Origin of the sequence: Pseudomonas sp. WC2401, assembly GCF_041200115.1 — a bacterium.
GTDB classification, from domain to species: domain Bacteria; phylum Pseudomonadota; class Gammaproteobacteria; order Pseudomonadales; family Pseudomonadaceae; genus Aquipseudomonas; species Aquipseudomonas fragi.
The window spans coordinates 1093371-1151041 of record NZ_CP165623.1 but is presented as its reverse complement, the minus strand read 5'-3'; the positions used below and the strand labels follow the sequence as shown (position 1 = coordinate 1151041).

Sequence of the window (57671 nt, the reverse complement as noted above, 5' to 3'; positions counted from 1 at the left end):
GGCGTGTTGAAAATCGCGGAACCGGCGACAAAGGTGTCAGCCCCGGCTTCAGCGATTTCACGGATATTGCCGACGTTTACGCCGCCGTCGATTTCCAGGCGAATCTCGCGGCCGCTGGCATCGATCAGCGCACGGGCTTCGCGCAACTTGTTGAGCGTGCCGGGAATGAATTTTTGCCCGCCAAAGCCCGGGTTGACGCTCATCAGCAAGATCATGTCGACCTTGTCCATCACGTACTTGAGCACATCCAGCGGGGTTGCCGGGTTGAACACCAGACCTGCCTTGCAGCCGCCTTCGCGGATCAGTTGCAGGGAGCGGTCGATGTGCTGGGTGGCTTCGGGGTGGAACGTGATGTAAGTGGCGCCGGCTTCGATAAAGTCGCCGATGATGCGGTCGACCGGGCTGACCATCAGATGCGCATCGATGGGTGCGGTGACGCCGTACTTGCGCAGGGCGGCGCAGACCATCGGGCCGATGGTCAGGTTGGGTACGTAATGGTTGTCCATGACATCGAAGTGAACGATATCAGCACCCGCGGCGAGTACGTTGTCCACTTCTTCGCCGAGACGGGCGAAATCGGCGGAAAGAATCGATGGGGCAATAGCGAAGGGCTGCATGACGCACCTTTTAGTGGGCTAAACACGGTGGCGCGCATTGTATACCGCTGGCTATGTGCCGCACACCGTAGCAGCGATGATTGGCCCACCCATACCACCCGACCTCCCGTAGCAGTTGCCGAAGGCGACGTCCGGCCGAAGGCCGTAAAACCGTCCTCCCTATCTTCCAGAAACATGCGTTACCGATTTACGAGCGCTTCGCACTCGGACGCAGCCTTCGGCAGCTGCTACGAAAGACGCAATATCTGGTTAATAGTTACTTCAATGGCATGTTCGGAAGTGATCTAGGTTTAGAAAACACAGTAACGGAGGGCAATGGATTGCCAATCTCAAAGAACGCTTACCGCCTGCGTATCGGCCGTCACTCCGAATGCGGTCGTCTTTATCTGCTAACGACTATCACCCAGCAACGTCAGCCAATTTTCAAAGACTTCCATTTGGGTCGCCTTGTGGTGGAACAGTTCAGGCAGGCGCATGACGACGGAGTCGTAATATCGAAGGCATGGGTCGTGATGCCGGACCACTTCCATTGGCTGGTTGAATTAAAAGATAAAACACTGGGGGAGTTGATGTGCCGTGTGAAATCACGCAGCAGCGTCAGCGTCAACAAACGGGCCAACACCCGCGAGCGAATTTGGCAAAAGGGCTACCACGACCGTGCCTTGCGCAAGGAAGAAGACATAAAAGACATAGCCCGCTACATCATCAAAAACCCGATCCGCGCCCAACTGACCACGCGGATCGGTGATTACCCCCTGTGGGATGCCTGCTGGTTCTAGGCCTGTGCCGTGCGCAGTTTCTCGCTACGCCCGCGCAGCCACTCCAGCGTCAGCAACAACACCACCGAAAACGCGATCAACAAAGTCGCCGCCGCAGCGATGGTCGGGCTGAGGTTTTCGCGAATACCACTGAACATCTGCCGTGGCAGGGTCGCCTGCTCCGGCCCCGCCAAAAACAGGGTGACCACCACTTCATCGAACGAGGTGGCGAACGCAAACAACGCCCCCGAAATCACCCCCGGCGCAATCAACGGCAAGGTCACCCGGCGAAACGCCGTCAACGGCGATGCCCCAAGGCTGGCAGCCGCCCGCACCAGGTTATGGTTGAAGCCCTGCAAGGTGGCCGACACGGTGATGATCACAAAGGGCACGCCCAACACCGCATGCACTACGATCAGCGAGATATAGCTGTTGCCCAGGCCCAACGGGGCAAAGAACAGGTAACTGGCCACACCAATGATCACCACCGGCACCACCATCGGTGAAATCACCAGCGCCATCACCAGGGCCTTGCCCGGGAAATCCCCCCGGGTCAGGCCGATCGCCGCCAGCGTGCCAAAGACCATCGCCAGCACGGTCGCAGCCGGGGCCACGATCACGCTGTTTTTCAGGGCCCGCATCCATTCGGCCGAGGCAAAGAAGTCCTGGTACCAATGCAGCGAAAAGCCCTGCAGTGGATACACCAGAAAACTCCCCGAATTGAACGACAGTGGAATAATCACCAGCACCGGCAAAATCAGGAACAACAGGATCAGCCCGCAAAGAATGCGCAAGCTGTAGAACCAGACCCGTTCAACGGGTGACATGTAGGGGCTCAGCATGGCGTTCTCCTCAGCTCAAGCGCAGGCGGCTGGCGCCTACCAGCCAGTTGTACATCAGGTACAGCACCACGGTGGCCAGCAGCAGCAAGCCGCCCAATGCCGTCGCCATGCCCCAGTTGATGCTGGTGTTGGTGTAGAACGCCACGAAGTAACTGACCATCTGGTCGTTCGGGCTGCCCAGCAGGGCCGGGGTGATGTAGTAGCCAATGGCAATGATGAACACCAGCAGGCAGCCCGCGCCGACACCAGCATAGGTCTGCGGGAAATACACCCGCCAAAAGCTGGCAAACGGATGACATCCCAGCGAGATCGCAGCCCGCATATAGGTCGGCGATATACCTTTCATCACGCTGTAGATCGGCAGAATCATGAAGGGCAACAGGATATGCACCATCGCGATGTACACCCCGGTGCGGTTGAACACCAGCTCCAGCGGCTTGTCGATCAGGCCCATGCTCAGCAGCGCGCTGTTGATCAGGCCACCCGATTGCAGCAGCACGATCCACGATGCCACCCGCACCAGCACCGAGGTCCAGAACGGCAGCAGCACCAGGATCATCAACAGGTTGCTCTGGCGTGTCGGCAGGTTGGCCAGCAGGTACGCCAACGGGTAAGCCAGCACCAGGCAGATGCAGGTAATCACAAACCCCATCCAGAATGTGCGGGCGAAGATATCCAGATAGATGGACTGGTCCGGCGTGGCCTGGGCGATTTCACCCAGATCGTCGATGCGGTGATCCACCGCTGCCAGCAGGTAAAACGGGGTCACGCTGGAACTGTTGCGCTTGATCGCCTGCCAGTATGCGGGGTCGCCCCAACGCTCATCGATCCCTTCCAGCGCATCTTTATACGATTCGGGCGCGGCCTTGAACGGCAACGCCTTGGCGGTTTTCATCAGCAGGCTGCGGTAGCCGGCCAGTTCCATGTTCAGACGCTTGGACAGATCGCCCAGGACTTGATTCTTGCGCGCCTCGGCCAGGTCTTCACTCAAGGCCCGGTACACCGGCTCCGCGGGCAAGCCCTTGGCGTCCCAGTCTTGCACGGCCACCACGGTGCGCGGCAAGCCGTCGACGACTTCCGGGTTGCCGACGCTTTTATAAAGCAGGGCCGCAATCGGGACCAGAAACACCAGCAGCAAAAAAATCACCAGGGGTGCAATCAGCGCCTGCGCCTTCCAGCGGTTGACCCGCTCGGCATGCGCCAGGCGCTTCTTCAAGGTGGGGCTGGAGACCTCGTTCAGGGGAACGGCGACGGCCATGGCGAACTCCGAAAATCTTTAAACGATGGCGGCGCACCCTCTCGGGCACACCGCATGTCAGCGCTGTTTACTTGGCAGCCCAGGCGTTGAAGCGTTGCTCCAGTTGCTCACCGTTGTCTGCCCAGAAGCTGACATCGATCTGCACCTGGTTGGCGATGTTTTCTGGAGCCGTTGGCATGTCGGCCTGCACCTCTTTAGGCAGCAAAGGCATGGCCTCCTTGTTGGCCGGGCCGTAGGCGATGTTTTGCGAATAAACGCTCTGCTGCTGTGGCTGCAAGGTGAACGCCATGAACTTCTTCGCGGCGTCGGCCTTGGCTTTGCCCAGGCCTTTGGGGATGGCCCAGGCATCAAAGTCGTAGATGCCGCCGTTCCAGACGATTTTCAGGTTGCTTTCTTTTTGTACCGCCGCGATGCGGCCGTTGTAGGCCGAACTCATCACCACGTCACCCGAGGCCAGGTACTGCGGCGGTTGGGCGCCTGCTTCCCACCACTGAATGCTCGGCTTGAGTTCGTCGAGTTTCTTGAAGGCGCGGTTCTGCCCGTCCTTGCTCGCCAGCACGGTGTAAACATCTTTGGGCGCGACACCATCGGCCATCAAGGCAAATTCCAGGGTGTACTTGGCGCCTTTGCGCAGCCCACGCTTGCCCGGGAAGGTTTTGGTGTCCCAGAAATCCGCCCAACTGGTGGGAGCGGTTTTGAGTTTGTCGGCGTTGTAGGCCAGTACCGTAGACCACACGAAGAAGCCCGCCCCGCAGGACTGGATCGCGCCTTTGACGTATTGCTCAGGGTTACCGAACAACGCAGGGTCCAGCGGTTCGAACATGTCCTCGTCGCAACCGCGGGACAGTTCCGGGGATTCCACCTCGACCAGATCCCAGGAGATGCTTTTGGTGTCGACCATGGCCTTGATCTTGGCCATTTCACCGTTGTATTCCCCGGCGATGATCTTGCCATCGCCCTTGGCTTCCCAGGGGGCGTAGAACGCCTTGACCTGGGCTGCCTTGTTCGCGCCGCCAAACGACACCACGGTCAGATCGGTTGCGGCCAGTGCATTGGCCGCGAACAGCAGGCCCAGACTCAGGGCCGTGAACTTGAAGGATGTATGCATTGTTGTTCTCCACTGTGCAGGGTTGGTGAAGCCGGGGCGATCAATTCGCCTCTAAGAGAGGGTCCAGCGCACGTACATGTTCGACCTGCCAGCCCAGTGGCACGACGTCGCCGACGGCCAGGGCGGGGTCCAGCTCGGCAATCGGCTGTTTCACAAAGAAATCGTTCATGCCACAGACTTCCAGGCGTACCCGAACGTGGTCGCCCAGGTAGATAAATTCTTCGACCCGGCCCGAGAACCGGTTGGCGCACGACTCACTGGAGCCATTGAGGCTGATGCGCTCCGGGCGAATCGACAGGGTTACCGGGTCGCCGGTACGCCCGACATTCACCGCCAGGGCCTGGACTTTTTCGCCACGGCCCAGCTCGACCACGCAGCGATCGCCGTCCCGGCTATGCAGGCGGCCGTTGAGGCGGTTGTTCTCACCGATAAAATTGGCCACAAAGGTGTTTTTCGGCTCTTCGTAGAGCATGCGCGGCGGGGCGATTTGCTGGATTTCACCCTGGTGGAACACAGCCACGCGGTCGGACATGGTCAGCGCTTCGCCCTGGTCATGGGTCACATAGACCACGGTCACGCCCAGGCGCTGATGCAGATGTTTGATTTCCATCTGCATGTGTTCACGCAGTTGTTTGTCCAGTGCACCCAGGGGTTCGTCCATCAGTACCAACTGTGGCTCGAACACCAGTGCCCGGGCCAGGGCCACACGCTGTTGCTGGCCGCCGGACAACTGGGCCGGGTAACGCTGGGCGAAAGCATCGAGCTGCACCATGCTCAGCACGCGCTTGACCCGCTCGCTGATATCGGTTCGGTTGAGGCCGCGTACCGACAGGGGGAAGCCGAGGTTTTCGGCTACGGTCATGTGCGGGAACAGGGCATAGTTTTGAAACACCATGCCGATATCGCGCTTGTGCGGCGGCACGTTGTTGATCGAGCGCCCGGCCAGCAGGATCTCGCCGGCGGTGGGTGTCTCGAAGCCGGCCAGCATCATCAGGCTGGTGGTTTTGCCCGAACCGGAAGGCCCGAGCAAAGTCAGGAACTCGCCTTTGCGAATGTCCAGGTTGAGATCCTTGACGATCAGATTTTCGCCGTCGTAGCTTTTTTGCACACCACGAAAGCTGACCAGAATCTCATCCGCCCCAGCGCTTGCACCGACCTGACTCATAACCGCACCTTTTGTTTTGGACTGCCGTAGCCCAAGACTAAAGAAGCGGCCACCCCACAGAAATCGGGGGGCGAGAGAGATTGACATCAGGCGGTTGGAAGGCCTTGGGTAGGGATTGCCCTACAGGGATGTCGTGATTGGGATGGTCGCGCCGGGCAACTCCGGCAACATGGCCCGGGGACAGGCCAAAAGGGTCGTAAACAGATAAGTTGTGGGAGCGGGGTTGCTCGCGATTCAGGCACCGTGGTCTGTCAGGCAAACCGCAGCGATGCCATCGCGGGCAAGCCCACTCCCACAGGGAAAGGTGCAAGTCGCTACAACAACTTGTGCTCCATTGCGTATTTGACCAGCTCGGCCAGGGACGTGATGTTGAGCTTTTGCATCAGCCGCGCCTTGTGGGTGCTGATGGTCTTGCTGCTCAACGCCAGTTGCTGGGCTATATCGTTGACGTTATCGCCCTGGGCCAGGCGCTTGAACACCGAAAACTCGCGCTCGGACAGCAATGCATGCAATGGCCGCGAATCGGTCAAGCCGACCTCGAACACCATGCGGTCCGCCAGGTCCGGGTCAATATAACGTCCGCCCGCCGCCACCTTGCGGATGGCCATCAGCAACAGCGCCGGGTCACTGTCCTTGGTGGCATAACCCGCCGCGCCAAACTTCAGCGCCCGCGCCGCCATCTGCGCTTCGTCATGCATCGACAGCACCAGAATGGCCGGCGGGTTGTTCAGGGCACGGATGCGCGGTATCGCTTCCAGGCCATTGACCCCGGGCATGGAGATATCCAGCAACACCACCTCGCAGGGTACATGGCGCAATGTTTCCAGCAATTGCTCACCATTGCCGGCCTCGCCCACCACCAGCAAGTCCTTGGCCAGGCCGATCAATTGCTTGATCCCTTCACGCACGATGGTGTGGTCTTCCGCTACCAGTACACGAATCACAAGCACTTCCTCATCCACTTTTCTCCACCAAAGGCACGCGTACCGTCAGGGTCGTTCCCTCCCCCGGAACACTGTGCAACGCCAGTGTTCCGCCCAGCATCAACACCCGCTCGCGCATGCCCACCAGCCCAAAGGAGGTCGGCCGCCCGCCTGCGGGCACAAAACCCTGGCCGTCATCACTGATGCTCAGGCACAACTCCCGCCCCTGCACGCTCAAGGTCAGCTCAACCGTGTGCGCCTGGGCATGGCGCATCACATTGGTCAGCGCCTCCTGCAGGATGCGGAACAACCCCACCTCCTTGGACGCACCCAGCGGCGGCAAATACTCAGGGACCTGCACCAGGCAAGGAATGTGCGTGCGCGCTTCAAAGCGTCTGGCCTGCCACTCAATGGCCGAGCTGATGCCCGCGTCCAGGATCGGCGGGCGCAAGGAGGTCGCCACATCGCGCACCAGCTGGAATAGCTGGGCGATCAATTTTTTCATGCTGTTGAGTCGCTCATGCAACCCCGGATCCAGCTGGGCGTAGGCCAGCTCGCACATTGAGGTTTCCAGTTTGAGCACTGTCAGGATCTGCCCCAGTTCATCATGCACTTCACGCGCGATGCGTGCCTTTTCTTCTTCGCGCACGCTTTCAAGGTGCGCCGACAGTTCGCGCAGCTGCCCGCGGGAGCTGTCCAGTTCAAGCTCGATGCGCTTGCTTTCGCTGATATCCCAGACAATCCCGTCCCACACCACCGTGCCATCATCCAGGCGACGGGTGATGGCCTTGATCTCGGCCCAGCGCTGCTGGCCCTGGCGGGTCAGGATCCGACCTTGCCAGGACCAATCACTGTCGCTGTCCAGCGCCAGGTCCTGCACCCGATGGTAATCCGCCCGGTCATCCGGATGCACCAGGCTGCGCAGGCCCACTTCGCGCAGGCGCAATGTGGCCGGGGAAAACCCCGCCAGGCTCTCGCTGCCTTCGCTGATATAGGGGAAGTCCAGTTCGCCAGTCAGAAGCGAACGCTCCAGGCGAAAGACCAGCCCCGGCACGTTGGCGGCAATGCCCTGCAAACGCGCATCGCTTTCCTGCAAGGCGGCCTGCACCTGGTGGCGCTCGGTGATGTCATTGAGGTACACCACCAGGTATTCCGCGGTTTGAAAGCGCAGGAAGCTCAAGGTCACATCGGCGGGAAACTGCGAGCCATCCGCACGCACGCACAGTGTTTCACTGCGGTGAACACCCTCCTTGTGATTGCGCGCGCGGCGCCACATGTTCAACCAGCGATCCATCGTCAGGCCGGGGTCAAAATCCCTGAGCGGGCGCTCCAGCACTGCCCCTGGCGAATAGCCGAGCATCTCTTCGGCCGCCCGGTTGGCGTAGCGCACATGGCTGTCCCAATTGACCCACAGAATACCCACGGGGCTCTGGTCAATGGAGAACTGGCTCAGACGCAGGGCCTCGGCGCTGGCGGTATGCAATACGAGGTCTTCGCGGGCACTGAGCAAGGCCCGTTCCAGGCTGGTTTGCTGACGGCGCTGCCACACCACAATCGCCATGCTGGCCAGCAGCAACGCGAGGATCAGCAAGCTCAGGTTCTGCCAAAAGCCGGGCGACGGGCCAAGGTGCGGGTATTTGGGTTGCAGCCAGCGACTATGCAGTTGTTCCATGTCCCGCGCCGGGATCGCATGCAGGCCACGCTCGACGATACCGGCCAACTCAGGCCAGTCACGCCGCGTTGCAACGCGCAACAACTGCGGCAAGCCGACATCACCCACCACCGCCAGCTCGGCAAACTCGGGCTCGGCCGACAAGCGACTGAGCTGGGCTTCGTCGATCACAGCATAGGTGGCTTGCTGGCTAAGCAACAACTGCAAGGCCTGGCGCTCCAGCGGCACGCCCTGCAAGTTGAGGCCAGGGTAGCTGCTGCGCAAAAAATCGGCGGTGGCACTCGGCATGCGCACCGCGACGCGGGTCTGGCTGTCGACACGCTCAAGGTCAACCGAGCCGGTGCCATTGCGCGTGCCCACCAACAATTGCGGCACACGCATATAAGGATCGGAAAACTGCCACAGGCGCAAACCCGCCGGGGTTTGCGTCAGCCCGGGGGCCAGGTCGATTTCACCGTTACGGGCGGCCTGTTCAAGTTGCGCCAGATCAGGGTAGTTACGCCAGATCAGTTCAACATTGAGTGCTTGCGCCAGCCACTTCATCAGCTCGACATTGGCCCCGGACAACTGCTGCAGGCGGCGATCAAATCGGGCATAGGGCGCCTGCAATACCAGGCCCACCCGCAACTCTGTGTGCCGGGCCAGCCATTGCTGTTGCTCGGCCGACAACTGGGCGGCGGGCACAGGCGCGGCATGGCCCATCAAGGGCAGCCAGAGCCAGCCGATAACCCACAGATAGCAAAAACGTCTCATCTAAACGCTCACACCCTGACAAATACTGATCAACCCATTACGCTGCCGGGACTACTTCTGGCCTGGAATAACCGATGTTTCCTTATCGTCTGGCACTGCCAGCCTTGTGCCTGTCGCTGGTATTGCCGTTCGCCCTGCCAGTGCTCGCAGGCGACACCCAGCCCGAAACCGAACCTGCGGCCAAGCCCGCCGTGCGCGACCCACTGCCCGAGCGCAGCCAGGAAGACGCCGCAGCCCTTGAGCGACAACTCCCCGTACACGAGCAGCAACAGCTGCAAGCGCCCAATGACAACTTTCTCGCCCTGTGGAAACCCGCCAACAGCAGCGCCCCCGAAGGTGCAGTGATTATCGTGCCCGGCGCCGGTGAAACTGCTGACTGGCCCCTGACCGTCGGCCCACTGCGCAACAAGCTGCCGGACGCCAACTGGGCCAGCCTGAGCCTGAGCTTGCCGGACATGCAAAGCGAAGCCAGCCAGGCGCGGGAAGCCGAACCAGAGAAACCTCCTACAGCAATTGCGACAGACAGTAGCAGCAAAGCAGCCAGCACCACAGCCAAACCCATCGAGCAAGCGGCCAGTGCGGGTACCGAAAGCCCGGAACCGGAAGCGGCGCAAAGCGCACAAGATCTGGACAAGGCCGATGCCGAGCGCATCTTCGCCCGTATTGATGCGGCCATTGCCTTTGCCCAGCACCAGAACATGCGCACTGTCGTTCTGCTCGGCCACGGCTCCGGGGCCTATTGGGCATCGCGCTACATCAGTACCAAACATCCTGCCCAGGTTCAGAAGCTGATCATGGTGTCTGCCCGCAAACCGGTGCTGGCAGAGCCGGACTTGAGCCAGTTGACCCCGGCCCTCAACGTCGCGCTGCTGGATATCTTCTACAAAGACCAACCCCAGGCCCGCGAAGCCGCCCTGCAAAGACTGCAGGCCAGCAAGCGCGCCAACGGATCGAATTTCAAACAGGTAGGACTGTTCGCCACCCCGGGTAACCGGGAAGGCGAACAGGAGCAGTTGTTTCGTCGGGTGCGCGGCTGGCTCAGCCCGCAGCCTGTGGATAAGTAAACCCGCGCTAGAACCCGCGGCGCTGACGAACCAAGGTGTAGGCCTGGTGCAGTTCGCGGGTTTTTTCGGTGGCTTCGCGCACCTGCACCGGGCCGGCACCGCTGCCGGCGACCTTGTCCGGGTGGTGACGACTGAGCAGGCGGCGGTAGGCGCGCTTGATCTGCTCAGGATCACTGGTTTCAGTCACCCCCAGCAGAGTCAGTGCCTGCAGGTAGGTACCGCCGCGGGTTGCCACGGGTCTTTGCTGAGCGTCACGTTCGCCACCCAGCGCCAGTACCTGTTGCCGGGTCCAGCCCAACCAGCCACCCCAAAGCACAATCAGCTCGCGCTCCTGGGGCGCCACCCGGCCATCGGCCAGGATCATCCGCCAACAAGCGCGCAATACCCCTTCTGCCGCATGGGGCTGAGCCTTGAGCCGTTTAAGATAACCGCGTAGCGAATCACTACCCGACTTGCCGCGGTTGAAGGCGGCAATCGCACGCTTTTGCGCGGCGGGCGCCATGTCGAGCTGACGCATTTCCTGGCGCGCCTGCGCGATATGCGGGTCCAGCACCTGCCCACCGCTTTTGGCCAGCCGGCCGAGCAGCACAAACAACAACTCATCGTTGCGCAGCACCTGCCGGGCGCCCAGGCGCTCCAGCAGATCGGCCCAACTGTGCAGTTGCAGGCGCCGGTCCAGTGCCTGCCCCAATAAAGCGCCAAGCATGGCCCCCGGAATACTGGCAATGAAAAAGCCGGCTCCGGCTCCGATCAGAGTCCCTGGCCACAACATGCTAGCGAGCGCCCTTGATCAACGACTCGACCTCGGCCAGCCGCTCGTGCGTACCCACATCCACCCAATGCCCTTGCAATCGTTCACCGGTCACTTGCCCGGCCGCCATTGCCTTGCGCAATAGCGGCGCCAGTTTGAAAGCACCCGCCGTGCAGCCCCTGAACAGCTCGGGGTGGAGCACGGCGATACCGCTGTAGGTCAGCGTATCGGCACCCGCTACACCCTCTTGAACCTGACCTGCGCTGAGGCTGAAGTCCCCGCCCATATGGTGCGCCGGGTTATCCACAAGAACCAGGTGCGCCAGGCCGGTCAATGGCTGGCGCAAGGCGGCAAAGTCGTAATCGGTCCAGATATCACCGTTAACCACAGCAAATGGCGTATCACCGAGCAATGCCAGCGCCTGGAAAATGCCGCCACCGGTTTCCAGCGGTTCACCTTCCGGTGAGTACTGGATGCGGACACCAAACTGCGAGCCGTCGCCCAGATGATCTTCAATCTGCTGGCCCAGCCAGGCGTGGTTGATCACGATGTCGGTAAAGCCCGCCACTGCCAGCGCACGCAGGTGGTACTCGATCAGCGGCACGCCCCCTGCACGAACCAATGGCTTGGGCGTGTGCAGGGTCAGCGGGCGCAGGCGCTCGCCTTTGCCGGCCGCCAGAATCATCGCCTTCATGCATCGACCTCGCGGGTCAGCCCCAGGCTGGCGAACAGTTCACCCAGTTCTGCCAGCTCGGGGCGTCGCGCCAGCACGGCTTCTATATAAGAGAAGAAACGCGGCACATCGGCCAGATAACGCGGTTTTCCGTCGCGATGGCAGATGCGGGCAAAAATACCGATCACTTTCAAATGCCGCTGCACACCCATCAGGTCGCTGGCACGCAGGAACTCTTCAAAGTCGCGTTGCACCGGGATGCCCAACGGCAGTGCCAGTTGCCAGTAATCCTGCAGCCAGTTGCGCACGCGCTCTTCAGGCCAGCTCAGGAACGCATCCTTGAACAGGCAGGTAATGTCGTAGGTCACCGGGCCATACACCGCGTCCTGGAAATCCAGCACACCGGGGTTGGGAATACTGAGCATCAGGTTGCGCGGCATAAAGTCGCGGTGCACCAGCACTTTTGGCTGCGCCAGGGCGCTGTCGATCAGCAGCGCACTGACCCGTTGCCAGGCGGCCTGCTGCTGCTCATTGAAATCCACCCCCAGGTGAGCACGCACATACCACTCGGGGAACAGCTCCAGCTCGCGGCGCAGCAAGGCCACGTCATAGCTGGGCAAAGGCTCGGTCATCGGCAGTTGCTGGAAGGCCAGCAGGGCTTCGATGGCATCCTTGAACAATTCGTCGGCGTTGGTGCTGTTGATCACGTCCAGGAAGGTCTTGTTGCCCAGATCGTTGAGCAAAAGGAAGCCGCGATCGAGGTCCTGAGCATAAATTTTCGGCACATTGATCAGGCAAGTCCGCAGAAAATCAGCAATTTCGACGAAAGGTCTGCAGTTTTCCTGGGGGGGCGGCGCGTCCATGACGACGAAACTGCGCCCTTCACCCTCCCAGCGAAAATAGCGCCGGAAACTCGCATCGCTACTGGCAGCAGTCAGCGTGGCCGGGGGCACAGCACCCCAACCCTCATTCGCGAACACGGTTGCCAACTGTTCATCCAGCCAAACTTTCAGGTGTTGCAGGCGTACATCTTGGTCAGGCATTACAAGGGTCTCCGACGGCGCTAGCCGTCAAGCGGGTCATGCTTTATTATCCAGAATCTTTTCCAGACCATCGATAGGCGTGCGGTCCCCCACCGCGGGCTGATGGCACGCAGGAAGCCCGGACTAATAAGATGGCATTGAAATCCCCCGCGTTTCGTAAAAAATTTCCGTTGCTGGTAACCGGCAGTTTGCTGGCCATGCAACCTCTCGCCACGCCGTTCGCGTTTGCCGAGGAGCAGTATGACTGTTCCGTGTCGGCTACGGGTGGCTGGGATTGCGCACCAAAAACCAACGTGGCGCAACTGCCACCGCGTCCTGCGCATGGCGACGGGTCGGTGGGTGCCAGCGGTGAAACCAGCGAGCAGGCCAAGCAGGCCCCTCTGGTCACCGAGGCCAAAGGCCGCGGGCTCAAGGCGCGCAGCGACGACTACAGCCACCTCGACTGGGTCCCCCGGGACAAGCTGACCGCAGCCCAACTGGCCGAAACCGGCCCGTACTGCTCCGGTTCGTACGTGGAGCCCATCCGTCCGGGCATGAACGACCCCACCAGCAAAAGCGATGCACCGACCTTTATCGGCGCCAAAGCCTCCCGCTATGAGCAGGAAGAGCAGGTGGCGACCCTGGCAGGTGACGTCGTGATGCGTCAGGGCAGCATGCAGATCGAAGCCGACGAAGCCAGCCTGTACCAGGCTGAAAGCCGTGGCGAACTCAATGGCAAGGTGCGCCTGCGCGACAACGGCGCCCTGATCGTCGGCGACCACGCCGATGTGCAGCTGGACACCGGTGCGGCCAAGGTCGACAACGCCGAATACGTGCTGCACAAGTCGCGTATCCGCGGCAGTGCGCTGTATGCCAAGCGTGCTGAAGACTCGATCATCCGCCTCAAGGATGGTACCTACACCACGTGCGAGCCAAGCAGCAACGCCTGGCAGCTCAAGGGCAACAACATCACGTTGAACCCGGCCACCGGTTTCGGTACGGCCACCAACGTGACGCTGCGGGTCAAGGACATTCCAGTGTTCTACACCCCGTACATCTACTTCCCGATCGACGACCGCCGTCAGTCCGGTTTCCTGCCGCCGTCCTTCAGCAGCAGCACCGACACCGGCTTTATGCTCGTGACCCCGTACTACTTCAACCTGGCACCCAACTACGATGCCACGTTGTACCCGCGCTACATGACCAAGCGCGGCCTGTTGATGGAAGGCGAGTTCCGCTACCTGACCGAATCCAGCGAAGGCCAGTTCGGTGCCGCGTACCTCAACGACGACAACGACGACCGCAAGCGCCAGACCGACTACACCGACAAGCGCTACATGCTCAACTGGCAGCACAAGGGCGGCCTGGATTCGCGTGTACTGACCGAAGTCGACTACACCAAGATCAGCGATCCGTATTACTTCCAGGATCTGGAAAGCGACCAGATCGGCGTTGAAAGCCGTGATTACCTGAACCAGCAGGGCGCCGTCAGCTACCGTGGCGATGACTACACTGCCAAGCTGAACGTGCAGGCCTATCAACTGGCCACCGTTACCCAGATCACGCCCTACGACAAACTGCCGCAGCTCACCCTCGATGGCATGCTGCCCACTCACCCGGGTGGCCTGAACTTCGCCTATAACACCGAGCTGGTGCGATTCGACCGCAGCCTGGAAAACGGCAATTACACCAACGAAGATGGCACTGTAGACCCACGCTTGGACAACAACGTGACCGGCCTTGCCCGTGCCAACGGTACACGCCTGAACCTTGCACCAAGTGTCAGCCTGCCGCTGAACTGGAGCTATGGCTTCCTGACGCCGTCCCTCAAGTACATGTACACCCAGTACGATCTGGATCTGGATGGCACTGGCAAGACTCAGTTGGCCACTGCTGGCGGCAAGTTCGACAGCTCGGTCAACCGTAGCGTGCCAATCGCCAGCGTCGACAGCGGCCTGTACTTCGACCGCAACACCAACTGGTTCGGCACCAACTACCGCCAGACCCTGGAGCCGCGTGCGTTCTACCTGTATGTGCCGGAGAAAAATCAGGATGACATCCCGATTTTCGACACCAGCGAAAGCACTTTCAGCTACTCCTCGCTGTGGCGTGACAACCGCTTCACCGGCACCGACCGTGTGGGCGACGAGAACAAGCTGTCGCTGGGCCTGACCAGCCGCCTGATCGAAGACAACGGCTTTGAACGTCAACGCATCAGCGTGGGCCAGGCCTACTACTTCAAGGACCGCAAGGTTCAGTTGCCGGGCATTGACGCAGACCGTGCGGATGCAACCTCCAGCGTGTCGCCGTATGCACTGGAATACGCCTATCGCTTCAACCGCGACTGGCGTGCGACGGCCGACTACAACTGGGACCCAGAGAGCCACAGCCCGCGCTCTGGCAGTGCGATGATGCACTACCAGCCTGAAGACAACCCGAACAAGGTGGTCAACGTCGGCTACCGCTACCGCAACGACCAGGTTCGTTACGACCAGTACACCGGCAAGTGGATTGTGGGCGGCGGTGACTACGGCACCCCTGGCCAACCGGGTTACATCAAGGACTACTACAAGATCCAGCAGCACGACTTCTCGGTTATCTGGCCGATCGTGCCGCAATGGAACGCCATCAGCCGCTGGCAGTACGACTACAACCGCAACCGTACCCTGGAAGCCTTCGGTGGCTTCGAGTACGACAACTGCTGCTGGAAGCTTCGTCTGATCAGCCGTTACTGGGTATCCAACGACGAATACACCCAAGCAGCCCCTCTTAATGAGAAGGGCGACCATGGTCTCTTCCTCCAAGTTGTGCTGAAAGGTCTCGGTGGCGTTGTTGGCACCAAAGTAGAGAGCTTCCTCGACAAAGGCATCCAAGGTTATCGTGAACGTGAAGATCAAGCTTTCTGAGTGTCTGCGCCCGCTAATGCTGGGCGCGTTGTTCCTGGGTACTGCAGCCAGCGCTGCAGTACAGCCCCTGGATAAAGTGGTGGCCATCGTCGACAACGACGTGATCATGCAGAGCCAACTGGACCAGCGTGTCCACGAAGTGCAGCAAACCATCGCCAAGCGCGGCCAGGGCGTACCGCCTGCCAGCGTTCTGGATCAGCAGGTGCTTGAGCGCCTGATCGTCGAAAACCTGCAACTGCAGATCGGCGAACGCTCTGGTATCCGTATCACGGACGAAGAGCTGAACCAGGCCATTGGCACCATTGCCCAGCGCAACAACATGACCATCGAGCAGTTCCGTCAGGCCCTGGCCCACGACGGCCTGTCCTATGAGGATGCCCGCGAGCAGGTACGTCGCGAGATGATCATCAGCCGCGTACGCCAGCGTCGCGTGGCCGAGCGCATTCAGGTCACGGACCAGGAAGTGAAAAACTTCCTGGCCTCGGACCTGGGCAAAATGCAGATGTCCGAAGAGTATCACCTGGCCAATATCCTGATCCCGACGCCTGAAAGCGCGAGTTCGGAAGCCGTCCAGAACGCAGCACGCCAGGCTGAAGAGGTCTACAACAAGCTCAAGCAAGGCGCTGACTTTGCCCAAATGGCCATCGCCCGCTCCGGCAGCGACACGGCACTGGAAGGCGGCGACATGGGCTGGCGTAAAGCGGCTCAACTGCCACCCCCTTTCGACCGCATGCTCAGTGAGATGCCGGTGGGTGACGTGACGCCTCCAGTACGCACGCCAGGCGGCTTTATCATCCTCAAGCTGAACGCAAAACGTGGCGGTGGATCAGTGGTGGTGGACGAAGTCCATGTCCGTCATATCCTGATCAAACCAAGCGAAATTCGTACTGAAGCGCAAACCAAAGAACTGGCAGCCAAAATCTACGACCGCATCTCGTCGGGCGAAGACTTTGCCACTTTGGCCAAGACTTACTCCGAAGACCCGGGTTCCGCCCTCAACGGTGGCGACCTGAACTGGGTTGACCCGAATTCGCTGGTACCGGAATTCCGCGAAGCAATGGCCGACACCCCGCAAGGTGTACTGTCCAAGCCGTTCAAGACCCAATACGGCTGGCATGTTCTGGAAGTCCTTGGCCGTCGTGCCACTGACAGCACCACCCAGGCTCGCGAGCAGCAGGCCATGAACGCTCTGCGTAACCGCAAGTACGATGAAGAGCTGCAATCCTGGCTACGTCAGATCCGCGACGAAGCCTATGTTGAAATCAAGCTGCCAGGCGCAACTGAAACTGACAGCGCAGGCCAGGCCGCGCAGTGAACACACAGCGTTTTGCCCTGACACCCGGCGAACCGGCAGGCATAGGTCCCGACCTGTGCCTGCTGCTCGCCTCGCAACACCAGCCACACCCCCTGATTGCCATCACCAGCCGCGACCTGCTCCTTGAGCGGGCCGCGCAGCTCGGTGTGGCTGTCAGCCTGCTCCCGGTTGGGCCGGGCAACTGGCCCGAACAGCCAGCTCCAGCAGGCAGCCTGTATGTGTGGGACACCCCGCTGAATGCCACGGTTACCGCCGGCAAGCTGGACAAGGCCAATGCCGCCTTTGTGCTGCAGACCCTGACCCGCGCCGCACAAGGCTGCATGGATGGCGACTTTGCCGGCATGATCACCGCCCCGGTGCATAAAGGCGTGATCAACGAAGCAGGCATCCCGTTCTCCGGGCACACCGAATTCCTTGCCGACCTGACCCATACCCCACAGGTCGTGATGATGCTGGCCACCCGCGGATTGCGCGTGGCACTGGTCACCACGCACCTGCCGCTACGTCAGGTCAGCGATGCAATAACCCCCGAGCGACTGATGCGGGTCACCCGCATTCTGCACGCCGACCTACAACAAAAATTCGGCATTGCCCGGCCGCGAATTCTGGTGTGCGGGCTCAACCCCCATGCCGGTGAAGGCGGCCATTTGGGCCATGAAGAAATAGATATCATCGAACCAACCCTGGAGCGCCTGCGCAGCGAGGGCATGGACCTGCGTGGCCCGCTGCCTGCCGACACTCTGTTTACCCCCAAATATCTGGAACACTGCGACGCAGTGCTGGCGATGTACCACGACCAGGGCCTGCCCGTACTCAAGTACAAAGGGTTTGGCGCCGCCGTCAACATCACTCTGGGCTTGCCGATTATCCGCACCTCTGTCGACCACGGCACCGCCCTGGATCTGGCGGGCAGCGGCAAGATCGATACCGGCAGCCTGCAAGTCGCGCTGGAAACCGCCTACCAGATGGCCGAGACCCGTATATGAACGAGCAATACCAACACAAGGCGCGCAAGCGCTTTGGCCAGAACTTCCTGCACGATGCAGGCGTGATTGACCGCATCTTGCGCGCCATCAACGCCAAGGCGGGCGAACGCCTGCTGGAAATCGGCCCGGGCCAGGGCGCCCTGACCGAAGGCATCCTCAACAGCGGTGGGCAGCTCGACGTCGTTGAACTCGACAAGGACCTGGTGCCGATCCTCAACCGCCAGTTTGCTGGCATGAGCAACTTCACCCTGCACCAGGGTGATGCGCTGAAGTTCGACTTCAAAAGCCTCAATGCTGCACCGCGCACCCTGCGTGTGGTCGGTAACCTGCCGTACAACATCTCTACGCCGCTGATTTTTCACCTGCTGAAAAACGCCGACCTGATCCGTGACATGCACTTCATGCTGCAAAAGGAAGTGGTCGAGCGCATGGCCGCCGGCCCTGGTGGTGGTGACTGGGGTCGCCTGTCGATCATGGTTCAGTACCACTGCCGCGTCGAACACCTGTTCAACGTAGGCCCGGGGGCATTCAACCCGCCGCCGAAAGTTGATTCGGCGATTGTCCGCCTGGTGCCTCACGAGGTCCTGCCGCACCCGGCCAAGGATCATCGCCTGCTTGAGCGCGTGGTTCGCGAAGCCTTCAACCAGCGCCGCAAAACCCTGCGCAACACCCTCAAGGCCTTGCTCAGCAACGCTGAAATCGAAGCCGCTGGCGTCGATGGCAGCAAACGCCCGGAGCAACTCGACCTGGCCGCCTTCGTGCGCCTGGCCGACAAGCTGAGCGAGCAACCGGTCGTGGCGCCCGCCGCCGACTGATTGCCGAGAAAAAACGGCTACCCGGCCAGACGCCATGTCTAGCCGGGTACCCGTTGTTTGGCCTAGACTCAGGGATCAGTTTTATCCCGAACTGTGTCTTCGCTTTCAAGTAAGGCCTCTCGCATGCACGATCCCCGCTATCTGGTCGACGTCAGCGTCGTCACACGTTACCTGCCAGAACAATCGCAGCCCGAACATCAGCGCTTTGCCTTTGCCTACACCATTACGGTGCGCAACAACGGCTCAGTCGCCGCCAAACTGCTGTCCCGGCACTGGGTCATCACCGACGGCGACGGTCATGTCGAGGAAGTTCGCGGCGCAGGCGTTGTAGGGCTGCAACCCAAGATTGATCCTGGCAGCGAACACACCTACAGCAGTGGCTCAGTGATCACCACCAAAGTCGGCACCATGCAGGGTAGCTACCTGATGCACGCCGACGACGGCCACGAGTTCAAAGCCATTATTGCGCCCTTCCGCCTCGCGGTACCCGGGGCCCTGCACTGATGGCAGTGTATGCCGTGGGTGATTTGCAAGGTTGCCTGAAACCGCTCAAGCGCCTGCTCGAACGTGTAGCCTTCGACCCTGCCAAAGACAAGCTCTGGCTGGTCGGTGACCTGGTCAACCGCGGCCCTGAATCGCTGGAAACCCTGCGTTTTCTGTACCGTATGCGCGAGTCTCTGGTCTGCGTGCTGGGCAACCATGACCTGCACCTGCTGGCCGTGGGGCGCAATATCGAACGCCTGAAAAAAGGCGATACCCTGCGTGAAATCCTCCAGGCCCCCGACTGCGATGAACTGCTGAACTGGCTTCGCCAGCAACCGTTGCTGTACTACGATGCAGAGCGTGATACCGCACTGGTGCATGCCGGAATACCGCCGCAGTGGACGCTGAAAAAAGCCCTCAAATGCGCCAGCGAAGTCGAACAGGCCCTGCGTGATGACAATCTCATAGGGCCTTACCTTGACGGCATGTACGGCAACGATCCCGCCAAGTGGGACAACGAGCTGACCGGTGTGACCCGCTTGCGGGTTATTACCAACTATTTCACCCGCATGCGTTTTTGTACCCGAGAGGGCAAACTCGACCTCAAAAGCAAAGAAGGCGTCGGTACTGCACCGCCCGGATTCGCGCCGTGGTTCAGCTATAAAGAACGCAAGACCCAGGGCCTCAAGATCATCTTCGGGCACTGGGCCGCACTGGAAGGCAACTGCAAGGAGCCGGGCATCCATGCCCTTGATACCGGTTGCGTCTGGGGCGGGGCCATGACCCTGCTCAATGTCGACACTGGCCAGCGCCTGCTCTGCGACTGCGACGACCCGGGCCTTGCCGCGCCCTCCATTGCTCCACATACCGAGCCATCTTCCCAACCCTTGGGCGCCGGCTAACCGCGCCCGCTGTCAGGCCACAGGAATCCCCCATGACCGAATTCAAACGTATCCCGCCCGAGCAAGCCCAGGCCCTGCGCGAACAAGGCGCCGTCGTCGTTGATGTGCGCGACCCGCAGGCCTTTGCCGCCAGCCATATCAGCGGCGCCAAGCACCTGGACAACCACTCGCTGCATGACTTCATCGCCAACGCCGACCTCGACGCCCCGCTGATCGTGGCCTGCTACCACGGCAACTCCAGCCAGAGTGCAGCCGCGTATCTGGTCGGCCAGGGCTTCAGCGAGGTCTACAGCCTGGATGGTGGCTTCGAGCTGTGGCGCGCCACTTACCCGGACGAAACCGCCCAAAGCCCGGGCGAATAATATTTTTATTAGCCCCAGCCCCCGTGATCAGAGGGCTGGCGGCCCGCCTGACCAACGGTCAGGCGCAACATTTCACGCATCCGCCCTTGACCTCCCGGATTACCAACTATCCTTTACCTCAGGCCATCCAAATCTGGGGAGAGCCGGTACACCGGCGAATGGATCATCGGTAGTAACTTCAAGGGTTTAGCCACCTTGATGGTGTCCTGGGGGGTACACAGCAGCACACATGCTGCTGCATGCCAGCACTCGAACTGACCGATCTATCGCCGACTCCACGTATCGAGCGAGGTGACGTCATGAGTATTTTTAGCCACTTCCAACAACGCTTTGAATCCACACGCCAGGAAGAGCTCACGCTCCAGGAATATCTTGAGCTGTGCAAACAGGACAAAAGCACTTATGCCTCTGCCGCTGAACGGCTACTGCTGGCCATTGGTGAGCCTGAACTACTGGACACCTCAACCGATTCACGGCTATCGCGGATTTTTTCCAACAAGGTGATTCGCCGCTATCCGGCCTTTGAAGACTTCCACGGAATGGAAGAATGCATCGACCAGATCGTTTCCTACTTCCGCCATGCTGCACAGGGCCTGGAAGAGAAAAAGCAAATCCTCTATCTGTTGGGCCCGGTCGGGGGCGGCAAATCATCCCTTGCCGAAAAACTCAAACAGCTGATTGAAAAAGTGCCCTTCTATGCCATCAAGGGTTCACCGGTTTTCGAGTCGCCCCTGGGCCTGTTCAACGCCACCGAAGATGGCGCGATCCTCGAAGAAGACTTCGGCATCCCCAAACGCTACCTGAGCACCATCATGTCGCCGTGGGCCACCAAGCGCCTGGCCGAGTTTGGCGGTGATATCAGCCAGTTCCGCGTGGTTAAACTCTACCCCTCGATCCTCAATCAGATCGGTGTCGCCAAAACCGAACCCGGCGACGAAAACAACCAGGACATTTCGGCCCTGGTCGGCAAGGTCGATATCCGCAAACTGGAAGAATTCCCGCAAAACGACGCCGACGCCTACAGCTACTCGGGCGCCTTGTGCCGGTCCAACCAGGGCTTGATGGAGTTCGTGGAGATGTTCAAGGCACCGATCAAGGTGCTGCACCCACTGCTGACGGCCACCCAGGAAGGCAACTACAACAGCACCGAAGGCCTGGGCGCGATCCCGTTTACTGGCATCCTGCTGGCTCACTCCAACGAATCGGAGTGGCACACCTTCCGCAACAACAAGAACAACGAAGCCTTCATCGACCGGATCTACATCGTCAAAGTGCCGTATTGCCTGCGCGTCAGTGACGAAGTGAAGATCTACGACAAACTGCTGTTCAACAGCTCGCTGGCCAAAGCCCATTGCGCGCCCGACACCCTGAAAATGCTGGCCCAGTTCACCGTACTATCACGGCTCAAAGAGCCGGAAAACTCCAACATCTACTCCAAGATGCGGGTGTATGACGGCGAAAACCTGAAGGATACCGACCCGAAAGCCAAGTCCATCCAGGAGTACCGAGACAACGCGGGTGTCGACGAAGGCATGAATGGCCTGTCGACCCGTTTCGCGTTCAAGATTCTGTCCAAGGTGTTCAACTTCGACCCCCACGAAATTGCCGCCAACCCGGTCCACCTGCTTTATGTGCTCGAACAGCAGATCGAACAGGAACAATTCCAGGCTGAAACCCGTGAGCGCTACCTGCGTTTCCTCAAGGAATACCTGGCGCCGCGCTACATCGAGTTTATCGGCAAGGAAATCCAGACCGCTTACCTGGAGTCCTACAGCGAATACGGGCAAAACATCTTCGATCGTTATGTGCTCTACGCCGACTTCTGGATTCAGGACCAGGAATACCGCGACCCGGAAACCGGCGAGATCCTCAATCGCGTGGCTCTCAACGAAGAGCTGGAGAAAATCGAAAAACCGGCAGGCATCAGCAATCCGAAGGATTTCCGCAACGAGATCGTCAACTTCGTACTGCGTGCCCGCGCCAATAACAACGGCAAAAACCCGACCTGGCTCAGCTACGAGAAGCTGCGGGTGGTGATCGAGAAGAAAATGTTCTCCAACACCGAAGACCTGCTGCCGGTTATCAGCTTCAACGCCAAGGCAAGCAAAGAGGACCAGCAAAAACACAACGACTTCGTCACTCGAATGGTCGAACGTGGCTACACCGACAAACAAGTACGGCTGCTCTCCGAGTGGTACCTGCGGGTCCGCAAGTCGCAGTGAGGCAGTTGTAAGCCTCAAGCCTCAAGCTGCAAGAACAGGCAGGGCAATTGCTTGGACTTGCAGCTTGCAGCTCACAACTTGAAGCTGCCCGGAGGGCCTAATGAGCTATGTGATCGACCGACGCCTCAATGGCAAGAACAAGAGCACGGTTAACCGTCAGCGTTTTCTGCGGCGCTACCGTGACCATATCAAAAAGGCCGTAGAAGAGGCCGTGGGCCGCCGTTCCATTACAGATATGGAACATGGCGAGCAAATCAGCATCCCTGGCCGCGATATCGATGAGCCGGTGCTGCATCACGGCCGTGGTGGCAAGCAAACCGTGGTTCACCCCGGCAACAAGGAATTCACCAGCGGTGAACATATTCCACGCCCTCAAGGTGGCTCGGGAGGTGGCGGCGGGCCAGGCAAAGCGGGCAACTCCGGCGAAGGCATGGATGAGTTCGTGTTCCAGATCACCCAGGAAGAGTTCCTCGAATTCATGTTCGAAGACCTTGAGCTACCCAACCTGGTCAAACGCAACCTGACCGGCACCGACACGTTCAAAACCGTCCGCGCCGGTATCAGCAACGAGGGCAACCCGTCCCGCATCAATATCATCCGCACCCTGCGCTCCGCCCATGCACGGCGCATCGCCCTGTCCGGCAGCAGCCGGGCAAAACTGCGCGAAGCCAAGGCTGAGCTGGAGCGGTTAAAACGCGAAGAACCGGATAACTTCGGCGATATCAAGACCATCGAAGCTGAAATCGAGAAGCTCAGCGCGCGTATTCATCGCGTGCCGTTTCTCGACACCTTCGACCTCAAGTACAACCTGCTGATCAAACAGCCCAACCCCAGCTCCAAAGCCGTCATGTTCTGCCTGATGGACGTTTCAGGCTCCATGACCCAAGCCACCAAAGACATCGCCAAACGCTTTTTCATCCTTCTGTACCTGTTTCTCAAGCGCAACTACGACAAGATTGACGTGGTGTTTATTCGCCATCACACCAGCGCACTGGAGGTCGATGAAGAGGAGTTTTTCTATTCCCGGGAAACCGGCGGCACCATCGTCTCCAGCGCACTCAAATTGATGCAGGAGATCATGGCCGAGCGTTACCCCACCAACGAGTGGAACATCTACGCAGCCCAAGCCTCTGACGGAGACAACTGGAACGACGACTCCCCCATTTGCCGCGACATTCTGATCAACCAGATCATGCCGTTCGTGCAGTACTACACTTATGTAGAGATCACCCCGCGCGAACACCAGGCGCTCTGGTACGAGTACGAACGCATCAGCGAGGCGTTTTCCGACACCTTCGCCCAACAGCAACTGGTCTCGGCCGGCGATATTTACCCGGTCTTCCGTGAACTCTTCCAGCGCAGGTTAGTGACATGACCGCCAAAGAGAATAAGCGCCAACCCATCTCCACCGGCTCAGAGTGGACCTTTGACCTGATCCAGGCCTATGACCGCGAAATCGGCCGCCTGGCTGGCCGCTATGCGCTGGACACCTACCCCAACCAGATCGAAGTCATCACCGCCGAGCAAATGATGGATGCCTACGCATCGGTGGGCATGCCGTTGGGTTATCACCACTGGTCCTACGGCAAACACTTCCTTAGCACTGAAAAATCCTACACCAGGGGCCAGATGGGGCTGGCCTACGAAATCGTTATCAACTCAGACCCCTGCATTGCCTATCTGATGGAAGAAAACACCATCTGCATGCAGGCATTGGTGGTGGCCCATGCTTGCTATGGCCATAACAGCTTCTTCAAGGGCAACTACCTGTTTCGCACCTGGACCGATGCCAGCTCGATCATCGATTACCTGGTGTTCGCCAAGCAGTACATCATGCAGTGCGAGGAGCGCCACGGCATCGACGCGGTGGAAGACCTGCTCGACTCCTGCCATGCCCTGATGAACTACGGGGTGGACCGCTACAAACGGCCTGATCCGATTTCAGCCGAAGAGGAGCGCCGTCGCCAAAAGGAACGCGAGGAGCACCTGCAAAAGCAGATCAACGATTTGTGGCGCACCATCCCCAAAAGCGCAGACAAACTCAGCGAGAAGGACAACGCCCGCTTCCCCGAAGAGCCTCAGGAAAACATTCTGTACTTCCTGGAAAAACACGCGCCCTTGCTGGAGCCCTGGCAGCGTGAAGTTGTGCGCATCGTGCGCAAGATCGCCCAGTACTTTTACCCACAGCGGCAAACCCAGGTGATGAACGAGGGGTGGGCAACTTTTTGGCACTACACCCTGATGAACGACCTCTATGACGAAGGCCTGGTCACCGAAGGCTTTATGATGGAGTTCCTCATTTCCCACACCAGCGTGGTGTTCCAGCCCGGTTTTGACAGCCCCTACTACAGCGGTATCAACCCCTACGCGCTGGGCTTTGCGATGTATTGCGATATCCGGCGCATCTGCGAACACCCTACCGATGAGGATCGCTACTGGTTCCCTGACCTTGCGGGCAGCGACTGGCTGTCGAGCATCAAATTCGCCATGGCCAGCTTCAAGGACGAGAGTTTTATCCTGCAGTACCTGTCACCCAAGGTAATCCGCGACCTGAAGCTGTTCAGCATCATGGACGACGATCAAAAAGACGACTTGCTGGTACCCGCCATCCATGACGAAAACGGCTACCGCATCATTCGCGAAACCCTGGCCGCGCAATACAACCTGGGCAATCGCGAACCCAATATCCAGATCTGGAGCATCGACCGGCGTGGTGACCGCTCACTGACTCTGCGTCACCAGCAACACGACCGCAAACCCTTGGGCGACTCCACCGAAGAAGTTCTCAAGCACCTGCACCGCTTGTGGGGCTTCGACATTCACCTGGAAACACTGCAAGGCGACCAGGTCATGAAGGTCCACCATGTCCCGCCAAAAGGCGACCACGGTGATCTTGACCGTGGTCGCCTGGACATGGGAGCCATTCACCTGTAACCCAAGCCTCCGTTAACACGGCACACGCGTTATCCTGTCGCGCTAACGGAGGTTTTTTATGCAGATCTATAAAGTTGGCGGTGCTGTACGCGATCGCCTGCTGGGCAAGCCTGTCACCGATATCGACTGGGTGGTGGTCGGCGCTACGGCCGAACAAATGCAGGCCCTTGGCTATCGCCCTGTCGGTTCGGACTTCCCGGTATTCCTTCACCCCAAAACCGGTGATGAATATGCGTTGGCGCGCACCGAACGTAAAAGTGGTCATGGCTATGGCGGCTTTGTTTTTCACGCCAGCCCCGACGTCACCCTCGAAGAAGACCTGATCCGTCGTGACCTGACCATCAATGCGATGGCCGAGGACGAGGCCGGCAACGTGACCGACCCTTATCATGGCCAGCGCGACCTTAAAGCCCGCATCTTGCGCCACGTTTCCCCCGCATTCGCCGAAGATCCACTCAGAGTGCTGCGCGTGGCCCGATTTGCTGCGCGCTACGCCAGCCTGGGTTTCAGCATCGCCCCCGAGACCCTGGAGCTGATGCGTCAATTGTCCCGCTCCGGCGAACTGCAAGCCTTGACCCCGGAGCGCTGCTGGAAGGAAATCTCCCGCGCCTTGATGGAAGATCAGCCGCAGGTCTTTATTCAAGTGCTGCGCAACTGTGACGCACTTGAAGTGCTGCTGCCCGAGGTCAACGCCCTGTTTGGCGTGCCGCAGCCCCCGGCCCATCACCCGGAAATCGACAGCGGCGTGCATACCCTCAGCGTGCTGGAGCAATCGGCCTTGCACAAACAGCCCCTAACGGTGCGCTGGGCTTGCCTGCTGCACGACCTGGGCAAGGGCCTGACCCCTGAAAAGGACTGGCCAAGGCACATTGCCCACGAGCACAAGGGGCTGCGCCTGATCAAGGCGGTCAATGACCGCTACAAGGTGCCGCGTGACTGCCAGGAACTGGCCCTGCTGGTGGGCGAATACCACACGCACGGCCATCGGGCCCTTGAACTCAAGGCTTCGACGCTTCTGGAGTTGCTGCAACGTTTTGACGTGTACCGGCGGCCGCAGCGGTTCGAGGAGTTTGTCGTGGCGTGCGAGATGGATGCCAAAGGGCGCCTGGGGCTGGAAGATCGCCCGTACCCGCAGGCTGACTACCTGCGCGGCGCGGCGCGGGCAGCCCTGGCGGTAGCGGTGCAGCCGCTGCTGGAGCAGGGTTTTAAAGGGCCTGAGCTGGGTGAGGCACTCAAGCGCGAACGGCTTAAGGCACTGCAAGCCTACAAGGATGCGGCGTAGCGCAAACCTTGTGGGAGCGGGCTTGCTCGCGATCAGGGCACCACGGTCTTTCAGACAGACCGCATCGACGCCATCGCGAGCAAGCCCGCTCCCACAAAAAAGGCGGCAACCTGCCGCCCATTCAAAAGGCTATCAGCCCGCCAGCAACTCCAGCGGCGTCAAGGACTCCCCCCGCCACTCGAAGGCTGCAGGCGCAAGCACCTGATCGATCTGCGCCTCAGCCCACAACTGCGCAAGGGGCTTGCCCACACCCGGGTGGATTTTGTCCGGAGCTATCAAAGACAGCGGCCACAACACAAAAGCATTCTTGAGAATTTCGGCACGCGGCAGGGTCAAGCCATCGAAATTACCCTCCAGATCGCCGTAAAACAACACGTCGATATCCAGGGGCAAACCCTTGCGATCTTGGGCGTAACGCCCGTTATCCGCCTCGATCAGCTTCAAACGTCGGCTTAACTCAACCAGCGGCAAATCGGTTTTCGCCGACACCACCAGATTGAAAAACGGCCCGCTCTTGATCCCTACCGGCTGGCTTTCGAACACGGGCGAACACTGCATGCCCAGCAAAAACCCGGCCAGCGCATCCAGACCCGCCTGCAGATGTGTTTCGCGCTCGACATTACTGCCCAGCCCAAGATAAATCCGAGTTAGCGACATCCGCGCTCAATCTCCACGCCCACCCCAGTGGCCGCCGCAACGGCGCCGGGCTTGGTCAGCTTGAGGTGCAGCCAGGGAATATTGAACTCGCTCATCAACACTTCGGCCAGACGCTCGGCGAAAGTTTCCACCAGCTGAAATTGAGCCTGCTCGGCAAACGCCTGAATGCGCGCGGATACACTCGCGTAATCCAAGGCCAGCGTCAGATCATCCCCAGCCGCAGCCGGGCGGTTATCCCACGCAAAACTCAGATCAAGGCGCAGGCACTGACGGATGCCACGTTCCCAGTCATAAGCACCGATAACGGTGTCAACTTCCAGGCCTTCGATAAACACTCTGTCCAAGCACTCTTCTCCGCAGCACGACAAGGGCGCAAAGCGCCGTTAGAATCAGGGCGTCCTCGCCCGGAATAGTTAGCATGTTTTGGTTACTGGCGATCCTCGCCTACCTGCTCGGCTCTCTGTCCTTTGCCATTTTGCTCAGCCGCCTGACGGGAACTCCCGACCCGCGAATGAGTGGTTCCGGCAATGCCGGCGCAACCAACATGTTGCGTCTGGCCGGCAAAAAACTTGCCGTCCTGACCTTGCTCGGCGACCTGTGCAAGGGGCTTTTGCCCGTCCTGCTGGCCAACCAACTGGATTTCTCTCTCCAGGACCAGGCCTGGATCGGCGGCTGCGCCGTTGTAGGCCATATGTACCCTGCCTACTTCCGCTTTCGCGGCGGCAAGGGTGTCGCCACGGCGGCCGGCATGCTGCTGGGGCTGTATCCGCCTGCCGCACTGCTGGCTGTCGCCGCATGGCTGCTGACCTTCCAGTTGACCCGTACCAGCTCGCTGGCGGCCCTGATCGCCACCCCCCTGACCCTGCCACTGCTGGCCTGGCAAGAGCCTGCCGCACTGCTGCCCATGAGCGCCTTGACGGCACTGATTGTCTGGCGCCACCGCGGCAATTTACGCGACCTGATGGCCGGGCGCGAACGGCATTTCTGAATCTTGCCCGTGAAAAATCTTCACCATTGTGCCAACCCTGTCATCACAGGGGCTGCAATTGCTCCATCGGCCAGCGTGCTTGCACGCTGATGGCCAATGTTTCGTGCTGGCCTGCCTGCAAGCGCTGGCAGCCGGCGAATGCGATCATCGCGCCGTTATCCGTGCAAAATTCCGGTCGGGCGTAATACACATTGCCCTTCATCTCACCGAGCATTTTCTCCAGCGAAACACGCAGCGCCTTGTTCGCACTCACCCCGCCGGCAATCACCAGGCGCTTCATGCCCGCATGCTTCAAGGCCCGCTTGCACTTGATGGTCAGCGTCTCGACCACCGCCTGCTGGAAGGCCAGGGAGATATCGCAACGGGTCTGCTCAGTATCGTCGCCCTCGGCCACGCAACGCTGCCAGGTGTTCAGGGCAAACGTCTTGAGGCCGCTGAAGCTGAACTGCAGGCCGGGACGATCGGTCATGGGTCGCGGGAACACAAAGCGCCCGGCAACGCCCTGAGCGGCCAGACGGGCGATCTCAGGGCCGCCGGGGTAGTTGAGCCCCATCATCTTCGCGGTCTTGTCAAACGCCTCACCCGCAGCATCGTCCAGGGTCTCGCCCAACAACTCGTATTGGCCGATGCCATCCACGCGAACCAGCTGCGTATGACCACCCGACACCAACAAAGCGACGAACGGAAACTCCGGAGGCTGTTCTTCCAGCATCGGAGCCAGCAAGTGACCTTCCATGTGGTGCACGCCGAGGGCCGGAATACCCCAGGCAAATGCCAGCGCCTGGGCGCAAGAAGCCCCAACCAGCAGGGCTCCGACCAATCCCGGGCCAGCCGTATAGGCAATCGCGTCAATCTCCGTAGGCACACAATCGGCCTCGGCCAGCACCTGACGAATCAAGGGCAGCATTCGCTTGACGTGATCCCGTGAAGCCAGCTCCGGCACCACACCGCCATAAGCGCGGTGCAGGTCGATCTGACTGAACAGTGCATCGGCCAAAAGCCCGCGTTCACTGTCGTATAGCGCGACGCCGGTTTCGTCGCAGGAGGTTTCTAATCCCAGTACTAGCATGGGTTTACGCCTTGTAGAGGCTAAATTCGAAGGCGCGCATAATAGTCGCCACTCCCGCCCCCGGCCAGCGGTTTTCGATCAGAGGCTTTGCATTCCGGGCGATGAGGGGTTAACATCCGCAACCCTTAAAAACCGACGTCTTCCAACGCGATTTTGCCTTGAGACGTTGACCCCGGTAATGAATGAAGGTAGCTCTGGATGCCAGCCGTCAAAGTAAAAGAGAACGAACCCTTCGACGTAGCTCTGCGTCGTTTCAAGCGCTCCTGCGAAAAAGCCGGTGTTCTGGCTGAAGTTCGCAGCCGCGAATTTTACGAGAAGCCGACTTCTGAGCGTAAGCGTAAAGCAGCAGCTGCTGTTAAGCGTCACGCGAAGAAAGTTCAGCGCGAGCAGCGCCGCGCCGTTCGTCTGTACTAATACACAGACGTTCGTTGCACGCTTCTGCCAAGCCCGGCCTAAAGCCGGGCCGTAGGCAGTTGTTGCAAGTTACATGCTTTATCGTCAAGGCCGCAGATGCGACCGCGACAAGCGTTACATCACGTCAGACCTGGCCTAATAGCCAGCGGTGCACGTCTTTACTGACGAGCCTTCCAAGGCTACCGACGCGCACACCTCTCTGATTTTCCTTAAAGACGATCAGCCCAAGGCACCTCTCCAGTGCCTGCTTATGAGCTATCCGAGACCAGCCATTGGTCAGTGCCGGACTCAGAGCGTGACATTTATCGATCCCATCGACTCTGGTTAATATGAGTAGAGCGGATTTCGACAGATACACTTCCCCGAAATAATTGAGCAGATACCGAGTGATCGAGCAGAGCTTTCGCCTGCACGCACGACGACCCAGCTCTTTATACGGACCCACTTCTGCGCAGTGATGACGAGAACGCCATGGCCGGGTTAATCCCCCAGAGCTTTATTGACGACCTTCTGAACCGTACCGATATCGTCGATGTCGTCAGCTCGCGCGTGCAAATGAAGAAAGCCGGCAAGAACTACACCGCCTGCTGCCCCTTCCACAAAGAAAAAACCCCGTCCTTCAGCGTAAGCCCCGACAAACAGTTCTATTACTGCTTTGGCTGCGGCGCTGGCGGCAACGCCCTCGGCTTTATCATGGACCACGACAACCTGGACTTCCCCCAGGCTGTCGAAGAACTGGCCAAAGCCGCCGGCATGGAAATCCCGCGAGAAGAAAGCGGTCGCCCACATAAACCACGGCAACCGACCGACTCACCGCTCTACCCTCTTCTGACTGCCGCTGCTGACTTTTATCGCCAGGCTCTAAAAAGCCATCCGGCACGCAAAGCAGCAGTGGACTACCTGAAGGGCCGAGGCCTGACGGGCGAAATAGCCCGCGACTTCGGTTTGGGCTTTGCGCCACCAGGCTGGGACAACCTCTACAAACACCTGAGCAGTGACACGCTGCAACAAAAAGCCATGATCGACGCCGGCCTGCTGGTGGAGAACGCCGAGACCGGCAAGCGTTACGACCGTTTTCGTGACCGAGTCATGTTTCCGATCCGCGACAGCCGCGGCCGTATCATTGCCTTTGGCGGCCGGGTGCTGGGCGACGACAAGCCCAAGTACCTGAACTCCCCGGAAACCCCGGTCTTTCACAAAGGCCAGGAACTGTACGGGCTGTTCGAGGCGCGCAAGTTCAACCGCAGCCTCGACGAAATCATCGTGGTGGAAGGCTATATGGACGTCATCGCCCTGGCCCAGCAAGGCCTGCGCAATGCTGTCGCGACCCTGGGTACCGCCACCAGCGAAGAACACATGAAGCGTCTGTTTCGCGTGGTGCCCAGCGTGTTGTTCTGCTTTGACGGCGACCAGGCGGGCCGCAATGCAGCCTGGCGCGCACTTGAAGCCACGCTGCCCTGCCTGCAGGACGGGCGTCGCGCCCGCTTCCTGTTCTTGCCCGAAGGCGAAGACCCGGACACCCTGGTGCGCTCCGAAGGCACCGACGCCTTCAAGGCCCGCATCAACCAGCATGCCCAGCCGCTGGCAGATTACTTTTTCCAGCAACTGACCGAAGAAGCCGACCCTCGCTCGCTCGAAGGCAAGGCCCACATGGCCACGCTGGCAGCACCGCTGATCGACAAGGTACCGGGCGCCAACCTGCGGGCCCTGATGCGCCAGCGCCTGAGCGAAATCACCGGCCTTACCAGTGAAACCGTCAGCCAGCTGGCGCAAAGCGCGCCGGCAAAAACCCAGGCACAGCCGGCCTACGATCCGGGTATCGATTACGATGCAATGCCCGACTACAGCGACTTCCAGCAACCGGACATGTACATCCCCCAACAGGAATGGACCCCGAAAAAGCCTGGCGCTGGCGGCAAAAAGTGGGAAAACAAGCCCTGGGACAAAAAAGGCAAGCGCGGCGGCGAACGCGAGCAGGCCTGGATCCCGGTAGGTGTTGAACCCCCCACCCTGACGGCCCTGCGCACCCTGTTGCATCATCCGCAACTGGCGAAAAAAGTTGAGGATGCCGGGCACTTTGCCGCAGAAGACCAGACTAACAATCAACTGCTGATTGCTCTGGTCGAGGCCGTACAGAAAAATCCTAAGCTAAGCTCTATTCAGCTACTGTCCCGTTGGCACGGCACTGAACAGGGCCGCTTGCTGCAAAGACTGCTGGAAAAGGAATGGCTAATTGATGCCGACAACCTTGAACAACAGTTTTTCGACACCATAACTAGCTTGTCAGCTCGCCAACGCGAGCGAAATCTTGAACAACTTCTTCGAAAAGCACGTCAAGGCGAGCTAAGTAGCGAGGAAAAAAATCAGTTACGCGACCTTCTAAGTCGCAATAATCCCGCATCAAACCCGACCTCAACTGGCGCGTGAGGTCATAGCTAAGGTATAATCCTCGGCTTGTTTTTTGCCCGCCAAGACCTTCAGTGGATAGGGTGTTATGTCCGGAAAAGCGCAACAGCAGTCTCGTATCAAAGAGTTGATCACCCTCGGCCGTGAGCAGAAGTATCTGACTTACGCAGAGGTCAACGACCACCTGCCCGAAGATATTTCAGATCCGGAGCAAGTGGAAGACATCATCCGCATGATTAATGACATGGGGATCCCCGTACACGAGAGTGCTCCGGATGCGGACGCCCTTATGTTGGCCGATGCCGACACCGACGAAGCAGCGGCTGAAGAAGCAGCTGCAGCGTTGGCGGCAGTAGAGACCGACATTGGTCGTACTACCGACCCTGTGCGCATGTATATGCGTGAAATGGGCACGGTAGAACTGCTGACACGTGAAGGCGAAATCGAAATCGCCAAGCGTATCGAAGAAGGCATCCGTGAAGTGATGGGCGCAATCGCGCACTTCCCAGGCACGGTTGACCATATTCTCTCCGAGTACACTCGCGTCACCACCGAAGGTGGCCGCCTGTCCGACGTTCTGAGCGGTTATATCGACCCGGACGACGGTATTGCGCCGCCCGCAGCCGAAGTGCCGCCTCCTGTCGACCCCAAGGTGAAAGCCGAAGGTGATGACGAAGAGGACGACAAGGAAGAGTCCAGCGAAGACGAGGAAGAGGTCGAAAGCGGCCCGGATCCGATCATCGCGGCCCAGCGTTTTGGCGCTGTTTCCGATCAGATGGAAATCGCTCGCAAGGCCCTGAAAAAGCATGGTCGTGGCAGCAAGCAGGCAATTGCCGAGCTGGTTGCACTGGCTGAGCTGTTCATGCCGATCAAGCTGGTCCCGAAGCAATTCGAAGGCCTGGTTGAACGTGTTCGCAGCGCCCTGGAGCGTTTGCGTGCCCAAGAGCGCGCCATCATGCAGCTGTGTGTGCGTGATGCACGCATGCCGCGTACCGATTTCCTGCGCCTGTTCCCGGGCAACGAAGTCGACGAAAGCTGGAGCGACGCGCTGGCCAAAGGCAAAAGCAAATACGCTGAAGCCATTGGTCGCCTGCAACCGGATATCATCCGTTGCCAGCAAAAGCTGTCTGCTCTTGAGGCCGAAACGGGCCTGAAGATTGCCGAGATCAAGGACATCAACCGTCGCATGTCGATCGGTGAGGCCAAGGCCCGCCGCGCGAAGAAAGAGATGGTTGAAGCCAACTTGCGTCTGGTGATCTCCATCGCCAAGAAGTACACCAACCGTGGCTTGCAGTTCCTCGATCTGATCCAGGAAGGCAACATCGGCTTGATGAAAGCGGTAGACAAGTTTGAATACCGCCGCGGCTACAAATTCTCGACTTATGCCACCTGGTGGATCCGTCAGGCGATCACTCGCTCGATCGCCGACCAGGCCCGCACCATCCGTATTCCGGTGCACATGATCGAGACGATCAACAAGCTCAACCGTATTTCCCGCCAGATGTTGCAGGAAATGGGCCGCGAACCGACCCCGGAAGAGCTGGGCGAACGCATGGAAATGCCTGAGGACAAAATCCGCAAGGTATTGAAGATCGCTAAAGAGCCGATCTCCATGGAAACCCCGATCGGTGATGACGAAGACTCCCATCTGGGTGACTTCATCGAAGACTCGACCATGCAGTCGCCAATCGATGTAGCTACCGTTGAGAGCCTTAAAGAAGCGACACGCGACGTACTCGGCGGCCTCACGGCGCGTGAAGCCAAGGTACTGCGCATGCGTTTCGGTATCGACATGAATACCGACCACACCCTTGAGGAGGTTGGTAAGCAGTTCGACGTTACCCGTGAGCGGATTCGCCAGATCGAAGCCAAGGCGCTGCGCAAGCTGCGCCACCCGACGCGAAGCGAGCATCTACGCTCCTTCCTCGACGAGTGACAACAAAACCCCCGGCCCTGCCGGGGGTTTTGCTTTAGCGCGAATTATTTCCTGCCCCTCCCCTCTGCCACAGCCCGACTACACTGGATGCATCCAGGTGTATTGAAGGGACGCGCATGTCACGCTTACTGGCCATCCTGCTACTGTCGCTTGTCGTATGGACCTCTGGCGCCCAAGCCCTGACGTTCACCGATGAAGAACAGCAGTGGCTCAAGGAGCATCCTGAACTGCTCCTGGGCATCGATACCACCTGGCCACCCTTTGAATTCCGTAACGCACAGGGCATCTACACAGGCCTGGCGGCCGACTATGTGAAACTGATCACCAACCAATTGGGTGTAAGCGTCAAGCAGGTCGCGGCATCGAACTGGAGCGAAGTGCTGGAGCAAACCAAGGATGGCAAACTCGACTGGCTACCCGGCATCATGTCGACACCCGAGCGCCAAAAGCGCCTGGCGTTTACCCGGCCCTATCTGGACTTCCCCATTGTCATCCTCGCCCACAAGGGCGGCGCGGCGCCTAAAAACATCCAGGAACTCTACGGCCTACGGGTTGGCGTAATCGAGAACTACGCCCCGCATGAGCTGCTGCGCACCCAACACCCCGACCTCAACATCGTCGCCCTGCCCAACGTCAGCTCGGCGTTGCAGGCCTTGGCCACAGACCAGGTAGATGCGATGGTGGGTGATCTGGCTTCCAGTGTATGGAGCCTGCGCCAGCTCAAACTTGATGGCCTGTACGTCAGCGGCGAAACCCCTTATCGCTTTCAACTGGCCATGGCCGTACCTAAAGACCAGACCGTCCTGCTGGGGCTGCTGGACAAAGTACTGGCCAATATCAGCCCCAGTGAAACCGAGCGCATTCAGCAGCACTGGGTCGGCAATATGAGCGACTATCGAACCCTGTGGCGCACCCTGCTGCTGTATATCCTGCCCGGCATACTGCTACTGGTGGTCGTGCTGATCGTGGTCATCCGCATTAACCGACGCCTGAGTTCCGAGATTGCCCAGCGCACAGCCCTCGAACAAGAACTGCGCAGCAGCGAAGATCATTACAAGGGCTTGATTGAAAGCCTTTCAGCCATCGCCTGGGAAGCGCGCCTGGACAACGACACCTACACCTATGTGTCCCCGCAGGCCGAAGCCTTGCTCGGTTATCCCGTCGCCGACTGGCTAGCCCCCGGATTCTGGAAGCGGGTCGTTCATCCCGATGACCTGCCCCGGATCCAGGCCTGGCGTAAAAAGGAGATCAGCGCAGGCCACGATCACAGCCTCGACTATCGCGTCATCACCGCAGAGGGCCACACCCTTTGGTTACGCGACATTGCCAGCATCACGACGCACCACCAACAGGCCGTGGTGCGCGGCCTGATGATCAATATCAGCGAAACCAAGCAGACCGAAGAAGCCTTGCTCCTTTCCGAAGAAAAGTTTGCCAAAGCGTTTCACGCATCCCTTGATGGCTTGTTGCTCAGTCGTCAGAGCGATGGCCTGATTATCGAGATAAACGAAGGCTTCAGCCGCCTCATCGGCTATGACAGTGCCAGCGCCCTGTACCACTCAACGCTGGAACTGCAATTGTGGGTCGACCCCCAGGAGCGTCGTAACCTGCTCGCGATCCTGGAAAAAAACGGCTTTGTGCGCGACTTCACCTGCCATATCCGGCACAAGGAAGGGCAAGTGCGTCTTTGTGAAATCTCCAGTTACCCGCTGCTGATCGGCGCCGACGACTGCATCTTGACCATCGTCCACGACATTACCGAGCGCCACCAGATGCAGGAAAAACTTCTGCAAACAGCCACCGTATTCGACAGTACGGCCGAAGGCATTATCTTTACCGATCCCGAGCAAAAAATTACGGCTGTAAACCGGGCCTTCAGCGAAATTACCGGTTACTCCGAAAGTGAAGTACTGGGCCAGACGCCGCGCATCCTGGCCTCTGGCCGGCACGACAAACTGTTCTTTGCGTCCATGTGGTACCAGCTGTCGAGCGCTGACAACTGGCAGGGCGAAATCTGCAACAGACGCAAAAACGGAGAAACTTACCCCAGCTGGATGACCATCAGCGCCGTGCGCAATAACACTGATGTGGTGACACATTTTGTGGCCGTGTTTTCTGATATTTCCACCCTCAAACAGGCCCAGGAACGCCTTGATCACCAGGCCCACCACGACCCGCTGACCAACCTTCCCAACCGTTTACTGTTTGAAAGCCGGGTGCGCCAGATTCTCAGCGACCAACGACGCAACGATCAATACAGCGCCGTGCTGTTCCTGGACCTTGATCGCTTCAAGAACATCAATGACAGCCTCGGCCATCCAGTGGGTGACCAGTTGCTCAAGGGCATCGCGACCCGCCTGACGGAGCAGCTGCGCGACATCGATACGGTTGCCCGCCTTGGCGGTGACGAATTTATCGTGCTGTTGCCTGGGCTTAAACACCCGGACGATGCGCAGATGATTGCCGAAAAACTGCTGGGCAGTTTCAACGAGCCTTTCCTGACCGACGAAAGCGAACTGTTTATCAGCGCCAGCATCGGCATCAGCGTTTACCCGGATGATGGCGATGACGTGGCCACACTGATCAAGAATGCCGATATCGCGATGTACCACTCCAAACTCAAAGGGCGCAATCGCGTCGAACGCTACAGCCACGACCTCAACTCCCAGACCAGCGCCCGAATTCTTCTGGGGCAAGAGCTGCGCCGCGCCCTGGAGCGTGGCCAGGTATCACTGCTGTACCAACCCAAAGTCCGCTTGCGCGACCACACGCTGGCGGGCGCCGAAGCACTGCTGCACTGGAATCACCCTCTACTCGGAGGAATCTCACATGAGCGCTTGATTCATCTGGCCGAAGAAAACGGCATGATCATACAAATCGGCGACTGGATGTTGGAACGTGCATGTCAGCAATTATGCTCATGGAATCAGCTGTACAAGCCCTTTGGACCGATTTCGGTCAACCTTGCCAGCGCTCAATTGCACCAGCCGGGACTGATGGCGCACATTCAGCACCTGCTCGAAACCTGCAGGCTCAAACCCGAGAGCCTGAAACTGAAAATCACCGAAACCTTTCTTACTGGCCAGACCGAAGAAGCGTTTGACGCCTTACACCGGCTCAAGCAACTGGGGGTAAAACTGTCCATCGACAACTTCGGCACCGGCAACTCGTCCCTCAGCTACCTCAAACGCTTGCCGCTGGATACGCTGAAAATCGACCCGTCATTTGTGCATGGCTTGCCCGACGACAGCCATGATGCTGCCATTGTGCATGCCATCATCGCGCTGGGGCACAGCATGCACTTCTCCATCATTGCCGACGGCGTTCAAACCCGGGAGCAACAGGTATTTCTGGCGCAAGCAGGTTGCGAACTGATCCAGGGCGAGATCGTCAGCCCGCCGTTGCTGCCCGAAAATTTCGCAGCGAGCTTTCTTCACCTCGCAATTTCAGATCTTTCGGATAGCACTACTTAGAATCCGTCGTTATAATCCGCGACCTACTGAGGGCCTATAGCTCAGTTGGTTAGAGCAGGGGACTCATAATCCCTTGGTCGTAGGTTCGAGTCCTACTGGGCCCACCATACTCAAAGCCGCGCACTGCGCGGCTTTTGTGTTTCCGGGGTTTGGGGTTTTGCTTTTCTAAGCGCCCAGAAAACCGGTTTCCGTCCACAAAACGTCCACAGCCAATCCTGTAGCCTCTGCGCTACTGGCCGCGTATCCCGGGTTAGTCCGTACGCCTGTTACCAGCATGATCAGCTCAAATAGTAAGCCGAATTAGCTCATTAATCGGCTCACAAAAGATAAACTCCAAGACTGCCAAACACGCTCATCCCCTCCCATGGAGCCACCCTTGCCTGACACCCGCCCCCCTGCACTGGATGAAATCGACCGTCAATTGATCGCGGCCTTGCAGCTCAATGCCCGGGAAAGCGTGGCAATGCTGGCACGCCAATTGGGGATTGCCCGCACCACGGTGACCTCACGGCTGGCGCGGCTGGAGAAAACCGGAGTTATTACCGGCTACGGAGTCCGCCTGGGCCAGCGCCTGATTGATGGCGGCCTGCAGGCTTATGTCGGGATTACCGTGCAGCCACGCTCCGGCAAAGAGGTCGTGCGCCGCTTGAGCGCAATGGCTCAGGTGCAGCAGCTGTGCGCAGTCAGTGGCGAATTCGATTATGTGGCCTGGTTGCGCAGCGACTCGCCCGAGCAACTTGACCAGTTGCTTGATCAAATCGGCAGTGTCGAAGGCGTCGAAAAAACCACCACCTCCATCATCCTCAGCAGCAAAGTTGATCGCGGATAAGTCATTTCGACTGCCACTCTCGTCATATTGACCAAACAAAAGCCATAACGACGACACTTTGCGTCTTATTTACGTGTTCTGCGCTGCCTATCATGGTGCCTGTCTTTTTCTATACTCAAGGTTACGCTTGGGTCGCCAGCAAGGTCAGCCATGAACAAGAATAATCGCCACCCTGTCGACGGTAAAAAACCCGTCACCATCTTCGGCCCGGACTTCCCGTTTGCCTTCGATGACTGGATCGAACATCCCGCTGGCCTGGGCAGTATTCCCACACACAAACTTGGCGCTGAAGTGGCGATTGTCGGCGCCGGCATGGCCGGGATGGTGGCGGCCTACGAGCTGATGAAGCTGGGCCTCAAGCCCGTGGTGTATGAAGCCTCGAAAATGGGCGGACGCCTGCGCTCGCAAGCCTTTGAAGGCAGTGAAGGGGTGATTGCCGAACTGGGCGGCATGCGCTTTCCGGTGTCGTCCACGGCGTTCTACCACTATGTGGACAAGCTGGGGCTGGAGACCCAACCCTTCCCCAACCCGCTAACCCCTGCGTCGGGCAGTACGGTCATCGATCTCGAAGGCCAGACGTTCTACGCCCAAAAACTGGCGGACCTGCCTGCGCTATTTCAAGAAGTGGCTGACGCCTGGGCAGACGCCCTGGAAGAAGGTTCGCGCTTTGGCGATATTCAGCAAGCCATCCGTGACCGTGACGTCCCTCGCCTCAAAGAGCTGTGGAACACCCTGGTTCCACTGTGGGACGACCGCACGTTCTACGACTTCGTCGCCACGTCCAAGGCCTTCGCCAAGCTGTCCTTCCAGCACCGCGAAGTGTTTGGCCAGGTCGGTTTTGGCACCGGCGGATGGGACTCGGACTTCCCCAACTCGATGCTGGAAATCTTCCGCGTGGTGATGACCAACTGCGACGACCATCAGCATCTGGTGGTGGGCGGTGTCGAGCAGGTGCCACTGGGGATCTGGCGTCATGCCCCCGAGCGCTGTGCCCACTGGCCTGCAGGCACCAGCCTGAGTTCGCTGCACAACGGCGCGCCGCGTACCGGGGTCAAGGCCATCTCTCGTGCAGCGGACGGGATGTTTTCCGTCACTGACATTCTTGGTGTCACACGCCCCTACGAGGCCGTGCTGGTCACCTGCCAGAGCTGGCTGCTGACCACCCAGATCGAATGCGAAGAGTCGCTGTTCTCGCAAAAACTGTGGATGGCCCTGGACCGGACGCGCTACATGCAATCGTCGAAAACCTTCGTTATGGTCGACCGCCCGTTCTGGAAAGACAAAGACCCGGAAACCGGCCGCGACCTGATGAGCATGACCCTCACCGATCGCCTGACCCGCGGCACTTACCTGTTCGACAACGGTGACGATAAGCCGGGGGTTATTTGCCTGTCGTACTCGTGGATGAGCGATGCGCTGAAAATGCTCCCGCACCCTGTGGAAAAGCGCGTGAAGCTGGCCCTCGACTCACTGAAAAAGATTTATCCGAAGGTGGATATCGCCAGCCGTATCATCGGCGACCCGATCACCATTTCGTGGGAAGCCGACCCGCATTTCCTGGGGGCCTTCAAGGGCGCCCTGCCGGGGCATTACCGCTACAACCAGCGGATGTACGCGCATTTCATGCAGCAGGACATGCCCGGCGAACAGCGCGGTATTTTTATTGCCGGTGATGATGTGTCGTGGACCCCGGCCTGGGTCGAAGGCGCGGTGCAGACTTCATTAAACGCAGTGTGGGGGATCATGACGCACTTTGGCGGCAGCACCCATGCCGAGAACCCGGGGCCAGGCGATGTGTTCCACGAAATCGGCCCGATTGCCCTGCCGGATTGACGCCGGAGGGTGAATTAATTCCAGTGGGAGCGGGCTTGCTCGCGATGGTAGCGCTGAGGTTTATCTGACAGACCGCGTCGCCTGCATCGCAGGCAAGCCAGCTCCCACAGGCAATGCGTTGCCAGCAGAGTTCACAGCCTGCCACACAAACAGTCAACACCAGGAGAACCCCATGCGCGTCGCCCTTTACCAATGCCGGCCTCTGCCATTGGATGTCGCGGGCAATCTGCAGCGTTTGCGTGAAATTGCCCAGCAAGCCGAGGGCATCGACCTGCTGGTGCTACCCGAAATGTTCCTTACCGGCTACAACATTGGCTCCCAGGCCGTAGCCGAACTCGCACAAGCCCACGACGGCGACGCCGCACAGCAGATTGCCCAACTGGCCAAAGCCACTGGCATGGCCATCGTCTACGGCTACCCCGAGCGCGGTGCAGACGGGCATATCTACAACAGTGCACAGTTGATCGACGGCCACGGCCAAAGCCTGTGCAACTACCGCAAAACCCACCTGTTCGGCGAACTTGATCATTCGATGTTCAGCAAAGGCCCCGACTCATTCCCGGTCATTGAACTCAATGGCTGGAAGCTCGGGCTGCTGATCTGCTACGACCTCGAATTCCCGGAAAACACCCGCCGGCTGGCCCTCGCCGGAGCTGAAGTGATTGTGGTGCCCACCGCCAACATGGTGCCCTACGACTTTATCGCTGATGTCACCGTGCGTTGCCGCGCCTTCGAAAATCAGTGCTATGTGGCCTATGCCAACTACTGTGGCCATGAAGACGAGATCCATTACTGCGGCCAAAGCAGCATCGCCGCACCCAACGGCAAGCAGATTGCGTTGGCCGGCCAGGACGAGACCCTGCTGGTTGCAACGCTGCAACGCCAACAGCTGGCTGATGCCAAAACCGGCAATTTCTACCTCGCAGACCGTCGCCCCGAGCTATATGGCGAGCTGAGCAAGCGTTAAATCCGCTAGCATGAGCGCTTCTCTGTTCCGGAAGTGCCCATGCCTGCGCTGAATCACCCTCACACCCAACGTCTGACGCTTGAAAACGGTCTGACCCTCTGCGTGCGCCATGAGCCGCGCCTCAAGCGCTGCGCGGCCGTTCTACGGGTCGCCGCAGGCAGCCACGACGTGCCCGCTGCCTGGCCCGGCCTCGCGCACTTCCTGGAACACTTGCTGTTTCTGGGCACTGAACGCTTTGCGGCGGCAGACAACCTGATGGCCTGGGTGCAGCGCCACGGCGGGCAGGTAAATGCGAAAACCTGCGAGCGCCATACCGACTTCTTTTTCGAACTTCCACCGGGTGCCTTTGCAGGCGGCCTTGAGCGCTTGTGCGACATGCTCGCCCACCCGCGCATGAACCTGGCTGACCAACTGCGTGAACGTGAAGTGCTGCACGCCGAATTTATCGCCTGGGCCCGTGAGCCTTTGGCGCAGCGCGAGATCAAACTGTTCCAGGCATTGAACCCGGCCCATCCGATTCGGGCATTCCATGCCGGCAACCGTTACAGCCTGCCCGTACCGCGGGCGAATTTTCAGCAAGCCCTGAAAGATTTCTACCAAAGGTTCTATCAGGCCGGGCAAATGACCTTAAGCCTGAGCGGCCCGTCAGCTCCCTCTGAGCTGATCACCCTGGCCGAGCACAGCAGCGCGGTGTTACGCCCCGGCAAAGCCGTGCCACAAGCCGATGCGCCTGCCTTGATGACCGGCCAGCAGCACTATCAACATATCGACGGCCCGCGCCTGAGCCTGGTGTTTGCCCTGGAACATTTGCCACCAGAGTCTGAAAAGGCGCTGGAATTCCTGTGCCACTGGATCAATGCCGACAAAGCCGGTGGCCTGTACGCACAGTTAAGCCAGCAGCAGCTGATTGACACTCTCAAGGCCACGCCGCTCTACCACTTCAACGGCCAGGCACTGCTGCACGTTGAGTTCACCGCAGCCACTGATATTGCCCCGCACGCCACACTCATCAGCGACACCTTCCATGACTGGCTGGGGTTTTTTCGGGCACAGCAGGATTGGCCGGCGCTACGCGAGGAATTGCGCCTGCTGCAGCAACGTCAGCAAGATACCTGCAGCGCTCTGGAGCTGGCTCGAAGTGACTGTAAGCAATATGTACCCGGCTTGTCGGATCAAGGTGTAACAACCCTCAAGACCGTGCTTGCACAGTTGCAGCCAGAGGCGTTGCAGCCATCGCAACATGTCTGGCAACTGCCTGCGCCCAACCCGTTTCTGCAACCGCCGAAGGAGCCCGCCAGTGCCGGCCTGATTCGTGGGCAAACCAGCGCTCACCGAGGTTTGCGCACCTTTGCCCAGGACCGCTTACGCAGCCGTCGCGACCTTTCAGCGATGCGTTTTAGCACCGCGCTGCCAAGCCTGGGCGGCGAAGCCGCGGTTTACCTGCGTTGGCGTTTCCCCGCTAAGCCTGCATACAACCCGTTGCCTGCACTGGAAAACAGCCTGCGTGCACTGATCCTGGATGCTCGCCATGCCGGCGTCGAACTGTCACTCAACGCACTGGGCAATGACTGGCTGCTAAAAATGCACGGCTACCACGCGCCGATGCCCGCGATTCTGGAGCAGGCCTTGCGCACACTCAGCGCTCCCGTCGAGCCGTCCACCCCGTCAGCTGACGCTACATTGATGCCGATTCGCCAACTGCTCAAGCGCCTGCCTGAACTGGTCCAGCCGGTGGAGGAAGCAACCCTGCCACACGACTGGGCCAATGCTCGCTGGGACGGTTTGGCAGTGGGTTTGCCCGGCGCCACCCAGGCCCTGATCACCCCCGTTCTGAACAAAGTACCCGGCACCGCGGACGCACAACTGGCACAGCAAACCCGGCTCCCGGCCCAAAGCCATTGGTACACCGAGCCTTGCGACTCCAGCGAACACGCATTGCTCCTGTTTTGCCCGGCTCCCGAGGCAACACTGGCCGACGAAGCGGCCTGGCGCCTGCTCGCCCACATTGCGCAAACCCCGTTCTATCAACGCCTGCGGGTTGAACTGCAACTGGGCTACGCGGTGTTCAGCGGTCTGCGCCAGATCAACGGTCAAACCGGCCTGCTATTGGGTGTGCAATCACCCCACACCTCAACGACGCAAATCTTCGAACACATTCAGGGTTTCCTCGCGCATTTGCCAGACCTGGTCTCGGAACTGGATGAAATATCTTTCACCCAGGCCCGCGCTGCCCTGGCACAACAATTCTCGATCGAGGCCCTGGGCGTGTCTCAAGCCAGTGAATTGCTGTGGCAAGCCACGTTGGCCGGCCACCCGTCGGATTACCTCACAGCCCTCTATCCCGCCCTTATGGCGCTGGACCAAGGCACTACACTCAAGGCTGCACGGCAAATCAGCCAGGCCGACAGCCGCTGGTTGTGTGTGGCCACAAGCCCGCCAACTGAAACGTTTTATCCCGGGAGAAGCTGATCGTTACCAACCGTGCAATGAGCTTTCTTCGACTTCGGGCGTTCAAAAAGCGTCAAATTTAGTAACATAGCCACCTAAGCGTTTGAACATCTCCTTCGGGAGCTGGACTAATCAAGAGACACCACTCACCCACCCGCTGAAGGAGTCACATTATGGCTTGGACTAAACCTGCTTACACCGACCTGCGTATTGGCTTTGAAGTCACCATGTACTTCGCTAGCCGTTGATCTGCGTCTTCACTGAGCAGAGCAACCCAACGCCTCGGTTCGCCGGGGCGTTTTTATTTTCAGATTTGCAAGAGAACACGCCATGTTTGTCCAGATTCTAGGTTCCGCCGCTGGCGGCGGTTTCCCGCAGTGGAACTGCAACTGCGTCAACTGCGCGGGTTTTCGTGATGGTTCGTTAAACGCCAAGGCGCGTACCCAATCGTCGATTGCGATCTCCGACGACGGCGTGAACTGGGTGCTGTGCAACACCTCGCCCGATATCCGTGCGCAACTCCAGGACTTCGCCCCGATGCAACCGGGTCGTGCCCTGCGTGATACCGGGATCAGCGCCATTATCCTGATGGACAGCCAGATCGACCACACCACCGGCCTGCTGAGCCTTCGCGAAGGCTGCCCCCATGATGTGTGGTGCACCGACATGGTCCACGAAGACCTGAGCACCGGCTTCCCGCTGTTCACCATGCTCAAGCACTGGAATGGCGGCCTGAACTGGCACCGCATCGAGCTGGAGGGATCATTCACCATCCCCGCCTGCCCCAACCTGCGCTTCAGCCCGCTGCCCCTGCGCAGTGCGGCACCGCCGTATTCGCCGCACCGCTTCGACCCGCACCCCGGCGACAACATTGGCCTGATCGTCGAAGACCTGCGCACGGGCGGCAAACTGTTCTATGCCCCGGGTTTGGGCAAGGTTGACGCGCCCTTGCTGGAAATCATGGCGGGCAGCGACTGCCTGCTGGTGGACGGCACGATGTGGGACGACGACGAAATGCAGCGTCGGGGCGTGGGCACCCGTACTGGCCGCGAGATGGGCCACCTGGCGCAAAACGGCCCCGGCGGCATGCTCGAAGTGCTTGAGCAATTGCCCCAGCAGCGCAAAGTGCTTATCCACATCAACAACACCAACCCGATCCTCGACGAAGACTCTGCCGAGCGCGCCGAACTGGCACGCCGGGGTGTTGAAGTGGCCTTTGATGGCATGAGTATCGAGTTGTAAACGCTGAATCTGTAGCAGCTGCCGAAGGAACGAGGCTGCGTTCGGCGCCGCAGCCGTCGTAAAGCCAGGCACCTTGTTGTGTCAGGTAAAACCGGGATATAGGTTTTACGACGGCTTCGCCATCGAACGCAGCCTTCGGCAGCTGCTACAAAGGCATCACATTATTTCCGGAGGCATCTGATGACCCAAGCCCCACTCTCCACCGCCGAATTCGAGGCCGCCCTGCGGGCCAAAGGCGCTTATTACCACATCTACCACCCCTACCAGGTGGCAATGTACGAAGGCCGCGCCACCCGCGAGCAGATTCAGGGCTGGGTCGCCAACCGTTACTACTATCAGGTCAATATTCCGCTTAAAGATGCCGCGATCCTGGCCAACTGCCCTGACCGTGAAGTGCGCCGCGAGTGGATTCAACGCATGATCGACCACGACGGCGCGCCCGGTGAAGACGGCGGTATCGAGGCCTGGCTGCGCCTTGGCCAGGCCGTGGGCCTGGACCCGGACCAGTTGCGCTCCCAGGAGCTGGTCCTGCCCGGCGTTCGTTTTGCCGTGGACGCTTACGTCAACTTCGCCCGCCGCGCCACATGGGAAGAGGCCGCCAGTAGCTCGCTGACCGAGATGTTTGCACCGCAAATCCACCAGTCACGCCTGGACAGCTGGCCCCAGCATTACCCGTGGATCGACCCGGCCGGCTACGAATACTTCCGCACCCGCCTGGGCCAGGCCCGACGCGACGTGGAACACGGGCTGGCAATTACCCTGCAGCACTACACTACTTATGAAGGCCAGCAGCGCATGCTGGAAATCCTCCAGTTCAAACTCGATATCCTGTGGAGCATGCTCGATGCCATGACCATGGCCTACGAACTGGACCGCCCGCCCTATCACAGCGTGACCAGCCAACGTGTCTGGCATAAAGGAATCACCCTATGAGCTTCGATCGCAGCAAAATCCCGACCTGGCGCACCGGCTATCGTTACCAGTACGAGCCCGCGCAAAAAGGCCATGTGCTGCTGTACCCCGAAGGCATGATCAAGCTCAATGACAGCGCAGCCCTGATCGGCGGCCTGATCGACGGCCAGCGCGACGTCGCGGCCATTATTGGCGAACTGGACCAACAGTTCCCCGGCGTACCCGAGCTCGACGCAGACATCGAGCAATTTATGGAGGTCGCTCGTGCAGAGCACTGGATCGAACTTGCCTGACAGCCGTATCCCGCCCAAACCTGAAGTTGGCCTGCCGCTGTGGCTGCTCGCCGAATTGACCTACCGCTGCCCGCTGCAATGCCCCTACTGCTCAAACCCGCTGGACTTCGCCCAGCAGGGCAAAGAACTGAGCACCGAACAGTGGATCAAGGTGTTTCGCGAGGCGCGGGAGATGGGTGCAGCGCAACTGGGTTTCTCCGGTGGCGAGCCGCTGGTGCGCCAGGATCTGGCCGAGTTGATTGGCGAAGCACGCAAGCTGGGCTTCTATACCAACCTGATCACCTCAGGGATAGGCCTGACCGAGCAAAAGATCAGCGACTTCAAGAAAGCCGGGCTGGACCATATCCAGATCAGCTTCCAGGCCAGCGACGAGCAAGTGAACAACCTGCTGGCCGGCTCGAAAAAAGCCTTCGCGCAAAAGCTCGAAATGGCCCGGGCCGTCAAGGCCCACGGCTATCCGATGGTGCTGAACTTCGTCACCCACCGGCACAATATCGACAAGATCGACCGCATCATCGAGCTGTGCATCGCCCTTGAAGCCGACTTTGTCGAGCTAGCTACCTGCCAGTTCTACGGCTGGGCCCAGCTCAACCGTGTCGGCCTGCTGCCAACCAAGGAGCAGCTGGTGCGGGCTGAGCGCATCACCAATGAGTACCGGGCCAAACTTGAGGCTGAAGGCCACCCCTGCAAGCTGATTTTCGTGACCCCGGATTACTACGAAGAACGCCCAAAAGCCTGCATGAACGGCTGGGGCAGTATCTTTTTGACCGTCACACCTGACGGTACGGCCCTGCCGTGTCATGGTGCCCGGCAAATGCCGGTCGAGTTCCCCAATGTGCGCGACCACAGCATGCAGCACATCTGGTATGACTCGTTTGGCTTCAATCGTTTTCGCGGTTATGACTGGATGCCCGAGCCCTGCCGTTCGTGCGACGAGAAAGAAAAGGACTTCGGCGGCTGCCGTTGCCAGGCCTTTATGCTCACCGGGGACGCCAGCAATGCAGACCCGGTGTGCAGTAAATCGCCCCAGCACGACCTGATTCTCAAGGCGCGCGAAGAAGCCGAGCACGCCACTCAGACCATCGAACAATTGGCCTTCCGAAATGAACGAAACTCACGCCTTATCGCCAAAAGCTGAACCCTTCAGCGCTGCACTCGCCGTTGCCGCCGGCGTCGATTTCGCAGAATTGCGGGTCGGTCCACGGGGCCTGTTCTGGAACGAATATCGCCCCCAGGACGCCGCCTCGCGTATCTGGCACTGGCGCGAAGGCCAGGCTCACTGCCTGACACCCGCTGGTTTCAGCGTGCGCAGCCGGGTCTACGAGTATGGCGGTGGCAGTTTTTGCCTGAGCGATGACGCGGTGGTATTCGTCAACGAAGCCGATCAGCAGTTGTACCTGCAACCCCTGGACGGCTCGGCACCACAAGTGCTGACCCAGGGCACTTGCCGTTACGGTGGCGTGCAGTTTGCCAGCGGGCAGGTGCTGGCGGTCGAGGAAACCGGCGATCAACATCGACTGGTCAGCATCGACCTCGACACGCTTGCACGTCAGATCCTGGCCGAAGGTGCCGACTTCTATGGCGCACCGGCACTGAGCCCCGACGGCCAGCGCCTGGCCTGGATTGAATGGAGCCGTCCGCACCAACCGTGGACATCTACCCGCCTGATGCTGGCCGAAGGCCAAACGGCCGGACGCTGGAATACCGCGCAGTGCCTGGCCGGCGATCTTGAAGAGGAGTCGCTGCAACAGCCTCGCTTCGACGCAGATAACCGCCTGCATTGCCTGACCGACCGAGCAGGTTTCTGGCAGCCCTGGGCCGAGTCCGGCGAAGGCCTGGTACCCGCACCCAGCCCGCGCGCCGATCACGCCCCAGCCCCCTGGCAACTGGGCACCACCACCTTTGTGCCGCTTGGCGAACAAGCCTGGCTGGCCAGTTGGACCGAAGACGGCTTCGGTCGCCTGGGCATCCGCACAGCTGACGGCAACCTCGAAGACTTCACCGGTGACTACAGCCACTTTCGCAGCCTGGCACTGGATGAGGCCTTTATCTATTGCATCGCCGCATCACCGATACGCCCTTCAGCCGTGATCCGCATCTGTCGCGCCGACCATAAGGTCGAGGTACTGGCTGGAGGCGTTGCGCCGCTGCCCCCTGAACGTATCAGCCGCCCGAGAACCCTGCGCTATCCCTCTGGCGAGGGCCATGCTCACGGCTTTTTCTACCCGGCGATGAATGGCGAGAAAAAACCGCCACTGCTGGTCTTTATCCACGGTGGTCCGACTTCAGCCTGTTACCCGATGCTCGACCCGCGCATTCAATACTGGACCCAGCGCGGCTTTGCCGTGGCCGACCTCAACTATCGCGGCAGCACCGGCTATGGCCGTGACTATCGTCAGGCCTTGCATCTGAATTGGGGCGTTGCGGATGTCGAAGATGCTTGCGCGGTTGTCAGTTATCTCACCGAGCAAGAACTGATTGCTCCCCGCACTGCGTTTATTCGTGGCGGCAGCGCAGGGGGCTACACCACCTTGTGCGCGCTGGCATTCCATAACGTATTCCGGGCGGGTGCCAGCCTGTACGGAGTCAGCGATCCGATTGCGCTGGCGCGAGCCACCCACAAGTTTGAAGGTGACTATCTGGACTGGTTGATTGGCGACCCGCAGCGCGACGCTGACCGTTATGCGGCGCGCACTCCGTTGCTGTATGCCAACCAGATCAGCGTGCCGGTGATCTTCTTCCAGGGCGAGCTGGACGCCGTAGTGGTGCCGCAACAAACCCGCGACATGCTCCAGGCCCTGCAATACAACGGCATCCCGGCCCAGGCCCATTACTACCCGGACGAACGCCACGGCTTTCGCAAGGCCAGTAACCAGGCCCACGCGCTGGAACAGGAATGGTTGTTTTACAGCGACTTGCTGACAAAGACGCCTTAAAAACTGTGGGAGCGGGCTTGCTCGCGATGCATGCCACGCGGTCCGTCTGGATTAACGCGGTGATGCAATCGCGAGCAAGCCCGCTCCCACATCGCAGCTGATGCCTGTCCCACACAGGCATCTTCCCGACATTACGAACGCTTGGCGATAATCCACACCGCATGCACGATCCCTGGAATATAACCGCACAGGGTCAGCAGAATATTCAGCCAGAAAGCCCCGGCAAAACCCACTTGCATAAACACGCCCAGCGGCGGAAGCAGAATGGCAAAGATGATTTTAATAAGATCCATATGCGCAGCTCCCTGAAAGTGGCGGGCCAGAACCGGCCCTGCTTCTAATCGACTCCAGGCGCAAGCCAAAGGTTCAGCGCAAACTTATCCACAGGCAAAAAAAACGCCCCGTGCCGAAGAAAACAGGCACAGGGCGATGCGTTATACCGCGAGACGGTTCTTAAAATTCGGTGTGAGCGCTGCAGTCAGACGGCAACCCCGCGACGGCACTGCAACTGGGCCGTGCGCACACGGGCAAACGCCCGGGCCAGACGCAGCAGCATTTCATCGATATTGCCTTTGCTCACGCACAGGGCCGGGGTGAAACGCAGGCAGTCAGGCTGTGGCGCACTGATCAGCAAACCCTCATACAAGGCCGCCTTGACCACAGCATCTGCCGAGTTATCCGACAATGTCAGGCCCCAAAGCAGACCCTGGCCGCGCAATTCACCCTGTGCATAACTATTGGCCAGCCGGCCCAAGCCCTCGCGCAGGTGTTGCCCCGCGTCGCGAACCTGCTGCAAAAAGCCTTTTTCCAGCACGGTGTCCAGCACCGCCAACCCCGCGGTACTCATCAGGGCGTTGCCATGATGGGTGCCGCCCAGCTCACCGGGCTCCAGGCAGCAGGCTTTGCCCCGAGCCAGCAGCGCCGCAAGCGGCACACCGCCGCCCAGGCCTTTGCCCAAGGTGATGATATCGGCGCGGATGCCGTAATTCTGCTCTGCCAGCAATGTGCCGCAACGCCCCATGCCGGTCTGGACTTCATCCAGGATCAGCAAAATGCCCAGCTCACGGCACAAACGCTCAACACCCTTGAGGTAGTGTTCGGTCGCCGGAATCACTCCGGCTTCGCTTTGTACCGGCTCCAGCATGATGGCCACGGTCTGCGCATCGACTGCAGCATGCAGCGCCGGCAAATCGTTGAACGGCACATTGATAAAGCCCGGCAACTGCGGCTCGAAGCGGTTATCCGGGGTGGCGCTGCCCGAGGCTGACATCGCGCCAAAGCTTCGACCGTGACAGCTGCGGCTCGCGGTGATAATCCGGTGTGCGCCACCGCGATGCAGCTGGCCCCACTTGCGCGCCAGCTTGATCGCCCCCTCATTGGCCTCGGCCCCGGTGTTGAGCAAGTGCACATGATCGCTACCGGTGCTTTCACACAAGCGCTGCGCCAGGTTCAACATTCCGCGGTTTAAAAAGCCTGCGCCCGGGTTCAGCAAAGATTGCGCCTGCTCGGTCATCGCCTTGACCAGCACTGCCGGGCTGTGGCCCAGGCTGTTGGCAGCACTGCCCTGGGTAAAGTCCAGATACGCCCGGCTGTCGCTGTCCCACATCCACGATCCCTGACCTCGCACAAACACTTGGCTCTCACGCTCAACGCAGGGCATCAGGCAGTCCCGGGAAGGAGGGTTGCCAGCCTTGGATGGCGCAGAATGCGCAGCCATCTCTTCAAGGCTGGGGGAATGGCGACGCAGGTTAAACAGGTTCATGCACGCGGACCTTGTGACCATAAACAGATTTGATTTGCAACTGCCGGCGGTTCTTACAGAAGGTAAACCTCTGATTGGGTTTATTGCCCTGCCTATGTAAAACGCCACTGCCTATCAGCATCTCTGGCTCGATGAGCCTTGTGGAATGCGCGTAGACTAGGCGCCAGCAGGCCGTTGAGCCATTTCGTTTTTTAAGCAATTTCGATAAGTATTACTTATGGATTTCAAGCAACTGCGTTATTTCGTCGCGGTGTATGAAGAAGGCCATGTGGGCCGTGCCGCCGAGCGTCTTTGCATCTCGCAGCCAGCCCTGTCGCAGCAGATCCGCCAGCTCGAACACAACCTCGATGTGAGCCTGTTCGAGCGCAGCAGCAAGCGCCTGCTGCCAACCCTGGCAGCGCATACGCTCTACAACCACGCGCTGCCGCTGCTCGACGGGCTGCAGCGGGCCAAAGAGGCGTTGCACAATTTTCAGGGCCAGGCCCTGCGCACCATCGCCATCGGCGTGTTGCAAACCGTGCATACCAGCCTGGTGCCGCAGATGCTGGAGCGGGTGCGCCAGGCCCAACCCCATTTGGTGGTGCAGATCTACGAGCTCACCGGCATCGAGATCGAACGGCGCCTGCTCAATGGTTCGCTCGACATTGGCATCAGCTACCTGCCGCCACGCCAGCCCGGGCTGCACGGCATGCTGCTGTATGAAGACGAACTGCAACTGGTAATCCCGGCAGATCATCCACTGCGCGAATTCAAGAAGGTGTCTGTAAGCCAGGCGGCAGAGCTGCCGATGCTGCTACTGGGAGAAGAGTTTCAGGTACGCCAGATCTGGCAAACCCAGCTCGCCAACCTGGGGCGGCGCCCGCAGGTACAAGCCGAACTGAACACCATGGCGGGGATTCTCGACAGCCTGCCCCACAGCAAGCTGGCCACCGTATTGCCTGGGCGCTCGCGCCATCAGCACGACGACAAGGCACTGCTGTGGAAGCCGCTGAGCGAGCCCCGTGTGCCGCTGAAGGTGGGGTTGGTGTGCCGCGATGTGCAGCGTCAGCAAGCCACTTTGGGGCTGTTGCGCACCTTGCTTGAGGATGTGATGCAGAGCGATGAAGGGGCGTTGTAGCTGACCACCTTGTGGGAGCGGGCTTGCTCGCGATTCAGGCGACGCGGAGCTTCAGGCACACCGTGGTGATGCGATCGCGGGCAAGCCCGCTCCCACAGGAGCTGGGAAATCGAGAAAATTCTGACGCACAAAAAAGAAAACCCCGCCGAGGCGGGGTTTTGCAGACTGTTTCCCTGACATCCTTTTCACTCCGCCATCCTGGCAGAATCCTACGTGTCCGTGTTGTTGCTTTGAGCTTCCTGCTCTACGTCCATGGAAAGTAGATTACCCCTGGATCCAATCTGCCGATATGGGAGATTGTCAGCATGTAATGTAAGCAAATGCTTACAAAACACTAAACAGGTTAAAAGTGTGCTTCGTCCAGCAGGTAAAGCGACTCGCTACCCGCCTTGACCGAAGCGCTCAGCGAGTGGATACGCGGCAGCAAACGGGCGAAATAGAAGCGTGCCGTGCCCAGTTTGCTGGCATAGAAGGCTTCATCGGCCTCTTTGCCCAACGCGGCCCTGGCCATCAACGCCCACATGTACGCATACGTTGTGTAACCAAAAACCTGCAGGTACTCGACAGAGGCAGCACCGATCTCGTTCGGGTTGTTTTGCGAGCGGTCCAGTACCCAGGCTGTCAACTGGTCAAGTGTGTCCAAAGCTGCAGCCAGTGGCTGGGTAAACTCGTTCAGATCACTGCTGGCCCCGGCAATGAACTGACGAATCTCGTCGGCGAACTGACGGTAGTAAGCACCCTGGTTGCCCACGATCTTGCGCCCCACCAGATCCAGCGCCTGGATACCGTTGGTGCCTTCGTAGATTTGTGTGATGCGCACATCGCGTACCAGTTGTTCCTGGCCCCACTCGCGAATGTAGCCATGGCCACCAAACACTTGCTGGCCATGCACGGTGGTTTCCAGGCCCAGGTCGGTGAGGAAGGCTTTGGCCACCGGGGTCAGCAAGGCCACCAGGCCATCAGCGCGCTCGCGGGCGGCGGGGTCTTCACTGAACTTGGCAATATCCAGCTGGTTGGCAACGTAAGTCGAAAACGCCCGACCGCCTTCGTTCGAGGCTTTCATGGTCAGCAACATGCGCCGCACATCGGCGTGGACGATGATCGGATCGGCCACTTTATCCTTGGCCACCGCGCCGGTTGCTGCGCGCCCCTGCAGGCGGTCGCGGGCATATTCCACGGCGTTCTGGTACGAACGCTCGCCCGAAGCCAGGCCCTGAATGCCAACCCCAAGACGCTCGTAGTTCATCATGGTGAACATCGCGGCCAGGCCACGGTTGGGCTCGCCTACCAGGTAGCCAACTGCCTCGTCGAAATTCATCACGCAGGTGGCCGAGGCCTGGATACCCATCTTGTGTTCAATGGAGCCGCAAGTCACCGGGTTGCGCTCGCCCAGGCTGCCATCGGCATTGACCATGAACTTGGGCACCAGAAACAGCGAAATACCTTTCGGCCCCGCAGGTGCATCCGGCAGTTTGGCCAGTACCAGATGGATGATGTTCTCGGTCAGGTCGTGTTCACCACCGGTGATGAAGATTTTGGTGCCACTGACTTTGTAGGAACCATCTACCTGAGGCTCGGCTTTTGTCCGAATAATCCCCAGATCAGTACCGGCATGGGGCTCGGTCAAACACATGGAGCCAGCCCACACACCCGAGTACATGTTCGGCAAATAGGTGGCTTTCAGTTCGTCGCTGGCGTGGGCGTTGATCGATACACAGGCCCCGGCAGTCAGCATCGGGTACAGGCCAAACGACAGGCTGGAGGAGTTGATCATCTCTTCGACCTGCGCCGATACGGCCTTGGGCATGCCCATACCGCCGAACTGCGGGTCGCCGCCTACACCGACCCAGCCGCCTTCGGCGTAGGTGCGATAGGCATCGACAAAACCGGCCGGGGTGGTCACTGCGCCATTGTCCCAGTGGCAGCCTTCCTCATCACCACTGCGGCTCAGCGGCGCGATGCTTTTGGCCGTGACCTTGCCCGCTTCTTCAAGAATGGCTTCAACCGTTTCAGCATCGACGGTCTCTGCCAACGCAGGCAATTGCGCCCAAAGTGTAGCGACCTCGAAGACTTCATTGAGGACGAAGCGCATATCGCGCAGGGGCGCTTTGTAGTCAGCCATGGCAAACCTCGTAATCTGTAAACGGCGTTTAGTGTGGGACCCAGTCTAGCTTAACGACGATAGCGATACATAGGGTCATCGCGTGACCAAAGATACAAATTAGGTCACTGTGATTTTTTTGTGGGAGCGGGCTTGCCCGCGATTCAGGCGATGCGGTGTTCCAGGAAGACCGTGGTGATGCCATCGCGAGCAAGCCCGCTCCCACATGTGGCCAATCCAAAAAAAAGCCGCTTCCCCAAAGGAGAAGCGGCTTTGCAAGATGACCCGCCGAGGCTTAGTAGCCCAGGTCGAAGTCTTCTTCTTTCATGTCCATCAGGTTGGCAGCGCCCGACAGCATGGTGGCAACGTGCGCGCGGGTGCGCGGCAGGATGCGCTGGAAGTAGAAGCGTGCCGTTTGCAGCTTGGCTTTGTAGAACGCTTCTTCAGACGTGCCTTCTGCCAGCTTTTCAGCGGCCAGGCGCGCCATGTCAGCCCAGAAGTAAGCCAGGCAGGCATAACCGGAATACATCAGGTAATCGACCGAAGCCGCACCCACTTCTTCACGGTCTTTCATGGCGGCCATACCGACCTTCATGGTCAACTCGCCCCATTCCTTGTTCAGTGCTGCCAGTGGCGTGACGAACTCGTTCAGGGTTTCGTTGCCTTCGTTGCTCTGGCAGAACTTGTGCACGATCTTGGTAAAGCCCTTGAGCGCTTCGCCTTGAGTCATCAGCACTTTACGGCCCAGCAGGTCGAGTGCCTGGATACCGGTGGTGCCTTCGTACAGCATCGAAATGCGGCTGTCGCGAACGTTCTGCTCCATGCCCCACTCGGCGATAAAACCGTGACCGCCGTAGATTTGCACGCCGTGGTTGGCGGACTCAAAACCGACTTCGGTCATAAAGGCCTTGGCGATCGGAGTCATGAAGGCCAGCAGTGCGTCGGCTTTCTTCTTCTCTTCTTCATCAACGCCGTATTTGACGATGTCGACTTGCTTGGCAGTGAAGTACACCATCGCACGGTTGCCTTCGGCGAATGCCTTGGTGGTCAACAGCATGCGACGTACGTCCGGGTGAACGATGATCGGGTCAGCCGCCTTTTCAGGGGCTTTTGGGCCGGTCAGCGAACGCATTTGCAGACGGTCACGGGCGTATTTCAGGCCGCCCTGGAAGGCGATTTCAGCGTGGGACAAGCCCTGCAGCGCGGTACCCAGACGTGCGGTGTTCATAAAGGTGAACATGCAGTTCAGGCCTTTGTTCGGCGGGCCGATCAGGAAACCGGTGGCACCGTCGAAGTTCATCACGCAGGTGGCGTTACCGTGGATGCCCATTTTGTGCTCTAGCGAGCCACAGGACACGGCGTTGCGCTCACCGATGCTGCCATCGGCGTTGGCCTTGAACTTGGGCACGATAAACAGAGAAATGCCTTTGGTGCCAGCCGGTGCATCCGGCAGGCGAGCCAGCACGATATGCACGATGTTGTCGGCCATGTCGTGTTCACCGGCCGAGATAAAGATCTTGGTGCCGGAAATCTTGTACGAACCGTCAGCCTGGGGTTCAGCCTTGGTGCGCAGCAGGCCCAGGTCGGTACCGCAGTGCGATTCGGTCAGGCACATGGTGCCGGTCCATTCGCCGGTCACCAGCTTGGTCAGGTAGGTCTCTTGCTGCTCGGGGGTGCCGTGCTCGGAGATGGTGTTCATCGCACCATGGGACAGGCCCGGGTACATGCCCCACGACCAGTTGGCCGCACCGACCATTTCGCTTACCGCCAGACCCAGAGATTCCGGCAGGCCCTGGCCACCGTGCTCCACGTCGTGAGCCAGGCTTGGCCAGCCGCCTTCAACGAATTGTTTGTAGGCTTCTTTAAAACCAGTCGGAGTTTTAACCCCGGACTCGCTCCAGGTGCAGCCTTCAATGTCACCCACACGGTTCAGAGGTGCCAGCACCTGCTCACAAAACTTGGCGCCTTCTTCAAGAATGGCGTCAACCATATCTGGAGTGGCGTCCTGGCAAGCCGGCAGGCTCTGATAGTGCGCTTCGTAACCGAGCAGTTCGTCACGAACGAAGCGAATATCACGCAAGGGGGCCTTGTAGTCAGGCATAGCGATAAACCTCTGCTGATGAAACCGGGGATGAACAACCGCGTGGATTTGTTATGGCGGTCAAACAGGTGTTTGAAACATACGTTTACGCCTATTTATTGTCAAGCAGCGCGAAGCGTCCGTTCGTCTTGGGTCGGATTTTTTCTGATAGGGGAAGGGGTGATGGGTGGGAGCGGGCTTGCTCGCGATAAAGGCGGCGCGGACAGTCAGGTAGACCATCGCGAGCAAGCCCGCTCCCACAGGTTTTAGCCGTGTCTCAGTCCAGCAAATCCAGTTGCAGGTATTGCGCCACGGACTGTGCCGACGCCGATTTAAGTTTTGGCACCCGCCCCAGGCAGGGTGCAGGCAAGCGCTCGGCCAGGGTGGCGAGGTTTTCTTCCAGGCGCGAGGTTTTCGGGCCGATGATATTGGCCACCCAACCCGCCAGTTGCAGGCCGTCACGGGCAATCGCCTCGGCCGTGAGCAGGGCATGGCTGATACAGCCCAGGCGCACGCCCACCACCAGAATCACCGGCAAATCCAGCGCCTGGGCCAGATCCGACAAGCTGTCTTGCCCCGATAACGGCACGCGCCAGCCGCCAGCGCCTTCAATCAGGGTGAAGTCGGCTTGTTTACTCAGGATGTGCTGCATCGGCCCCAACAGCGAGCGCACCGTCAGCACCACCCCGGCTTCGCGCGCGGCAATATGCGGGGCAATGGCCGGTTCAAATGCCACCGGGTTGACCTCGTCATAACTCAACCTGATCGAGCTTTCGGCCATCAAGGCCAGTGCATCGGCATTGCGCAGCCCCTGCGGGGTGACCTCACAGCCCGAGGCCACCGGCTTGCCTGCCGCCGTGCTCAAGCCGGCCGCGCGGGCGGCATATAAAAAGCCCGCAGCTACTGTGGTTTTGCCTACATCGGTATCCGTACCGGTGATGAAGTACGCAGGGTTCATCGCGTTTTCTCCAGAATGCCGTAGACCACCTGATAGGTCGCCGGTAGCCCGAGCGGCTGACGATACGCTTCATAGGCAGCCACCAGCCCCTGAATCCGCGCCCTGCCCGTCAGCCCTTCGGGCCGCCCGGGGTTAAGGTTGTGCGCACCCAGTGCCTTGAGCTCATGGGTCAGTTGGCGAACCTGCGGGTAGTGCAGCACATGGGGCTGATTGTGCAAGCTGAGCACCTGCAAGCCGCTGTCGGCACACAGTTGCTGATAGGCGTGGAACTCACGGAAGCGATTGACATGCACCTGACCGTCCACGGCCTGCCAGCTGTCTCGCAGCTCATGCAAGGTGCCCACGCACAGGCTGGCAAATGCCAGCACACCGCCAGGCTTGAGCACCCGCCGGGCCTCGCTGAGCACCCCACGAAAATCCGCACACCATTGCAGCGC

General features: G+C 59.5%; 48 protein-coding genes and 1 tRNA gene (2 of these 49 cut by a window edge). 30 read left to right on the top strand and 19 right to left on the bottom strand.

Annotation, left to right across the window (positions count from 1 at the left end):
* Positions 1-617, bottom strand: the 5' portion of a protein-coding gene (rpe, locus tag AB3G35_RS05165) for a ribulose-phosphate 3-epimerase (protein WP_016782414.1). The gene continues 58 nt to the left of window position 1, outside the view; 617 of the gene's 675 nt are visible here — the first part of the coding sequence; it begins with the start codon at positions 615-617; its stop codon lies off the left edge, out of view.
* Positions 618-937: 320 nt separating this feature from the next.
* Here rpe and AB3G35_RS05160 point away from each other — a divergent pair, with 320 nt between their 5' ends.
* Positions 938-1396 (top strand): transposase, encoded by a 459-nt coding sequence (locus AB3G35_RS05160; protein ID WP_029611597.1) that lies wholly within the window; start codon positions 938-940, stop codon positions 1394-1396.
* Here the strand turns inward: AB3G35_RS05160 and AB3G35_RS05155 are convergent.
* From AB3G35_RS05155 to AB3G35_RS05130, 6 genes are all read right to left on the bottom strand, one after another.
* Positions 1393-2217: an ABC transporter permease gene (locus AB3G35_RS05155; RefSeq protein WP_016782416.1), complete on the bottom strand. Its 825-nt coding sequence runs from the start codon at positions 2215-2217 to the stop codon at positions 1393-1395. The two genes, AB3G35_RS05160 and AB3G35_RS05155, sit on opposite strands and share 4 nt — an antisense overlap.
* Before the next feature lie 10 nt (positions 2218-2227).
* A complete protein-coding gene (locus tag AB3G35_RS05150) occupies positions 2228-3475 on the bottom strand; it encodes an ABC transporter permease (RefSeq protein ID WP_086795734.1) in 1248 nt (415 codons plus the stop codon).
* A gap of 67 nt (positions 3476-3542) precedes the next feature.
* Positions 3543-4583, bottom strand: a complete 1041-nt coding sequence (locus tag AB3G35_RS05145; protein ID WP_016782418.1) for an ABC transporter substrate-binding protein — start codon at positions 4581-4583, stop codon at positions 3543-3545.
* 40 nt (positions 4584-4623) lie between these two features.
* Positions 4624-5748, bottom strand: a complete 1125-nt coding sequence (locus AB3G35_RS05140) for an ABC transporter ATP-binding protein (RefSeq protein WP_016782419.1) — start codon at positions 5746-5748, stop codon at positions 4624-4626.
* Positions 5749-6062: 314 nt separating this feature from the next.
* Positions 6063-6692 carry a response regulator transcription factor gene (locus AB3G35_RS05135; protein ID WP_029611598.1) on the bottom strand — a complete coding sequence of 210 codons (630 nt, stop codon included), beginning with the start codon at positions 6690-6692 and terminating at the stop codon, positions 6063-6065.
* Between the two features lie 10 nt (positions 6693-6702).
* Positions 6703-9096 carry a transporter substrate-binding domain-containing protein gene (locus AB3G35_RS05130; RefSeq protein ID WP_203304322.1) on the bottom strand — a complete coding sequence of 798 codons (2394 nt, stop codon included), beginning with the start codon at positions 9094-9096 and terminating at the stop codon, positions 6703-6705.
* Between the two features lie 74 nt (positions 9097-9170).
* Between AB3G35_RS05130 and AB3G35_RS05125 the strand changes: the two genes are divergently transcribed.
* On the top strand, positions 9171-10160 hold the full coding sequence (locus AB3G35_RS05125) for an alpha/beta hydrolase family protein (RefSeq protein ID WP_086795732.1): 990 nt from the start codon (positions 9171-9173) through the stop codon (positions 10158-10160).
* A gap of 7 nt (positions 10161-10167) precedes the next feature.
* Here the strand turns inward: AB3G35_RS05125 and AB3G35_RS05120 are convergent, their stop codons facing one another.
* From AB3G35_RS05120 to AB3G35_RS05110, 3 genes are read right to left on the bottom strand one after another with little or no spacing between them, the layout of a single operon-like run.
* Complete coding sequence (locus AB3G35_RS05120; protein ID WP_369782361.1) at positions 10168-10932, bottom strand: DnaJ domain-containing protein; 765 nt, start codon at positions 10930-10932, stop codon at positions 10168-10170.
* A gap of 1 nt (position 10933) precedes the next feature.
* Positions 10934-11605, bottom strand: coding sequence for an N-acetylmuramate alpha-1-phosphate uridylyltransferase MurU (gene murU, locus AB3G35_RS05115; protein WP_134050160.1), 672 nt, complete (start codon positions 11603-11605; stop codon positions 10934-10936).
* The gene (locus AB3G35_RS05110; protein WP_086795729.1) at positions 11602-12627 is read right to left on the bottom strand and encodes an aminoglycoside phosphotransferase family protein; all 1026 of its coding nucleotides are present in this window, start codon (positions 12625-12627) and stop codon (positions 11602-11604) included. The genes murU and AB3G35_RS05110 overlap by 4 nt, the downstream gene beginning before the upstream one ends.
* 131 nt (positions 12628-12758) lie before the next feature.
* Here AB3G35_RS05110 and AB3G35_RS05105 point away from each other — a divergent pair, with 131 nt between their 5' ends.
* The 11 genes from AB3G35_RS05105 (at position 12759) to AB3G35_RS05055 (ending at position 26813) form a co-directional block, all read left to right on the top strand.
* A complete protein-coding gene (locus AB3G35_RS05105) occupies positions 12759-15512 on the top strand; it encodes an LPS-assembly protein LptD (protein ID WP_106115577.1) in 2754 nt (917 codons plus the stop codon).
* On the top strand, positions 15487-16827 hold the full coding sequence (gene surA / locus AB3G35_RS05100; protein WP_169845011.1) for a peptidylprolyl isomerase SurA: 1341 nt from the start codon (positions 15487-15489) through the stop codon (positions 16825-16827). Before AB3G35_RS05105 ends, surA begins: the two co-directional genes overlap by 26 nt.
* The gene (gene pdxA / locus AB3G35_RS05095) at positions 16824-17813 is read left to right on the top strand and encodes a 4-hydroxythreonine-4-phosphate dehydrogenase PdxA (RefSeq protein ID WP_134050167.1); all 990 of its coding nucleotides are present in this window, start codon (positions 16824-16826) and stop codon (positions 17811-17813) included. Before surA ends, pdxA begins: the two co-directional genes overlap by 4 nt.
* Positions 17810-18628: a 16S rRNA (adenine(1518)-N(6)/adenine(1519)-N(6))-dimethyltransferase RsmA gene (rsmA, locus tag AB3G35_RS05090; protein WP_016782429.1), complete on the top strand. Its 819-nt coding sequence runs from the start codon at positions 17810-17812 to the stop codon at positions 18626-18628. Before pdxA ends, rsmA begins: the two co-directional genes overlap by 4 nt.
* Positions 18629-18751: 123 nt before the next feature.
* Entirely contained in the window at positions 18752-19132 is a 381-nt protein-coding gene (apaG, locus tag AB3G35_RS05085) for a Co2+/Mg2+ efflux protein ApaG (protein WP_016782430.1), read from the top strand.
* Complete coding sequence (locus AB3G35_RS05080) at positions 19132-20013, top strand: symmetrical bis(5'-nucleosyl)-tetraphosphatase (RefSeq protein ID WP_369782360.1); 882 nt, start codon at positions 19132-19134, stop codon at positions 20011-20013. The genes apaG and AB3G35_RS05080 overlap by 1 nt, the downstream gene beginning before the upstream one ends.
* Before the next feature lie 32 nt (positions 20014-20045).
* Positions 20046-20375 carry a thiosulfate sulfurtransferase GlpE gene (gene glpE / locus AB3G35_RS05075; RefSeq protein WP_016782432.1) on the top strand — a complete coding sequence of 110 codons (330 nt, stop codon included), beginning with the start codon at positions 20046-20048 and terminating at the stop codon, positions 20373-20375.
* A 299-nt stretch (positions 20376-20674) separates the two neighbouring features.
* Complete coding sequence (locus tag AB3G35_RS05070) at positions 20675-22597, top strand: PrkA family serine protein kinase (protein WP_016782433.1); 1923 nt, start codon at positions 20675-20677, stop codon at positions 22595-22597.
* A 100-nt stretch (positions 22598-22697) separates the two neighbouring features.
* Positions 22698-23972 carry a YeaH/YhbH family protein gene (locus AB3G35_RS05065; protein WP_369782359.1) on the top strand — a complete coding sequence of 425 codons (1275 nt, stop codon included), beginning with the start codon at positions 22698-22700 and terminating at the stop codon, positions 23970-23972.
* Positions 23969-25531: a SpoVR family protein gene (locus AB3G35_RS05060; protein ID WP_016782435.1), complete on the top strand. Its 1563-nt coding sequence runs from the start codon at positions 23969-23971 to the stop codon at positions 25529-25531. The genes AB3G35_RS05065 and AB3G35_RS05060 overlap by 4 nt, the downstream gene beginning before the upstream one ends.
* Before the next feature lie 58 nt (positions 25532-25589).
* Positions 25590-26813 carry a multifunctional CCA addition/repair protein gene (locus AB3G35_RS05055; protein ID WP_169909726.1) on the top strand — a complete coding sequence of 408 codons (1224 nt, stop codon included), beginning with the start codon at positions 25590-25592 and terminating at the stop codon, positions 26811-26813.
* A gap of 132 nt (positions 26814-26945) precedes the next feature.
* On the opposite strand, the gene folK is transcribed toward AB3G35_RS05055, so the two are convergent.
* Positions 26946-27470: a 2-amino-4-hydroxy-6-hydroxymethyldihydropteridine diphosphokinase gene (gene folK, locus AB3G35_RS05050; RefSeq protein ID WP_169884702.1), complete on the bottom strand. Its 525-nt coding sequence runs from the start codon at positions 27468-27470 to the stop codon at positions 26946-26948.
* Positions 27461-27814: a dihydroneopterin aldolase gene (gene folB / locus AB3G35_RS05045; RefSeq protein WP_029611601.1), complete on the bottom strand. Its 354-nt coding sequence runs from the start codon at positions 27812-27814 to the stop codon at positions 27461-27463. The genes folK and folB overlap by 10 nt, the downstream gene beginning before the upstream one ends.
* A gap of 74 nt (positions 27815-27888) precedes the next feature.
* Between folB and plsY the strand changes: the two genes are divergently transcribed.
* Positions 27889-28458 carry a glycerol-3-phosphate 1-O-acyltransferase PlsY gene (plsY, locus tag AB3G35_RS05040; RefSeq protein ID WP_083369745.1) on the top strand — a complete coding sequence of 190 codons (570 nt, stop codon included), beginning with the start codon at positions 27889-27891 and terminating at the stop codon, positions 28456-28458.
* Between the two features lie 43 nt (positions 28459-28501).
* Here the strand turns inward: plsY and tsaD are convergent, their stop codons facing one another.
* The gene (gene tsaD / locus AB3G35_RS05035; RefSeq protein ID WP_086795725.1) at positions 28502-29527 is read right to left on the bottom strand and encodes a tRNA (adenosine(37)-N6)-threonylcarbamoyltransferase complex transferase subunit TsaD; all 1026 of its coding nucleotides are present in this window, start codon (positions 29525-29527) and stop codon (positions 28502-28504) included.
* 198 nt (positions 29528-29725) lie between these two features.
* Between tsaD and rpsU the strand changes: the two genes are divergently transcribed.
* The 15 genes from rpsU (at position 29726) to AB3G35_RS04960 (ending at position 49216) form a co-directional block, all read left to right on the top strand.
* On the top strand, positions 29726-29941 hold the full coding sequence (rpsU, locus tag AB3G35_RS05030) for a 30S ribosomal protein S21 (RefSeq protein ID WP_002551877.1): 216 nt from the start codon (positions 29726-29728) through the stop codon (positions 29939-29941).
* 471 nt (positions 29942-30412) lie between these two features.
* Positions 30413-32368 (top strand): DNA primase, encoded by a 1956-nt coding sequence (dnaG, locus tag AB3G35_RS05025; protein WP_083369744.1) that lies wholly within the window; start codon positions 30413-30415, stop codon positions 32366-32368.
* A gap of 67 nt (positions 32369-32435) precedes the next feature.
* On the top strand, positions 32436-34283 hold the full coding sequence (gene rpoD, locus AB3G35_RS05020; RefSeq protein ID WP_016782443.1) for an RNA polymerase sigma factor RpoD: 1848 nt from the start codon (positions 32436-32438) through the stop codon (positions 34281-34283).
* A 116-nt stretch (positions 34284-34399) separates the two neighbouring features.
* Complete coding sequence (locus AB3G35_RS05015) at positions 34400-37756, top strand: bifunctional diguanylate cyclase/phosphodiesterase (protein ID WP_016782444.1); 3357 nt, start codon at positions 34400-34402, stop codon at positions 37754-37756.
* Between the two features lie 30 nt (positions 37757-37786).
* A tRNA-Ile gene (locus AB3G35_RS05010) sits at positions 37787-37863 on the top strand.
* Positions 37864-38132: 269 nt separating this feature from the next.
* On the top strand, positions 38133-38585 hold the full coding sequence (locus tag AB3G35_RS05005; protein WP_095037223.1) for an Lrp/AsnC family transcriptional regulator: 453 nt from the start codon (positions 38133-38135) through the stop codon (positions 38583-38585).
* Positions 38586-38735: 150 nt separating this feature from the next.
* Complete coding sequence (locus tag AB3G35_RS05000) at positions 38736-40418, top strand: NAD(P)/FAD-dependent oxidoreductase (RefSeq protein ID WP_106115581.1); 1683 nt, start codon at positions 38736-38738, stop codon at positions 40416-40418.
* A 172-nt stretch (positions 40419-40590) separates the two neighbouring features.
* Entirely contained in the window at positions 40591-41385 is a 795-nt protein-coding gene (locus tag AB3G35_RS04995) for a carbon-nitrogen hydrolase family protein (protein ID WP_369782358.1), read from the top strand.
* Positions 41386-41424: 39 nt separating this feature from the next.
* A complete protein-coding gene (gene pqqF, locus AB3G35_RS04990) occupies positions 41425-43854 on the top strand; it encodes a pyrroloquinoline quinone biosynthesis protein PqqF (RefSeq protein ID WP_369782357.1) in 2430 nt (809 codons plus the stop codon).
* Between the two features lie 152 nt (positions 43855-44006).
* The gene (gene pqqA, locus AB3G35_RS04985) at positions 44007-44081 is read left to right on the top strand and encodes a pyrroloquinoline quinone precursor peptide PqqA (protein ID WP_003444522.1); all 75 of its coding nucleotides are present in this window, start codon (positions 44007-44009) and stop codon (positions 44079-44081) included.
* Between the two features lie 82 nt (positions 44082-44163).
* Positions 44164-45075 carry a pyrroloquinoline quinone biosynthesis protein PqqB gene (gene pqqB / locus AB3G35_RS04980; protein ID WP_086795700.1) on the top strand — a complete coding sequence of 304 codons (912 nt, stop codon included), beginning with the start codon at positions 44164-44166 and terminating at the stop codon, positions 45073-45075.
* Between the two features lie 180 nt (positions 45076-45255).
* On the top strand, positions 45256-46008 hold the full coding sequence (pqqC, locus tag AB3G35_RS04975) for a pyrroloquinoline-quinone synthase PqqC (protein ID WP_016782463.1): 753 nt from the start codon (positions 45256-45258) through the stop codon (positions 46006-46008).
* A complete protein-coding gene (pqqD, locus tag AB3G35_RS04970; RefSeq protein ID WP_369782356.1) occupies positions 46005-46280 on the top strand; it encodes a pyrroloquinoline quinone biosynthesis peptide chaperone PqqD in 276 nt (91 codons plus the stop codon). Before pqqC ends, pqqD begins: the two co-directional genes overlap by 4 nt.
* Complete coding sequence (gene pqqE, locus AB3G35_RS04965) at positions 46273-47418, top strand: pyrroloquinoline quinone biosynthesis protein PqqE (RefSeq protein WP_186349587.1); 1146 nt, start codon at positions 46273-46275, stop codon at positions 47416-47418. Before pqqD ends, pqqE begins: the two co-directional genes overlap by 8 nt.
* The gene (locus tag AB3G35_RS04960) at positions 47384-49216 is read left to right on the top strand and encodes a S9 family peptidase (protein WP_095040585.1); all 1833 of its coding nucleotides are present in this window, start codon (positions 47384-47386) and stop codon (positions 49214-49216) included. Before pqqE ends, AB3G35_RS04960 begins: the two co-directional genes overlap by 35 nt.
* Before the next feature lie 131 nt (positions 49217-49347).
* Here AB3G35_RS04960 and AB3G35_RS04955 read toward each other — a convergent pair whose 3' ends face one another.
* On the bottom strand, positions 49348-49509 hold the full coding sequence (locus AB3G35_RS04955) for a YqaE/Pmp3 family membrane protein (RefSeq protein ID WP_016782466.1): 162 nt from the start codon (positions 49507-49509) through the stop codon (positions 49348-49350).
* Positions 49510-49694: 185 nt separating this feature from the next.
* On the bottom strand, positions 49695-50978 hold the full coding sequence (locus AB3G35_RS04950; protein WP_340079305.1) for an aminotransferase class III-fold pyridoxal phosphate-dependent enzyme: 1284 nt from the start codon (positions 50976-50978) through the stop codon (positions 49695-49697).
* 217 nt (positions 50979-51195) lie between these two features.
* On the opposite strand from AB3G35_RS04950, the gene AB3G35_RS04945 reads away from it, so the two are divergent.
* Positions 51196-52095 carry a LysR family transcriptional regulator gene (locus AB3G35_RS04945; protein WP_016782468.1) on the top strand — a complete coding sequence of 300 codons (900 nt, stop codon included), beginning with the start codon at positions 51196-51198 and terminating at the stop codon, positions 52093-52095.
* A 343-nt stretch (positions 52096-52438) separates the two neighbouring features.
* Here AB3G35_RS04945 and AB3G35_RS04940 read toward each other — a convergent pair whose 3' ends face one another.
* The 4 genes from AB3G35_RS04940 to bioC form a co-directional block, all read right to left on the bottom strand.
* Entirely contained in the window at positions 52439-54217 is a 1779-nt protein-coding gene (locus AB3G35_RS04940) for an acyl-CoA dehydrogenase C-terminal domain-containing protein (RefSeq protein WP_086795696.1), read from the bottom strand.
* 274 nt (positions 54218-54491) lie between these two features.
* Positions 54492-56297, bottom strand: coding sequence for a phenylacyl-CoA dehydrogenase (locus tag AB3G35_RS04935; protein ID WP_016782470.1), 1806 nt, complete (start codon positions 56295-56297; stop codon positions 54492-54494).
* 256 nt (positions 56298-56553) lie between these two features.
* Positions 56554-57234 carry a dethiobiotin synthase gene (gene bioD, locus AB3G35_RS04930; RefSeq protein ID WP_016782471.1) on the bottom strand — a complete coding sequence of 227 codons (681 nt, stop codon included), beginning with the start codon at positions 57232-57234 and terminating at the stop codon, positions 56554-56556.
* Positions 57231-57671 carry the 3' portion of a malonyl-ACP O-methyltransferase BioC gene (bioC, locus tag AB3G35_RS04925; RefSeq protein ID WP_106115588.1) on the bottom strand. The gene runs 372 nt beyond the window's last position, so only the last 441 of its 813 coding nucleotides appear in the window; its start codon lies beyond the right edge, outside the window — the gene reads right to left on this strand; the stop codon is at positions 57231-57233. The genes bioD and bioC overlap by 4 nt, the downstream gene beginning before the upstream one ends.

Excerpts from the sequence above, each read along its gene's own strand:
- AB3G35_RS04940 (WP_086795696.1), bottom strand. The coding sequence starts at position 54,217 with ATGGCTGACTACAAAGCGCCCCTGCGCGATATGCGCTTCGTCCTCAAT.
- AB3G35_RS05150 (WP_086795734.1), bottom strand. The coding sequence starts at position 3,475 with ATGGCCGTCGCCGTTCCCCTGAACGAGGTCTCCAGCCCCACCTTGAAG.
- rsmA (WP_016782429.1), top strand. The coding sequence starts at position 17,810 with ATGAACGAGCAATACCAACACAAGGCGCGCAAGCGCTTTGGCCAGAAC.
- AB3G35_RS05015 (WP_016782444.1), top strand. The coding sequence starts at position 34,400 with ATGTCACGCTTACTGGCCATCCTGCTACTGTCGCTTGTCGTATGGACC.
- AB3G35_RS05070 (WP_016782433.1), top strand. The coding sequence starts at position 20,675 with ATGAGTATTTTTAGCCACTTCCAACAACGCTTTGAATCCACACGCCAG.
- AB3G35_RS05120 (WP_369782361.1), bottom strand. The coding sequence starts at position 10,932 with ATGTTGTGGCCAGGGACTCTGATCGGAGCCGGAGCCGGCTTTTTCATT.
- pqqD (WP_369782356.1), top strand. The coding sequence starts at position 46,005 with ATGAGCTTCGATCGCAGCAAAATCCCGACCTGGCGCACCGGCTATCGT.
- pqqB (WP_086795700.1), top strand. The coding sequence starts at position 44,164 with ATGTTTGTCCAGATTCTAGGTTCCGCCGCTGGCGGCGGTTTCCCGCAG.
- AB3G35_RS04995 (WP_369782358.1), top strand. The coding sequence starts at position 40,591 with ATGCGCGTCGCCCTTTACCAATGCCGGCCTCTGCCATTGGATGTCGCG.
- AB3G35_RS04945 (WP_016782468.1), top strand. The coding sequence starts at position 51,196 with ATGGATTTCAAGCAACTGCGTTATTTCGTCGCGGTGTATGAAGAAGGC.
- AB3G35_RS04955 (WP_016782466.1), bottom strand. The coding sequence starts at position 49,509 with ATGGATCTTATTAAAATCATCTTTGCCATTCTGCTTCCGCCGCTGGGC.
- pqqF (WP_369782357.1), top strand. The coding sequence starts at position 41,425 with ATGCCTGCGCTGAATCACCCTCACACCCAACGTCTGACGCTTGAAAAC.
- bioD (WP_016782471.1), bottom strand. The coding sequence starts at position 57,234 with ATGAACCCTGCGTACTTCATCACCGGTACGGATACCGATGTAGGCAAA.
- folK (WP_169884702.1), bottom strand. The coding sequence starts at position 27,470 with ATGTCGCTAACTCGGATTTATCTTGGGCTGGGCAGTAATGTCGAGCGC.
- apaG (WP_016782430.1), top strand. The coding sequence starts at position 18,752 with ATGCACGATCCCCGCTATCTGGTCGACGTCAGCGTCGTCACACGTTAC.
- AB3G35_RS05065 (WP_369782359.1), top strand. The coding sequence starts at position 22,698 with ATGAGCTATGTGATCGACCGACGCCTCAATGGCAAGAACAAGAGCACG.
- AB3G35_RS05145 (WP_016782418.1), bottom strand. The coding sequence starts at position 4,583 with ATGCATACATCCTTCAAGTTCACGGCCCTGAGTCTGGGCCTGCTGTTC.
- AB3G35_RS05140 (WP_016782419.1), bottom strand. The coding sequence starts at position 5,748 with ATGAGTCAGGTCGGTGCAAGCGCTGGGGCGGATGAGATTCTGGTCAGC.
- AB3G35_RS05130 (WP_203304322.1), bottom strand. The coding sequence starts at position 9,096 with ATGAGACGTTTTTGCTATCTGTGGGTTATCGGCTGGCTCTGGCTGCCC.
- AB3G35_RS05060 (WP_016782435.1), top strand. The coding sequence starts at position 23,969 with ATGACCGCCAAAGAGAATAAGCGCCAACCCATCTCCACCGGCTCAGAG.
- AB3G35_RS05105 (WP_106115577.1), top strand. The coding sequence starts at position 12,759 with ATGGCATTGAAATCCCCCGCGTTTCGTAAAAAATTTCCGTTGCTGGTA.
- AB3G35_RS05110 (WP_086795729.1), bottom strand. The coding sequence starts at position 12,627 with ATGCCTGACCAAGATGTACGCCTGCAACACCTGAAAGTTTGGCTGGAT.
- glpE (WP_016782432.1), top strand. The coding sequence starts at position 20,046 with ATGACCGAATTCAAACGTATCCCGCCCGAGCAAGCCCAGGCCCTGCGC.
- murU (WP_134050160.1), bottom strand. The coding sequence starts at position 11,605 with ATGAAGGCGATGATTCTGGCGGCCGGCAAAGGCGAGCGCCTGCGCCCG.
- AB3G35_RS05080 (WP_369782360.1), top strand. The coding sequence starts at position 19,132 with ATGGCAGTGTATGCCGTGGGTGATTTGCAAGGTTGCCTGAAACCGCTC.
- AB3G35_RS05000 (WP_106115581.1), top strand. The coding sequence starts at position 38,736 with ATGAACAAGAATAATCGCCACCCTGTCGACGGTAAAAAACCCGTCACC.
- plsY (WP_083369745.1), top strand. The coding sequence starts at position 27,889 with ATGTTTTGGTTACTGGCGATCCTCGCCTACCTGCTCGGCTCTCTGTCC.
- rpsU (WP_002551877.1), top strand. The coding sequence starts at position 29,726 with ATGCCAGCCGTCAAAGTAAAAGAGAACGAACCCTTCGACGTAGCTCTG.
- AB3G35_RS05125 (WP_086795732.1), top strand. The coding sequence starts at position 9,171 with ATGTTTCCTTATCGTCTGGCACTGCCAGCCTTGTGCCTGTCGCTGGTA.
- pqqC (WP_016782463.1), top strand. The coding sequence starts at position 45,256 with ATGACCCAAGCCCCACTCTCCACCGCCGAATTCGAGGCCGCCCTGCGG.
- rpoD (WP_016782443.1), top strand. The coding sequence starts at position 32,436 with ATGTCCGGAAAAGCGCAACAGCAGTCTCGTATCAAAGAGTTGATCACC.
- AB3G35_RS05155 (WP_016782416.1), bottom strand. The coding sequence starts at position 2,217 with ATGCTGAGCCCCTACATGTCACCCGTTGAACGGGTCTGGTTCTACAGC.
- tsaD (WP_086795725.1), bottom strand. The coding sequence starts at position 29,527 with ATGCTAGTACTGGGATTAGAAACCTCCTGCGACGAAACCGGCGTCGCG.
- AB3G35_RS04960 (WP_095040585.1), top strand. The coding sequence starts at position 47,384 with ATGAACGAAACTCACGCCTTATCGCCAAAAGCTGAACCCTTCAGCGCT.
- AB3G35_RS04935 (WP_016782470.1), bottom strand. The coding sequence starts at position 56,297 with ATGCCTGACTACAAGGCCCCCTTGCGTGATATTCGCTTCGTTCGTGAC.
- AB3G35_RS04950 (WP_340079305.1), bottom strand. The coding sequence starts at position 50,978 with ATGAACCTGTTTAACCTGCGTCGCCATTCCCCCAGCCTTGAAGAGATG.
- AB3G35_RS05055 (WP_169909726.1), top strand. The coding sequence starts at position 25,590 with ATGCAGATCTATAAAGTTGGCGGTGCTGTACGCGATCGCCTGCTGGGC.
- dnaG (WP_083369744.1), top strand. The coding sequence starts at position 30,413 with ATGGCCGGGTTAATCCCCCAGAGCTTTATTGACGACCTTCTGAACCGT.